Below are 57,671 nucleotides of genomic sequence, written 5' to 3' on the forward strand. Positions count from 1 at the left end.
AAGACCGTCGATATGAAGACTTGATGCGTTGGAAAGCCGGCAACCTGATGACAGTTCCGTTACGGGGTATGAAATTTACAGCAGAAAAAGGTAAACTCTACGACGGTACGCATACTGCCAAACCGGTTATTGCCCTAAAAGAAGAAGTCAATAAAGACATCTTTTTAGATAATAACGGATTTATCATCGCTTATCCGCGGAGTGCCAACATTGCTGATGGTGTCGCCTTATGGGCAGACTACCGCTACTATTGGCCGTTACCTTTATACGATCTCACTTTAGATGGTAATCAGCTGGTTCAAAATCCGGGATGGCTGGGTGCAAAATAATACGTATTAAAAAGAAATAACATTATGAAAATTAAAGCATATATCTACCTATCGATTAGCCTCCTATGTGTAACTATGGGATTGAACGCATGCAAAAAGGACCTGGGGCCCATTAAAGACAATTTGACTGTTCGGGAAGCTGTACTTTCTGGAGGTTTCATGCAGATTCCTGTTAAAATCGGAACGCCGCTTCAGATCAATCTGGCAGTCAATCCGGGAAACCGCAGTGTCACTGAGGCGACCTATACCAGTAAACATCCAGAAATCGCAACATATAGCAATACAGGCTTGGTTACCGGCTTAACCGTCGGTAAGGATACCATCACCATACGATCTGGCGAACTCAATGTTTGGTATATTGTCAATGTAACCAAATAAAAGCGGACATATGAACAAGTCAAAAGAATAATGGTAAGAGATGACCATTTGTTAGTTTAGTGTTTAGTTTAGACTATCAGACAAACCCGTCTGGTAGTCTTCTTCTGACCAAATAACATTTATTCGCTTGACTGTTTTTCAATTTATAGAAACGGTTTACTTAGTTCCAAACCCCTGTAAAACAAACCCTATTTCTTACTATAGGCTTGTATTTTGAGTAGTTATAAGCCACCAATATACATTAACAATTATAAATTATTTACTTCAAAAATTATGACAAAACAAACAAAAAGATGGATGCAGATCATGAAAGGATTTGCATTGTCCACCGCGGTCCTCTCACTTTTTTTCGCCTGTTCAAAGCCATTGGTAGAGCAAAATGCAGCAGAAACTCAACGTTTAAAAGCGTCATCGAATGGTGCCATAGACACCACTCTTTCCAACCTTACCTTTGTGACTAATCCAGTAAATCTCAATATCGTCATGTTTGTCCCCACAGACAATCCAGCCTTACCCGGCTACAAAACACGGTTATCTCAACTATTTGTCCATTTCCAGGACTGGCTGCATAATGAGATGGCACATTATGGTTACAGCAGTTATCTGGGTCTGGCAAAAGATTCTGCAGGCCTAGTTAACATCATTGAAATCCCTGCCGCAGGAGCTCAAGCGGACTACCCCTATAGCTCGGCCGTATCCGCTGGTAAAATTATAAATGAGATCAATACATATAAAGCTGCCCATCCAAGCCAATTTTCATCCAACAACCACTATTTGGTACTTTTGCCAGCAAGAACAGATGGCGATAACAGCCAACCATTCTATGGTTATGGCAAATACTGCTTTGCAGTGGATAATTCCTCCATGTCTGTCAATGGAATTCCAAACCCTAGCTCAAACTATCTCGGTGGCATGCTGCATGAATTGGGTCATGGACTAAATTTGCCCCATAACCGCGCTAAATATGTCAGTGAAGAACCTACACTGGGTACATCATTGATGGGAAGCGGAAATGTGAGTTTTAGCAAGGGACAGCCTACTTTTCTAACCGGCTCTGATGCAGCAATTCTCAACAGAAATGAAGTTTTTCAACCTGCAGTGGCAACAGCTAGCCCTTATCAGGCACCTACATATTCGGTACAACCTCAATTTGCCATTGACAACAGCCAGCAAAAAATCTTTATTACTGGAAATTATACTTCCAATTTGCCTGTGAGTGAGATATTGGTTTATATGGATCCCAATGTAAACAACGAAGGCACAGGAGCCAACAAAGATTACAATGCAGTTACCTGGAAATTTGCCCCCGTTTCCTCTGGAGTCATCCAAGGAACTATAGATCTGAATGAGCTTTACTACAAAGGCAATACACCTTATGAACTTAAGGTAAAATTATTATTGCAAAATGGCTACACTACTTCTAATGTTTACGAATTCAACTATGTCAACGATCTCATGACAACCAATCAGGATTCGGTGTATACCTATTCCAATGCGTCCTATGCCGGTGTGAAAGGAAGCTTTGGCAAAGGGCAATATACCACCGCAGATTTATTGGCCAAAGGGGTGACAGACAATAGCGTCTCTTCCATTAAAGTTGGGGCCAATGTTAAAGTGACGTTATACAATAACGATAATTTTACGGGCGACAGTCTTGTCGTCACCTCTTCGTCTACCTATCTCTCGACGTTTAACGATAAGGTTTCGTCCATGAAAGTACAAAACCGTTAGAAAACTTGGGAAATACGATGCATAAATTATTTTTAACAAACACGAGGAGATTACTGGCTCTGGTACTCGCCTTCATGGCATTAAAAGTGTCGGGCCAGCCCGCTCCCTGGTTCACCGACGGGAAATTCGGTCTGTTTCTACACTGGGGGCTCTATTCCCAGACCGCAGGCGACTGGGACGGCCATCCCACCAAAGGCGGCGAGCATTTTATGCTCTACGAACGCATACCCGTCAAGACCTATGCAAAGATCGCCGATCAGTTTAATCCAACAGGCTTTGATGCCGACCGTTGGGCTCAGAAGGCCCACGATGCCGGCATGAAATACCTGGTGATCACGGCCAAGCACCATGATGGGTTTGCGATGTATAACTCAGCCGTCAGCGACTATAACATCGTCAAGCGCAGCCCTTGGGCAAAAGATCCGATGAAGGAGCTCGCCGTGGCCTGTAAGAAATACGGCCTCAAGCTCTGCTTCTATTATTCACTGGGGCGCGACTGGGAAAACCCCGATGTGCCCACCAACTGGCCTGTCAAAGCCGGCCGCAGCAATACCTGGGACTATCCCGACGAAGATGCCAAAGACCTCAACAAATACGTCGAAAACAAGGTCAAACCGCAGCTGCGCGAATTGCTGACACAATACGGTCCTATCGATATTATCTGGTTTGATACTCCCGAGCTGATCACCAAAAAACAAAGTCAGGAAATCAAAGATCTGATCCATTCCATTCAGCCCGACTGTATCATCAACAGCCGGATAGGCAGTGGGCTTGGCGATTATGCTGTTGTTGAGCAGTCGCTGGTTTCTACTGCACGGAAGAACTGGGAAGCCTGCATCACGATGAGTGAAAATTGGGGTTACAATAAACATGACACAAAATGGAAAAGCCCCGAGCTGTTGGTCCGCGACCTTATTGAAGTCGTGAGCAAGGGGGGCAACCTGCTGCTCAATGTAGGCCCCAAAGGCGATGGTACCTGGCCAGTCGAAAGCCAGGAAAACCTACATGCTATAGGAAGCTGGATGAAAACCAATGGTGAAGCGATTTACGGCACCACGGTCTGGAGCGGAGTCAAACAAGCGCTGCATACCTTGCCGTCGGACAATAAAGCAACCGAAAAGGATAAAGCCAGTATGAAAGATGCTGTGAATGATGCAACGTCGAAAGAAATCGTGTCAGACTACCGCTTTACGCAGAAAGGGAAAAGTGTTTATCTTTTTGTGCGTAGTCCTTCAACGGCCACGATCGACATCCCGGAGCTTGCAAAAAGTAGCCTCGACATCAAAAGTTTAGCGCTTCTCGGCAGTTCCTCAAAGGTGAAATGGATCCAGGACAAAGATATCCTACAGCTGTCTTTACCCACTGTCAAAGACCCAGAAATCCCGATTTACGTATACAAGATCGAAACGAAATAGCCCAGCGCCTATTTCACAAATCGTCTTACTCCCTTTAACAATAAGCTCCCTGATCATTAAATTATCAGGGAGCTTTTACGATTCACAAAGAAGCCCAAACCATTATTCATCCAGGTGCAACGAATCGTAAGCCAAAGCGATCGGATATAAATCCACAGAAAAGACTAGTCTTAAAATGTGCATCTTTGCTTCAACGACAAAAGATAAAACACATATGAAAAAGTATATTATCGTATTCAGTCTATCCTTACTTACGTTAAGCGTATCAGCGCAGAAGAAAAAGAAAAAACAGGGCCCGCCACCCGTGGTGAAACCTATCCCCGAGCCACCAAAGGTGATCGAACAGGCAGGTACTTCGGAAAGCATGCCTGTTATGATATCCATGCCCATGCGGGCGGCAGATCAGGTGCGCATCAAAAAGACGGATGGGCAAGAACTCAATCTGGAGAAACTGGAGGAATTAGTAAGCACAGACCTAGCTCAGGTAAAAACCTTATCCCTGGGTTCTTCCATCTCCGGAAAGAAGCTCAGCAGCGAAATTCTGCAAAAGATTATGGACGAAGGCAATCAAATGGAGTCACTGGAAATTAGCAATCTAGACATTAGCACATTTCCTGAAATCACAGCCGCCCATCCTAAACTTAAAAAGATCGCGTTAAGCAGAAATAATCTCAGTATACTTCCCGCAAGTATTTCCAATTTGACAGCGTTGGAAGAATTTGACTGCAATAATCCCTTGACGGGTCTGCCGGCATCCTTTGCACAACTCAAAAACTTAAAACAGCTCGGGCTTAACGGGAATCTGTTCAGCACTTTTCCCAAAGAAATTTTTAGTTTGAACAAGCTATCTTTCCTATACCTTTCGGGCAATTACAAAGGGGAGACCAAGCTGACAGATATGCCCGATCTATTTGAGCAGTTGCCCGAACTAAAAGAACTTGGCATAGAACATGCGGGGCTATCGACACTGCCAAAATCTATTGCTGCATTAAAAAAATTGGAAAAGGCCAATTTTTCGTTCAATCAATTTACAAGCTTCCCCGCCGCATTGTACAATAATCCCAAACTGGTGTTTGTGCCATTTACAAATAATCCCCTCCAATGGGAACCGTTTTTGGCTTCTGTCAAAAAAATAAAATGGAGCGGTCTCTTCTTTTTGAACGATACAGGGCTTAGCAAAAAACAGTACGAACAGGTACAGCAGATCCTCAGCAAGACAGACGTCTATTATGATGAGATGAATGATTAAACATTTTTAAAGTTAGCCCAAAAGATAATTTTTGGGCTAACATTCGAAATTATTCATTACACGCGATACAATTATTGTTCAGGAAATTTATCTTTAATTGCTTTTGCTAAATTTGGAATATCAACAATAGCTTGATCAATCATTTGTCGATATAAACTTTCTCCATGTTTTGCTATTAAATGCTCATTTAAATCACCGCTCGTTGGCCTTCCGTCACTATAGACATAAGTAGGCAAAATTAAATAATTTGGCACATCATCAAAGGTTATCATTTCCCATGTCAATAGGCCTTTAAAACTTTTTACAGTTTCACGAATTTGACCATATATCGGGTCGTCTTTGCCTTTGTCTTTAAATCGGAATCTTAAAAAGGGAAATGACACATATGGATTATTTGAGGCTAGCATACCCGCCCTACCTGTCGCGATAGGATAAATATCATTGAGGGTAAAAAACAAAATTCTATTTACTTCTTCGAAATCCATATTAAAGTTATTTTAGTTTAACAGTGGTGACAGTCAAAAAGCGTATTCAACTTACATACTGAAAATCAAATTTCAATTTTTTACTTTTTCCAATCCTGCTTCCGACAGCCATACACCGCTCAGGTTCAGCCACGGAACATCCTTACCCAATGCTCCCATACAACGGCTCTGACTGGGGCGGTACTTCGCCTGTACCTTGACCTATTTGTTACTGCTCTTTGCCATAAGTAAAAAAATTAAAATCCCTACAAACTTGCTGTAAAACTACAAAGGTGGATGACTTAAACAAACATTCTTCATTTTTATCTTACATTTTTTGTTTCTTTTTTTTGTAAAAACACAGCTTTTGCTGTATTAAATCCTACAAAAATGACTTTTGGTAAACTTTTGACACAGGTAAGAAAAAGGAAAGGCCTTTCCCAGATGGATGTGCGAAAGAAGATAGTTATCAACGGGATGCCTACGGAAGGTACGAGCGAAACGAGGTACGCCCGACAATCGAGATGGCCGTAAAGATCGCACAGACACTAGAAGTCTTTTTGGATTACCTAACGGGCAATTCTGATATCGAACTCGACAAGGCCACGCTCGACAGGTTGCAGGAAGTGACCAAGCTCTCCGATAAGGATAAGGAATATATTTTCGTTACCCTCGATGCACTCATCAGGGATTTTAAAAATACACAGGCGTACGCTAAATAACAAAGCCCGATTAAATCGGGCTTTGTTATTTAAGGCAATTGATCTAGAACTTTTTTGATATTCTCATCTTTAGACAGATCCCAATACCACCATTTATTAGGATCGTTTCTTTCTAATTTAAATCTCCGCTGATAAGAAACTCTAAATAAGCTTAAAAACAATTTCAGAACCTTTTCCTGCTCTCCTACTGGTAGCTCTGCTATCTTTTTCAAATTATGATAAGCTACCCCCTTGCGCAAAAGAACGCTGGGCGTAAATGTTGGCTTTAGCCCACTTTCACGTATCGCATCGCCGATGTCTTCATCGGTAGGTTTTGATTGTAAAACCAAAAAGAGCAGGTCATTTAAAAATTTATTCCTGTCCACCAGATCAAACAACTGAAATTTATTGAGTAAAACTTCATAACTAGCCAAACCCTGACCAAACTTATTTACCAGTATCTCATCTTGCAGCACCATATTTATTTTATAAAAATTGTAATGAATGGTTTAATTGGATTGACAGGCCCCTTGAAAATATCTATCATCCTTGGTAAATTATCAATTCTAGACGGCGCTACTGGCAATGAGTTCTAAACCTGCTTCCACTGCTTATTAGTCAAGCCTTCTATCACATAATCCCAATCCGAAGTAGCTTTAGCTGTACCACTACTCCTACTGCGGACCACATTTATAGGCTTACCTATACGGGTTGCAGCATTTTCTATTCTTGCCAATTCTCCTGCGCTTAATAAACTCTTTCCCGTCTTAGCGGCAATATCATCTACCGGTTCAGCCGCGACAATTGAGCTTGATCTTGCCGAGAGTGCTTTTATGGCACCTGTGACTTCACCGACTCCAAGATCGATGATCCAGTTCGCATCTATCAGGACACCATTTCCTGTAGGCCTTTTGGTGAAGTGGTCGATCTCCCAGCCATTGAATCTTTCAAGTCCCTCGATGTACGTCTGCTGGAACAGGTCATCTGGATATCCGATGAAAAGGGATCCTGCCTTCTGCCTGTACTCTGCTTTCTTCTGGCTGTGCCGGAACATGAAAGTTGAATTTGCTAATTTTCGAGCAGTATATATCCTGTTCCTTCTAATAGTCTGAAAGACCCGGTTGGCTTAACTCCTCCTGAAGGATATCCATTTCAGCCGAAATTAGTAACTGAGAAAGAACCATCTAAAACCGCGCCCCCCTTAGCGGCAACTACATTTTTACTCTATTAAGCCTGCAATAATCTTCGTCAATTCATCCTTCAAAGATTTAGGAATATTACTCTCGTCTCTGATTAGGTCTTTCATAAAAGAATAACTTTCCTGTTTCAAATCCATGCTTTCGCCAATTTTAGAAATTGACTCATAAAACTCACTATCAATTTCAATATCGTATTCATACATCTGTGTTATTACTGTGTCAAAGCACAAACCAAACTCATTATGCATTAAAAAATCTTCAGCATTTTTTAAATCACGATTATCTAATCCAAGAATTCTTGCAATCTCAATTAGCCTTAACAAAACATTTACTAGTGCTTTCATGAACCTATTTAATTGGAAAAGCGGTTATTATATCTGTATGTGTTGTAATTACTCTCATTTTTGTTCCTTGATAGGTGCCTTCTACCACAAACCTTACTGGCTGCCCAATTTTGGTAAACATTGCACCAGCCTTACCAGTCTGCTGAATCCACTGATTATTAAAGCGACATCAGATACTGCATGCATAATTTGGGAATTACTCCATGTTGCAGGGAACATACTTTTAGATCCCGTCAATCCGTTTGCAAAACTATTTAAACTTCCAAACCATGCATGCCCCCCTCCAGTGGCGTCCCCAGCTATAATGTGAGCTGTTCGTCCAGAGCTTGCCAAATTTATATATACTCCCTTAGCAGCATTACGAAATAAGCATATTTAATACAGACAGTTTGCTGTCTAACCTCTTCCTTAACTCATTCTCGTTAATATTAAAATTATCATTGGGATCATACAATTCTTCAGGGTTATACTCATCGATGTCCAAAAAAATTGCATCCATGATATAGTTGACTTCAGCATCAAATGATGAAGTCAACCAATAAGTATCCTCTCTTCTAATTTGAAGAAAATGCTCAACAAAAACAGAAGCCGTAATTTTATTAGACAGAAAAATGCTAATAAGATAAATGTACCTCTGTAAATTTATTTTATCTAAAAGTTTTATACCGGTTACCATAGAAATCCCTTTGTTAAAATATCTTGAACTTGCACAGGACTTAAAGCAGCTCCGCTAATAAATTGTCCTGAAGGAGAAGCAATAACATTTAATCCCGTTTGTGGATTTAAATAAAAGGTTACAGGATTGTTTGAATTCCTATATGCCCCTTGAATTATTTGCGTTCCTGATGCATTAATATGTTGATTTAATGCCGAGCTAAATTTTACTGCATTTAACTTGTTATAATTACCCACTACACCAAAGTCGCTTGCATGCTTAAACTTGGCTTGCAGTTGCCTTGAAGTATTTAAAAGAACGTTACTACTATTCCCTACCCCCTTAGCGGCAGGAGACCAAATATACTTAATAAATTTTGCAATTTTAACAGAAGCTAGCTCACCCGCAATCCCCTCACCTACATTTGCAACAATTGCAAAACTGGTGGATGCTCTGGACAAATCGTTATAATCAACATTCGCCAGGTTTTGCCGTAAGTAAAAAAGATTTTCTCGCCGGTAAGATTCTGTTGCTGACAGAGATTCCCATTTGGAAAATGATGGACTGTTCACATTCACCTCTGGAAGACTAGGTATTCTATTATAACCTTCCCTTTTTCCAGATCCGTCAAACCAAACAGCCTCCGATGTTAATTTGGCTCCTTTTGGCAAATACCAGTCTGTCCCTTTTCCGCCATCTGGATCAACTGTACCTACCGGATTATTTCCCATCCCCACATAAGGTGAATGGTATTGACCGTAAGGATCCGTTGTCAACCACCGACCTATAGCAGCATCATAATTACGAAGTTCAAAATTATTCCAACCAGTTTCTTTATCTTTCTCCGCATACAACCCCTGGTAACCATATCTGCTCTCAACGCCACCCGAACGTACCTCCATACCAAATGGGTAGTAGTCTGCATAATAAACAATGTCGGCAGTGCCACTTGCCGTCTTATTGCGGTTGATCACAACACGCGTATTGCCTAAATGGTCAGTGATCGTATATTGATAGTTACTGCCAAGCCTATAAAACGTACCTAGCCTTCCAGACCCATAAACTGGCTGTTCCTTCAGTTGTACTGCCCCCGTACCCTGCTGTTCAAAGACCGCCGTCAACGTCCCACTGCCATCGTAGCTGTACCAAGTAACTGCTCCCGTCCGGTGATCCTTTTTCATCACACGGTTACCATCCTCGTCATAAACAAAGCTAAGAATTATTGTCTGTTTAGCTGCATCACTGTAGATTTTTGTGACCTTTCCACTAACATCATAATCCAAATACATTCCAGCGCTCCCCTTGATTTGGGATGTCAATTGACCGATTGCATCGTAGGTATAAGTAGCGTATCCATTTACTGAACTTAATTTATTGCTGTTTGCCTGATAATTATATGTATAATTACCCAGCTCTCCGCCGGCACCATTGGTACGTATAAGGCTTTTAATATTACCATGACCATCATAGCTAAGACCACGCTCCCTGTTGATCTCACCTCCAGAGACAAAAGATGACCCCGTAAAGTTTGGAGCACCCCAACGGTTTTCAGTCAACTGTCCTGTCACATCATAGCTATAAGTGTTCATTATTGGCGCAACATCCGTAGAGTTTGGCTTTTTAGAAAACCAACTTATGCCATTGATCAGCCCACTATAGTTTGCAGTGCTAACACCATTCTGGATCGTTGGTATTCCGGCCTGACGGTTGTTATAATCTCCTGCATAATATTCCATGTTCATCCCGAAAACATCCGCAGCAAAACCATTGCCACCATCACCCCCAGGATCTTTAGTCGCATTCGCATTGTTGATGCTCTTGAGCTTACCATCAATACCATACACATAATCTATCCCCTGTAACTTATCCCCTAACTCTACGCGTTTAAGCGGACCATGTAGGTAATAACTATATTTCGCATGAAGGACTTTGGTGCTTTCGTTATCCGTTGTATTGGTATATGCGGCAACTAATCGTTTATTCGTGTCATATTCGAAATAATGGACCATCGTCTCAGCTGCTGTACCCTTTTGGTAAATGCTCTTTGTGACATTGCCCAGATCATCATACACATAATCCATCGTCTTGTATCCAAGTCCCGCAACATACTTGACCGTCCACAAAACATTGCCATCCCCGTCATAATTGTACCAGGTTTTGCTCACTAGATTGGACGCTGTTGCCGGATCCCCACTGTATTTTGCTTTACTCGAAACTGCGCTTCCTGAAAGAAAATAACTGTCCTGTACATAGCCTGCCGGACTTGGAATGCTCTCCGGATTATCATAATTGATCACCGTAACATCTGTACGGGTACCCGTTAGGTAACTCGAAGCCGCAGTACCGACAGCATCAAGACCAGCTGTACTTACGGTGCCAAAGCTGAGTGCACCTGATGGTGTAATTTCTCCACTTTCAATACTACGTCCGTAACTGTCATAGTTCGTATAACTAAACTTATTTGTCAATTTCTGCAGCGCATTCTGTGAAAAACGAAGTTTGCCATCACTGCTATATTTCATCTCGGCCTTACCTGCATCGGGATCTGTACTCTCGATCAGATTACCCTTGCCATCATACTTGAATGTTTTTACAAATGGGATGCTCGCCAAGGTTGCATAACTGCTAACTCCGCTCGCCCATAATTTCTTTACACCTTCTGGCGGGATCGTTGCCCTGACGCGTCCAAGTTGATCATAGAATGTAAAGCTTACATCGGAAAGGCCTAATTGATAATTCACAGAATTACCGGCATTGTTTGTAAACTGGTATAAACCCGATTGTAGAGCCTTTGTACCAGACACTCCAGTTTCTGACTCTGAACGGAAATAGTCCTTTAGCATTCCGGAGGTAAAAATCACATTTTGTGGCGTGACTATCCCGAAATAGCCCGTTTGGGTGCTATCGATAAGAAGCGTGCCCTTTAACATCAGCTCATTTCCGCCGCGTCCTGTCATCACCGTACGTCCATCAATACTGATATTCACCGAAGCCCGACTGTCTGCATCAAAGCTAACGGACATCATTTTTTGACCGTTGGATACCAATACTGTGTCTCCGATATCGGATACAGAAAAATAGGTGCGACGAACTAGATTGTAAAAATCAAGCTCTTTGTTCACCGGAACATTGAATTGACGTACCTCATGTCCTCCCCCCAGTTTCATTACCTGGCCAACTCCTCCACTCACTGTGTAAATATTAGTTCCGTTCTTGGCACCGGCCGTCGTACTATAAGGCATATTGGTATGATCCTGCAGGCGCTCCCAGGCATTGCGGCTACTGTAATAATATGCCAGACTTCCTATCGAACTCCCTGCAGTATCAAGCGCATCCGGAGCAAAGCTTTTATCCGGCTGGCCCGATGTGCTGGTAAAACGACCGTAGTTCCGATAATTTAGTGTTGTGAAATCAGCCTTGTAACTAAAGGCAGCATTGTTGATTGGAGCTGACATGGTCGATCCTATCTGCTTCCCGCCAACATCGTACAAGGGCTGAACTGCAAGAACATGCCCTGCTTCTATATTACGCGTCTGCGTCTGAAGCTGCTTGCCCATTTTATCGAAAAATGTTTTCGTCTCGCCGATTACTGCTCCGCTCGCATCAAATGACCGCGCAAGGGTCCAATTAAGTTCTAGGTTGTCATTAGGATTATTAGGTGCTGCTGGACCTGTCATATTATTGTCGATCCGAAGAACTACATTGGATCCGCTTTTAAAATGGACTCCTGGTTTGAGTGTAATTCCAACAGCACTGATTGCACTATAGCTTTGACCCGATTCCACCACAAAAGATGTTGTACCGCCAGAAGGCAACACGATAGCGTTCTGATTAGTAATCTGACCGTGAGCAATACCTAATTGCGATAAGCCAAATAGAACAAATGCCGATAATTTCCTGAGACTCTTGTCTAAAAATTTCTTTTCCATTATCATGGTTTAATTAATTACAGTCACCTACTAATTCAATTTCAGCAGACAAATTGATATTTTGCTGATTTTGCCCATGACTAAATCGAATACTAGGATCGGAGGTATTTACACACACATAAAAGACTAAATACACTCCAGTATTCGCTTCTTGTTGAAAATTTTGGTAGCTCGAAGACTGATACACATTATAACAATCACGATAATTAACGTATAAGTTTAAATTTTGGAGATCCATACGGTGAATCTTCACTTTATACCGTTTACAGCTAACGCAGCGTCCATTAGTATTTGCATATTGCTGGCCAAATTGATTTATTTCTGCCATCGCTTTACTATTTGCATCTCCTTTACTAATACTTGAACTATACTTCCCTTGTGCCACAGTATATCCCACCAGCGTACCTTCACCGGTTGTACAATCATTTTTACGAATATCCTCCGTGATTTGATCATTGTAAAATAGACTGCTGCTTAATCCATAATTTTGTTGATACTCATTGGTTTTGTAAGGCGTCCTTCCGAATTGCTCTTTATAAGTTCTCACCAAACGACCCATTCCGTCATATTCAAATCTGGTATATAGATTAAAGTGATCTAAAATATAGGTCAGCTCGCCAGAGAAATTATCGTAGACATAGGCCATAGCATTTGTATTCTTGGGATGAAAACGAAAATCATCTACAAAACTTGAAACTGTACCTTCATTTTTAACGTACACCTTTAATTGAGTACCACCTGAAATCGGAATCTCAATATTTACAAGGCTCCAGTCACCAGACTTCTTCGTGCTCTGTGCTGAATTTATCGGGGCTGCTGTTGCAACACCATCAACATCATAGTAAAGACCAACTTTACCATTTGTTACATTTTTTACCCAAACACTTGCAACGTAGGTCCTATTTGCGGTGAGATTGGTGATCGGGACACTGTATTCAAAACCTGTAGCTCCTCCTACCAAGGACAGACTTTTGCTTCCTGTATGAAATGCTCCGGTAGATACTGTACCTTGTCCCTTGGAAACCTCTCCTGACACTGAAGTTCCCATCAGCTCATCCTCAGCCCCACTGAAAGCAAGTTCACCGTATTTTGCAAAATTCGCTCCAGCAATGATCTTACCATTGTTGTATCCATAGCGGTTTGCAGAATAATTATTGTTACGATCGTAGTCTTCCAGCGCTTTAGAATATACATTGTACATTCTAATTCCATTAACTAGTTTCCAGTATCCATTAGTAAACGTGAATTGAGCGATTGGAAGAATACCTGAACTGCCATAATTGTCAGGAATTTCTAAAACCTCTTCACGTTCTTTGCGCCAAACTTGGCCATTTGCAGCACTATTCTGTTTAACGATAGTACCATTAGGCGCCAGAACATTGACTTCTTTACTCCAGATTGTTTTAGACGCGCTGACAACACCAACCTTCACATTGTTATTGTCAACCTTGTAGGAAGCCTGACTATAAATCTGCGTCAACATATTTTTGTTATTGATATTGGCAAGTCTGTTCCCCATCTCTCCATACTGTAGATACGCATATCCCGTTTCACTTAGGAATCTGTTTCCATAAGAATCTTTCTTTAACACCTTATTAGGTTGACCATTATAGAAATCAAAACCAAGATTTTCAGTGCTTTCAGACGATTTATTAACAAAATCCTGAGTTGTCGAAGATAATAGTATTGAAGGGTATTGCTCACGTGCTGCCATTATAATATTGGTGCGGTTACTATACTGTTTGGCATAGTGATAACGAGCTTCAGCAAATCTTTCGGTAATAAGCCCCTGCGAATTGAACCTACTACCAAGTATATCTCTATACTTTGTTCTCAAATCGCTGGATTCGGTCGCCTCGTCATATAAATATTTGTTTTTTGTCTGTTTTATCAATCGATCTTCCGCATCAAAATAGTTTATATACAAAACATCGCCGATATTTGTTGTAAAATCACTTATACGTAAGTTTACTCCATGTGCATATCCAGTTCTGCCCGGCATATCCTGCGTAACCACCCTATTGATCATTCGTTTATCCAAAACTCGATATACGTTTTCCGTATATCCTTCATTCTGACTATCTCCATTGGGTTGTATTACCTTATTTCGAATTTGCACTTTGCTGTACATAATTCCAGGTCCAGGAATTTCCCTCGCAATTTTGAGAATATTTTCGATATCTTGGTTAAGGGCTTTCTTATACCAAAGTTTATAATAGTCTCCGGTAATATCATTGAGATTACCTGTCTCCATATTATAAGGTAGATAAGAGGTTACACCAGAAGAAATTCCATTGGGACGGTAACCATATTCCGTTATATAGGTAACGCCATTTAGAACTTTATTGCTGATGCTTTTAATCCTTGTTCCGCCTCCATTATTGACTACAGAGTTAAGAGGTAATCGAATATTACCCGTTGTAAGAGTAAGAATATCCTGATTAAAACGCAAAATAATATTCGTGTTACTTGTTCCTTGTCGACCTTCATAAAAACAGCTTGGACTCCCATTGTCCGATTTTATAATTGTTATTGGCATAGAACCGACTTGCCCTAAAAAGAAGCCATTGATCGTATTTCCTACACTATAACGCTCCTCCAACTCCGCGACGCTGAAAGGAAGTTCTACCTCATACCTTCGATTATCCAATCTTTGGATAATTTTAATTGGAAATGATAAAAAGCGTTCAAACACTGCTTCTTTAAATTCATTGCTTTCATAATTTAATTCAATCGTATTTCCAGTAGGAGAGCTTACTGTACGTAGATTCCAGGCGTCAGTACCTTTTGCCGATGTTGTGGTTACACGTTTTGCTAGGTCAGCATTTACCCACAATTGAGACCAGTTAAGATCCCCTTTATAAAATCCCCATACATCTTGACATTCCCTACAATAATTAGGATTTTTTGTTTCCCTCAGTGTTATATTCGTGATATTATCAGCCAATACCTCACCATTCATCAATGTATAAATTTTACCTCTTCCACCACTTCTGACTGCGGTAACCATACCATAATACACAGGATTCTCATCCGCGCTTTCAATCATCATTCCGACCTGTAGCGCGGTAGAATTGTCTGCTGAAAATTCATTATTTGCACTTCTAGTAGCATCAAATTGAATCGCACCCGGTTGTTTATAAGCAAACTGGGTCGTCGGCAGTAGGTCTACACCGCCCTTACCTCTAAATTTCACACCATCTAAGGTTAACTTCCCAAGCTTAATGTCTGGCTTTCGCGAATTAAAGCTATTCGACGTTTTTTTACTTAGATCATAACTATACCCAAAATCAATAACGCGAATACTCTTCGCCTCAATTACACTTCGGCCTATCTTTTCCAAATCAAAATTGTCTATCACATTATAGTGGAAATCACCGTTCTCGCCCCTATTTATTGTTTCGCTGCTTTCTGAGACAATATTAGCATCCGAATTATTTACTAGATATATTTTGTTCAATCGAAGACTCTTCCTAGATGTTTCATCAAACAATGGGAGGCCACCACTAAAATACCTGGGGGTTAGCGCATTAATTGAACTTCCTTTACCGTCAAATCGAACCTCCTTTTCGAATATAGCAGTATGTGTACGTGTCCTGATCTTATTTATATAGTATAGCTCTTTTTGCCCGGAGGTATACATTGAATAATTCTGATCGAGATCTTTATCCACACCTTCGGCCGGAGTTCTCCACACATAATTGCTACTCCATTGACCATAGTCCATGGCAACCCAATACCCCCAATCCGCTTCATCGACCAGACCATTGCCGTTTCGATCTACGTAATCAGGGCCCGTCACAGCGGTTAACAACCATGTATAGGCATAAGGTTCTTTACGCGTTGTTTCTGTAAACCTCACATTATCTTTAGGTGTGTAATTATAAGAATATTCGTTGTAAGAATAAACTGGCAATGCATAATGATATGTTACGCCAGATTCATTAGTTACCATAAATCCACCAATCTGGCTTCCACCTTTGGTAGCTGTGGCATTTCCAAAAGATGTACCATTTGTAATTCTATTGAATCCTTTTGTCGTACTCCCAACGTCAATAAAGCCTTTGGTCTTTGCATTTCCGCTACGGATCTCGTCATTTGTGAAGTACTTTATAAATTTAGAAGCTGCGAGCTCATTGCCTATTCGCGTGTCCGATTTACCTCCCATGCTAAAAGGTAGTGTATTGGGATCCTGCGGCGTTCCGGATTGATCAACGACATCATCAAGCCCTTGGTCAAAGGAATTAGAGAAATCATTAACAAAACGAAAACCTACGCCTTGCTTCAATAATACGTTCCCATTATTCATCTTTGCAGAGCTTTGGCCAGATTCGCTGTTCTGAAGATAGAGGACTCGCTGGTAAAGAAAAGGACGAATCTGTCCACCTATCCCCTGGCCAGTAATTGAATAATTGTCATATTCAGGAAAGGTGCCACCAAGCATCTCATAATCCTGAGGATTATCTGCAATGTTGATATTGTCAGGAAGTAATCTATAATTGTCATAATTCTTATCATCCCAATAGGATAGCGTGGTATTAACAGGAATAATGGGCGAGTACAAGCTTCCGGAATTTAATCCCTGTGATGTTTCGTCGGTCCAATAACGCCTACTTTTAAAAGAAGCTCCAATGCTAACGATGCCTAAAGGAATAGTAAAACCAAAACCTGAACTGCTTGTACTAATCTTATGCCCATTTCTATTGAAAACCGATCCAGTAGCTCCCAATATCGAAAGACTTGGTTTATTTGAAGAGGAACTCATAGACGCTGATATAAGACTTATCCCATGACTAGACAAAGATGTTCCTACATCACTTCTTAGGCTTTGAAAATTAGTAGAGAATCCGATTTTTCCACCTGCTCCGATTCCATTTGCAACATTTATACCTGAAGATATATCCATCCCTACATACCCGCCACCATAAGGACCAATCCCGACGTCAACACCAAGGTTTACCGGACCAGCCTTTATCCCGTATCCTATGGTAGCACCTACACCAAATCCTTGATATGTGTCACTCGCAAATACCAATCCGACATTGACCACGCTTGCAAATCCCACCTGAAGTCCGTATTCCTTACTATTTCCTCCTCCCCAATAATCTCTACGCTTCAAACTTACTTCATTAAAATCATCAGGTAATCCGGCAACATTTCGATTAATAGCTCCCGGATTGAGTGTCCAACCAAGACCGACCCAAGATGCTTCAACATCTGGGCGTATACCCGCATGATAGGACAAGGAGAGCGGATATCCTCCTTCTGGCCCTGGAACTTCCAACAGTGGTAAATTATAGGTAAAACTTCCTGTCAATGGATTTACCATGTCTGTGGTATCCACAGGTTCAAAACTCGTGGCCTCTGGTGCTGTCGGCCCTGCCGTCAACGCCATCGCTGCCATAGGGCTAATCAATTCGAAAAGAAATACACCGCCCCATATAGCTGCAATCTTTCGTGTATGCCTATTTAATATTTGAATAAATTTCATTTTCGGTTAATATTATAATTGTTCAATAGTAGGCGAATAATTAAATTTTGCCAGATCTAGCGGAAAATCAATTTGCCCAATATTTAATCCAAATTCTTTTACGACTAATTTAAGTGCTTTACAAGAGGAAAAATCTTCGTTAAAAACAACTATAAGCTCATTACTTTTACCCATGTTATAGGTAGGTTGATAACTGACCATACTGGCAGGATATTCCTTCCCTGATTCTGACTGAAGAAAGATATATCGTTCCATGCCAAAAGAAAAAAGCTGCACATAAGCGCCATACTCTTCCCGCGGAAGCTGCGCTAGCAACTCATGTCCTTTGAGCGAAAACTGTATACTGAAATACTTTTGCTTACCGGGATTATTGCTTTTTTGAACGAGAGATGCTGGTAGTAACTGTATTTTAACTTCCACACCGTTCCCCAAAAGTGTGTCTTTCACAAAACCATGTTTACTTTCAGAGATATATTGAAGACCATCGTTAACGGTAGTAAACTGTTTTGGAGGATTTCCACAACTAAAAAAAGTCAAGGAAATAAATAAAATGAATAAACTTCGCATGATGAGGTTTACTTACTGTTAATCTCTTTCAGAACATCGTCGGTGACGTTGGTTCCGTCAGCTGCATAGGCGATGGTGCCTGATGGGTTGGCAATAAAGATAAATTTGTATCCGTTGCGTTTACCATAATCTTTTAGGAATGCATTTAATTCGGCAGCAAGTTTTGCCATTACCGCTGATTCTTCCGACTGAAAACTTTCCTGTACGCTACGCTGATAATCATTAAGCTGTTTCTGCTTAAGCTGAATAATCTGTTTGGCATTATTATCTGATTGGCCATCATACTTAATAATAGCCTCACGCACTTCGAAATTCAGCGTATCGATTTTAAGTTTAAACTCTTTTCCTTTTGCTTCAAGTTTCTCGCGTTCAACTTTTGCTCCCTTATACTCCTGAAATATACGGGTAGACTCGACATAAGCGATCTTTTCACCTTTGAAGAACAATAAATAAACACACAATCCCAATACGAGGATAAAACACGCCCATAGCGCTTGGATACTTTTCATAAAATGATATACTATAATACTTTAAAAATAGGTCTAGTTAGATGAGAAACTCACGAAACTAAATATTAATTCAAAAATAAAAAAACAAACTTTCAAATTACAAACAAAAAAAATAAACAATATAAATAAAACCCAACATCCTAGAAAATAGGTGGTTAATTTTCTATCATAAGGTAGCTATTTATTACAAAAAGATATTCTATCTCATTAGACAATAAAAAACTTCACCATCTCACTTATTACTTTTTTACTGTAAATAATCAAATTATCTCCTAAAACAAATCGATAGATGATTAATCATTATTTATTTTCCAACAACTGTATTTTCACCGCTTGCCTATCAATTTTATCGGCCTGTTTTTTCATCTCATTATTCATTTGAATAAGCTGTAAAGTCATTTCCTCCACCTTTTTAAGCAAGAGTAAATTCATCTCGGCCAAATCGAGCCCCTCAGCTTGGATCTGTTTAGCCGAAGGTATCTCAGGCAAATGTTTATTTGCTTTGACATAGCTTTCAATTTCCTCGAGACTCTTTAAATTATAATCAGGTTCAAAAACATAGTCGGGCACATTGATATCTGTTTTAATCTTGATCTCTTTTGCCAGAATATTGCCTTCAACAGCCAATTTAGCCTGCGGATTACTAGTTCCGATACCGACATTTCCCCCCGGCATCACGGTCAATCTAGCGGCCCCAAAACCACTTCCATGAAAACCATCTCCACCATCCTCCATAATATTAAACGTAGTTGAATTCTGGGTTCCGCCAATGGCCCATTGTTTTGTACGGTTACGGTAACTGAATAATAACTTTGGATCATCACCAGCCGCTTTGTCGGTTACCAAAGCTAAGGCATGCCCCCAAGACTGCTCACCATTTGAACGGAAAACTCCCGTTGAAATATTTCCTAAAGGTGGCTGAACATCCAATCGAGTTCGGGGAACTGAACTACCAATACCAAGATTTCCTTCACCCGTGAATAAAAAAGTGGTATTAATCAGGGGGCTACTTGAAAAGCAAATCGATGCCAGCCCGGTAGCGACATCATATAAGCTTCTAATACGTGTAAGTTCATCGCCATTCGCTTTTTGAAAAACAACATCTCCGGCATCAGTAGGATCATTTACCCCATTACTGAAACCCTTGAAGACCAAATCTTGTCCATTGTTGATATTGATACCATTAAAAGAGGTTTGCGCCTGAGCTTGATACAGCTGAAAACTAGCAACAGTCAATAAAGTTGCGAGCAACGATTTTCTTTTCATAATTGATAACTTCTTATTATTTTTTTGATTAATTCATGCGTAGTTTTGGATTACTTTGTCGATTCCAACTTTTCAAGTCTTTCCATAATCCGATTGATTATTTTATCTTTTTCAATTAGGTGTAAAGTCATTTCTTCCACCTTTTTGAGCAAAAGTAGATTCATGCCAGCTACATCCAGTCCATCCGCTTGAATCTCTTTGGCCGAAGGTACCTCTGGCAAATGTTTATTTGCTTTGATATAGCTTTCAATTTCCGCTAAACTTTTTAACTGATAATCAGGTTCAAAAACATAATCTGGAACATTGATATCTGTCTTAATTTTTATTTCTTTTGCCAAAATATTGCCGTCCACGGACAACTTCGCCTGCGGATTTGACGTACCTATGCCCATATTTCCATTGGGAAGGATTGTAACCTTAGCTGTCTGATTGGTAATAATGGAAAAGGGATGATTGCTTCGTGTGCCGACCATACCACCCGCGAGAGCACCATACCAGCCAACATCATGGGACCAAAGTCCACTCTGAATGTTGTTTGTGGTTACAATAGCTTTTGCATGTCCAATCCCCTGCACTTGCAAAACCCTGTTCCAACCTTCACTATTTTCTATTATCGAAGTACCTATGCCTGCGTCACTTAACGTATTCAGCGTACCATTATTGGCAACCCAAAATGAGTTTCCTATTTTAACTCCATTCGTAAAATCTCCTTCATAATTGATCGTGAGCACATTACTCATATCATGCACAAATGCCCTCCCCCCTGATCCTCGTGGTGGATAGGAAAAAATAACATCCGCAGCACCGTTATAACGGAATTCATATGCCTGTCCATAGGCAGAAACTGCCATACACGCGGCAGCCAATAAGGTTAATATTCTTTTCATATGTTGGCATTTATATAGCTAATTTTCGTTTATTCCATTGATAGCTACTATTAAAAGGTATTTAAAGAAATACAAGCCCCAATTATCTAGAAATACTAAAGAATTAATTGGTTTCAGCACTTCGAACAGAAATCATTCAGATTTAAAACGTTAAATACGTACATAGCTAACATTATCAAAAAAAGATAATACCACAAGTTAATAGTTAAGCTGACGTCCGATTAAAATATTTCACACTGCATTTTAAACGAATGGCCGAAATTACATATTTCCCAACAAACAATCCTTAAGAATTAAAAAGTTTTTATTAAAAAACCATAAAGAGATTATAAAAGAAATTAAAGGCACTCAAATAGAAAAGGTACAAAATATCATAAAACACACAAAACAGTGTAACAAAGCGGATTAAACCATAAAATAAACAAAAAACATTCTTCATAAGATAATTACAACTAAACTAAAACAATAGAGAGAAAAACAATTATATATCTTTGCAAAAATTAACAATTTATGAAAAGTATTAACATTTTAACACTATTATCGGCACTATTCATTTGCCTTAATACCTTAAGCGGTCAAGAAGCTGGTATTAAAACAAAAAACCTCGGAGACTTTTCGTCTTCTGATAACCAGGCACGCGAATTCAAATTGTTTGATCTATCTTACAATACCCATCACTGGCAAAATGGCGCAAGTGTGATCGTAGAAGTTTTCCAGGATTTTTATTCACCTGCTTACGCCAAATATGTCATCAACTTTGGCTACGGTAAAGGAGCCAACTACGGGACGGGGCAGCTCTATCAGGTAGAAAACTTCGGCAGCCACGAATTTGCAGTAGCATTTGGAACGGGATCAAATCTAGCTACCCAATATTCAGGATATCCGAACGCAAAAATTCCCGTTATGTTGAAAATCAAAGCCTATATTTCCTGTCGGGTGAAAGTGACTTATACCTATAATGAAGTAGCTTCGGTAGCGAATTACGCCGAAATAGCTTTCGGTAACACGTCCGGGACTGTTATACCTGATTTCACTGCACAAACCATGGCCAATACGCCAATGTGGACGACAGGCAGCTTACGCGTCGAAGGAATCGACAATCATTATATTTCGCAAGGTAATTTAGGAATCGGAACCAAAAATCCACAGGACAAACTTTCCGTAAATGGTAAAATACGCGCACATGAAATCAGGGTAACAACCGCAACCGCTGATTGGCCAGATTATGTATTTAAAGCAGATTATGATTTAAAACCTTTATCCGAAATCGAACAGTATATTAAAAACAAGGGACATTTACCTGAGGTTCCTACTGCTAGCGAAGTGGAATCCAGCGGCATCGAATTGGGTGAACTCAATAAAGTATTATTGAAGAAGATAGAGGAACTGACTCTTCATGCTATCCAAACAAAAAAGCATATAGAGCAACAAGACAGAGAAATCAGTGCATTAAAAGAATTAATCAATAATCATCTTCCCGCGAAATCAACTAATCAACCTATTGGTATACAATGATCATTGAATAATCCAAGGGTTCCAACCCTGTTTGAAGCCCTTGGATTATCTATCGAACCATAGAACGATTCTCTTTCAATTGCTTGAGTTCCTCAGTCTGTTTCACTAATGTCTTATTCATCTGAATCATCTGCAAAGTCATCTCTTCCATCTTTTTCAGTAACAATAGATTCATTTTTGCCAAATCCAAACCATCGGCCGCTACCTCCTTGGCAGACGGAATTTCTGGAAGATGTTTATGCGTTTTAACAAACTCTTCGATCTGCTCTAACGTATTCATTTTATACCCAGGCTCGAATACATAGTCTGGCACGGTAATATCCGTCTTAACTTTTATTTGCTTTGCTAAAATATCACCATTTACCGCCAGATCAGCCTGTGGATCATCTGTCCCTATCCCCACTTTTCCCAGTACATTAAATCGAGACACATGATTGCTGATCTTTCTATTGGGAACAAAATCTGTTATCTCTTTCAAAATGCTGGTATTTTGCGCTATTCCATTCTTTTCATAGGTAACAAATTCCAAACTGAGCGCCGACGATTTAACCCAGCCTACAAACTGAAACCCATTCTGATGATAAGCAGCCAAATAAGGTACTTCCAAAGCAAGATATTTTTTACCGTTGTATCGGCATGTTTTAAGCTTCCACAGATAATCAGCCTCATCATTCGAGATGAGGTTAGCATAGGTCGAGCTATAGGCTGACGAACTATTGATATTAGCCACATTTAATCTATTTCCCGCACTCGTACTCCCCCGTCGGGCTGCAATTGTACCGACCAAGTAATTGTCGGAAATCAGCGTACCATCATAAATTTCATGCAATAGAATCAACGATTTGGTATAGTCCGCATTTTCGGTTGAATTAATCACCTTATGGACATAATCTCCAGAGAGCGTCGTAACTTGTGCGTTTAGTACGCTCCAAAATAATGCAAAGACTATCGTGAGGATAAAAAATCTAAGCTTTAAATATTTCATATTGCTATTTAACTTTCTTTTGTAGTGTTTCAATAAGATCTTGCTGTTTTCTATTCGATTTGTCCAGTTCGATCACATGCAGGGTTAACTCTTCGATCTTCTTCAACAGTATTTTATTCATCTCGCCCAGCGACAGGCCGTTTGATTCTACATCCTCAGCTTTGGGAACACCCGGAAGATGTCCATTTGTCAGAATAAATTGCTCAGTTTCATGTAATGGGATCAAGTTATAGCTCGGTTTAAAAACATAATCAGGCCAGTTGCTAGTCTCTACTTTAATCTCTCGCGCACGGATATTTCCATTGACGGAAAGTTTCTCACCCGGTGTCTCAATACCAATCCCCAAATTACCGTTGGGGTCCATGGTGATTTTATTAAAATAAGATCCATTAGAGGTTGCAAAAACCAAGTTACCCATTGCATTCGTTGTTGCATCTGTAGCCTGTAGCCCGCCGATATAGGCCACCCCTTTAAACCCCGATGAATTTCGAGATACCCAAGAGATTGTACCGATTGAACTCTCCCGCATCAAGGCGCCAGAGCTTAGTACAATATGAGACTGACTATGCAAGGTAGTATTATTGTTAAAAATTTCCATAACCCTGTTGTTCCCACCATGAAAATAGGAAGAGGGATTAAGCACCCCTATCCCCGCATCTCCAGAACTAGGAAATGTATTTGATTGGGAATAAACCTGTGCGCTACAAAATGTTAAAACCGAAAAGGTCAATAAAATAAATTTGATGTTCATCATTGATTATTTAAATGTGTATTTTTTATAAATTCCATTGATTCGTAAAATATACTATCTGGTTAATAGAACTTTATGCAATTACTGATTCAATTTATTTAATAGGTAAAAAAAGCAATATAAATTGAACGAGCATTATTATTTCCAAAAATGCAATATCAATATGGCTAGATCTTTTATTAATTTTAAAAAAAAGTAAAAGATATTCAAATATAAAAAAACACCATCCATATTAAATCATAAACAATATAAGTTGTGCTTTTTCTTAAAATTTAGATTAAATATTTAGCTTACTCGGTTGCTTTTTTTTTATTTTGCGACATACTTCGTTATTTTCCGCTTCGTAGGCGATATAGCATGAGAAGAAAATACCATAAACAACGTTATTCAAGATTAACAATCCTATTAGTATGAAAAAAATACTGGCTTTCTTGATGGTACTCAGTACCGGAAAGGTATCCTTGGCGCAGACCAATATTTTACCGGCAAATGGCAATGTAGGTATAGGAAACACCTATCCAACAGCACTACTTCACATTGGCTCAGGTACGGGTAACCTACACATTGCACAACCCGGTATTTTGATAAAAAATGGTGCTGGCGATCGCTCGCTTATGGAAATACATAGCCCCGGAGGGGAAAATAGATTCATATTGCAATCCTTAAAATATGGTTTTTATTTAGCTGGATTGGACGAAAAGCCACTTCTTATCCAAACATCGGGTGGCAAGGTAAATATTGGAACCGAAAATTCGGATCCCAACGCATTACTGACCGTAAAAGGCGGAATTGCAGCGACGGAAATAAAAGTAGCCACAACGACTGGGGCTGATTTTGTTTTTAGTGAAAACTATCAACTGCCCTCTCTAAAAGAGATCGAAACATTTATTAGCAACAACAAGCATCTTCCAGCTGTACCATCTGCTGAAAATATGGTAAAAAATGGGATTGAACTCGGTCAAATGAACATTTTATTACTTCAAAAAATAGAAGAATTGACATTACATCTGATCAAGAAAGAAAAAGAAATGGAAGAACTTAGGGATGAAGTCAAACAGATAAAAGCGAAATTGTAACAGGCTTCTGAAATAAAACCGCTATACCAAAAACAGTACAATCGGATAGTTTTTAAATTGTGTTATCCGATTGTACTCTGTAACAGATTGTGGTCATTGAAGTATTAAAACATACAAACCCAATTTGGGAACAAGCTAATCTTTTAAGCCTACGAATTTTTTTATCTCATTTATCTGCTGCTGTTGTGAGCTAAGCTGTTTATCTTTTTCAATAATAATCAGCGTCATCTCTTCGATCTTCTTCAAAAGTATTTTATTCATCTCGCCCAGCGATAGGCCGTTTGATTCTACATCCTCAGCTTTGGGAACATCCGGAAGATGGCCATATGTCTTTATAAACTGCTCAGTCTCCGATAAAAGAGGTATTTTATAATCCGCCTTGAAAACATAATCTGGCCAATCCGCTACTGCAGTCGTTACCCGAATCTCATGTGCACGTATTTTGCCGTTTACAGAAAGTTTGTCCTGGGGATTAATTGTTCCGATACCAACATTTCCCTCCACTGCTAACCCCACACCATAAGGAACGTCGGCATATGCCTCATATCCCATAGCTACTCCCCGATAAAGTCCCATATTGTCAATCTTCGGTTGCAAATGTAATGTAGAATAATATTGTCCAAATTCAGGCACAGAGAGATGACGTGCCAGGAGCCATGCCTTTCGGGTATTAAGACCGTTGGAAACACCTATTTCAAGACCATTGTTATCTGCTTGAAAAAGCTGCATAATATTACCACGACTAGCCATCGAAGGATAGGCAGCTGAGCCATTGGTTTTAAGATGTAAAGCAGCCCCAGGTGTTGAAATACCAATACCAACATTTCCATTCGTAGGAAATGTATTTTGGGCCTGTGCTGTAAAAATGGCCGTGGAAGCCAATAGTGCAAATAAAATTCTAATTCTCTTCATATTAATTTTTTATGATTGGATGAGCTGATATTTTGGTTTGCAGGTCTTTAATTTCCTTTTGTTGTTGGATTACATACATAGTGAGCTCCTCAATCTTCTTTAAAAGAACCTTATTCATTTCACCTAGTTCAATACCTTTTTCTTGAATATCCTGAGCTGAAGGTACTTCTGGAAGGTGTTTTTCTGATTTGACAAATGACTCCAATTCATCTAAGTTTGGCAGTTTATATCCTTCCTCAAAAACGTAATCCGGCCAATCAGTAACTGCTGTGGTCACTCTAATCTCTTCTGCTTGGATCTTACCTTTGACAGAGAGTTTCTCTGGCGGATTAGGAGTACCGATACCCACATTACCATTATATTTGATACGAAATTGTTCTGCAAGTGGGCTATAATCTACCGGACCACCCGTTGAAAAAACAAGGTCCATCGATTGAATTAATGCATTATTTGCGACCCATGTATTAATCCTCTCTGCACGAATTCGAGCACCAACGTAATCTGGATTATAGTCCCGCCACGTCGTAAAATCTAGGTTGTAACCACCTGTGCTACTACCCAAAGGCACATTGATATTTCCCGAATCGCCTGACTTTCCAATCTTAATAGTACTTGTTGTACTATTTGCTGGAGTTGCGATTGTCAATGGGTTCAGTGGCGCAGTAGTGCCGATTCCCACATTTCCACTGGTAGGAAAAGTATTCGTCTGTCCAAAAGCTGAAAAACTAATCAGAAAAGAGAATAGGCTAAGATATTTATTCATTATTATTAAATTACTTTTTTGATTCTAATTGATTGATACGTTGTTCCAACAGTTTTCCGATTCGCTTCATGTCTGCAATTTCCTTACGCTGCTCTTCTAACAAGTTTTTCTGTTCCATTGATTTCAAACTCTGGCTCTTTATTTCTTTATCTTGTTGAATAGCATGGAGAGTCAGTTCTTCCACTTTTTTCAGTAAAAGCAGATTCATTTCAGCCAGATCTAGACCATCCTTTTTAATTTCTTTCGCAGATGGAATTTCTGGAAGATGCTTATTGGTTTTAACGTAATCGGCAATATAGGCCAAGCTGTTAAGCTCGTAATCCGGTTCGAAAACATAGTCTGGAACAGTAATATCTGTTTTGACTTTAATTTCTTTGGCCAATATATTCCCATCAACTGCTAATTTGGCTTGTGGAACCATTGTACCAATCCCAATATTTCCGTTGGCATGTACAATCATCCTTGGACTATAAAATGGTTTCTCTACCGTAGTAGGCCCGGGTTCACTGGTATGAAAAATAATGGATCCTTGAAAATACTGCCCATTTCCAGGCAGTAAAATTCCAGCACCCGCCATTGTTGGGTGAGTATTTGCGATGCGCAAATTTGTGCTTAACTGAACAGAATTATCGATGTATATGTTTGACCCAACAATCAGGGATCCATGATTATCCCCTCCAAAATTTACAAAGCCTTTCGGCGATTGAAAATTAAAGTTTCCAAATGAAGAGTTGCCCGATCTCATAAATCCACCTGCGACCTCCAATTTATCGGCGGGACTGGTTGTGCCTATTCCAACACTTCCTGTGGTCGGAAAAACGTTCGTCTGGGCATTAACCAAACCAGCCCCTCCTAATAGTATAAGTAAACAAAAAAAGCTCTTCATGTTTTATTTGGTTAAAAGTTGCTCCAGCTTCGACACCTTTGCCTCTAGTTCATTCCGTTTCTTTTCATTCTCGATAGCATGGAGATTCATTTCTGCCAAGTCCAAGCCATTCTTTTCGATCTCCTTAGCGGATGGCACTTCAGGCAAATGTTTATTTAACTTCACATATTGTTCGAGATCTGGAAGACTGGGTAACTTATATTCGGCCTCAAAAACATAATCGGGCACAGCAATATCCGTTTTGACCTTTATTTCTTTAGCCAATATATTTCCTTCTACGCTTAATTTGGCCAGTGGGTTTTTACTGCCTATTCCAACATTTCCGTTGGGCATCACCCTCAACTTTTCAGTTAATCCGGTTGCATACGTCTCTTGTGTGAGTATTTGTAAACCATACGCATTATAATCAGCACTTTCCGTAAACGTATTGATTGAAGTACCATACGTCGTGTAATCGCCAAAACTCAAAGACTGACTGATCATGGGTACAGATTCACCGGCCGTATTCGATAGATTCTTAATCAAAAAATTGCCACCCCTTACTTCTAGTTTGGACAGCGGTGTAGTAGTTCCTATACCTACTGAACCTGTAGTTGGAAAACTATTGTTTTGTGCTTTGCCATACTGGAAGCTTATCAAGCTTAGGACGAGCACGACCATCTTATTCATTATCTTATTATTAAATTGGTTATAGATTTTTATAAATCTCAAAGATTTGTGGCAATACTTACAGTCGATTTTCCAATTCCTTGATCCGTTTTTCTTGTTCCGCAATTCTTTTTTCCTGATGTTCGGCCCGCTCTGTTGCTCGAATAAGATGCAAGGTGAGCTCTTCTATCTTTTGCAATAAATCAATCTGAAGATTGCCGACATTGACACCTTCTTTTTCCATCTGTTTAGCACTCGGGATACCTGGCAAATGTTTGTTTTCCTGAATAAACATTTTCACTGAATCAAGATCAGGGAGCTGGTAATCAGGTTCAAATACAAAGTCGGCCGTTTTTTGGGTATTCACGCGAATTTCATGTGCTCTCACTGTTCCGACAATATCCAATCTATACTCGGGGCTGGTAGTACCTATTCCGATCCGCTGATCATTGAAATGACGATATTGACGTCCAACTCCTCCAGTGCCAACTAGAGGATTAGACAATGTGAGACCCGATTGCAAAACAGGTATCGAAAGCTCATGCAGCAACTGCATCTTTATTTTGACATTAATATTGTTGTGTATATTATTGAGGTGATATATCGGTATTCGCGAGTTTACCGGATCAAAATCTCCGATAGCCCAATAGGATGAAAATGGTTCGGAAGATTCTGTAACTTCACTAGACTGGCTTAAGTAGTTTTGAGAAGTACCATTATATACAATATCGATACGCTTCACTAAAACTCCCCTATTTAACTGGTTATTATATCCGCCCGTAACCTTTATTTCTATTGTTCCATAAAGATTAACATTCGGAGGAATCTGTATATAACAAACCTCATTGGATACACCCTGATTAAACGACGTTTGAAAAGATTTTTCAAAAAAATGCTGAGCTTCCACCTGTAGGGAGGCCAGTAGACTCAAAAGAGCAATTAAATACCTGGTAATCACGTTTAGAAAATAAAATAAGTTAATTTTAAGCTGAGAAATACATCCTCACAAGGTTATCAAGAGAATTTATTCTAATCAAAATTAAACTATTTAGCAAAATATGCAAAATTATTTTCTTGTTAAATTATAGTTCGTTCACCAGATATTAGTCACCTATGCTATTAGTCATGGTTTAAAATAAAAAAAGCCTTTGAAGATCAATGCAACTCGTTTTCGAGATTACATTCTATTTTCTAATTCTTTAATACGCCTTTCTTGTGCATTAATTCGTTCAGTTGCTTGAATAAGATGTAAGGTGAGTTCCTCGATTTTTTGCAATAGATCAATCTGCAGACTACCCACATTAATACCATCTCTCTCCATCTGTTTAGCACTCGGAATGCCTGGTAGGTGTCTATTTTCTTGAATAAAAGTTTTGACCGAATCCAATACCGGTAGCTGGTAGCTGGGATCAAACACAAAATCTGCCGTTTTTTGGGTATTCACACGAATTTCATGTGCTCTTGCTGTACCAACAATATCCAATTTATACTCCGGGCTGCTCGTTCCTATACCTATACGACTTTCAGTAAAGCTACGGAATGAACGAGCCGCTGTATTATCTTCCACAGCAGGCGCCGTCATCGTAAGTCCCGTAGGTAAACTTTCAATTAATGCCGAATGCAATACATGAAACTTAACTTTAACGCCCAGCATATTTGATGTAGAAACGAGATGATAAATCGGTATCCTTGAGTTCACGGGATCGAAATCACCGATTGCCCACTGCGCAGCCAAAGGCTCGCTTGCAGCAACAATTTCACTGCTTTGATTTAAATAAGCCGTTGGGGTACCCGCATAAACAATGTCAATCCGTTTCGTTAATACGCCCCTATTTAATTGATTATTATACCCACCAGTCAATTGGATTTCTATATTGCCCGATACCTGATTACCTGTAGGAATATTGATATAAGAAACTATTTTAGCCCCTGTATTAAAGGTAATAGTAAATGATTTCTCATAAAAATGTTGTGCATTTGTAGTCTTGCTCCAAAGCAGGATTACAAAAACAACAATTCCCGCAATATTTCTCGACATATTCTTCATGCTTCATAAATTTTAATTTTTAGTCTTTCCAAGTTCCTTTTTTATTTCCGCTATCTCTTTATCCTTTTCCAGTAAATATAAAGTAAGCTCCTCAATTTTCTTCAACAACACCTTATTCATTTCGCCTAAAGATATTCCCTCGCTTTCCGCACTCTCAGCATTCGGTACTTCCGGTAGATGACCATTTTCCTGTATAAACAACCGCAATGAATCCAAACTCCTTAATCCGTAATCTTTCTTGAACACATAGTCGGGCCAATTGGCTGTCTCAACTTTAATTTCCTGCGCCCGTATTTTACCCTTTACTGACAGTTTTTCTGTGGGAGATCCAGTCCCAACACCGACATTACCATCCAAATAAAATAAACTGGCGGCATTACGCTGCCACTGAAAAGATGAACCAAAAAATTGCGGCACAACGGTACCATTGCCTGTATCGTAAAATTCAACAAATACTTTAACAGCATACCCGTTAGCATGATTGGTATACACTTTAACAACATTATCCTCCACGATAAGCAAAGGATGATTGGAAGTTGAGCCTGCGAGTGCAACTGCCCTGATTTGCCAAGTTGTTGTCGGGGAGTCGTACCACACCAGATATTCAGCACCGGTGCGCGTGCCTGTCGGACTAACAGCTAGTTTTACACGGTACAGGCCACCAACCTTCAATGGTTGCCCACCGGCATCTGTAAGTTCAACCTTAGCCGTAGCGCTTACACTCACAGTCTTGATAAAGGTTGATGTCTGTGCCATTGAATTGGAAATACCAACTAAGAAAAGCAACAGAAAAATGATCTGATAAACTAGAATTTTATTCATACGTTTTTTTTATTTCGGTTAGCTTAAGTCATGCGGAATGGATCACCAGCCGATTCCGGCAACTGCCCCCTGTCATCTCTCCTCAGCCTAATTGCAATAGACCTTAACTTTCCCTCAAACAAACACAACTCGCTACAGGTTAATAAATTATTAATATATTTACAAATACAAATTTATAAATTCACAAACATACTTTATTATTATTTTTAAATTAATTATATAAAGCTTACTGCCAATTATGCTTAAAAATTATCTCCTATATTTAAAAGACAGAACGATCTATTTATTCCCAGCCCCCCTCCTTTAAGTAAAATTTTGTGTAGATTTACAACACTTAACGCATTAATATTACATGAAAAGATTTTTAGCTATATTTCTACTATTTTCCTGCTGCTTTGCCGCCTGTTCCGAATTTATAGAATATCCTTTGGAGAAAGAAAGTGTCGAACTATTGGCGCCGATGGACAGCCTTTCCACACAAGACAGTGTCGTGAGCTTTTATTGGAAAAATCACCAGGACGCAGACAAATATCGGCTTCAAATTGCACGTCCAAACTTTGATTCTATTCAAAAAGTAATAGTAGACACGGTAACCACATTGGATCACCTTAATCTTACAGTAAGTCCAGGAAAATATACCTGGCGCGTGCGACCGGAAAATTCGGGCAGTGTAGGTCTTTTCAAACAACGCCAGATCACCATTTTGCCGAGCTTGAAATAAAGATGAAAAACAAAGCGATGACATATATATTGCTCTCCTTGGTCGTTGGACTTTGGGGCTATATTATATATAAGATTTTTGCAGCAGTTTCTGATGATGATCAAGGCCCTCGTCAGGCACAAAAGAACTTTGTCCAAAATGTGAGCGACCTCAGTTTTTACAATCAAAAGAAAACAACCGCTTTGCTATTAAACTATCCCGATCCCATGTTAAAAAATGTCGTTGCCGATAGCGTCCCTTCAGCACCGGTAACGCCCGCCGTAAACAACTATGTCGCGCCACCGGTTCAGTCTTATCAGCCCGAACCGCAAATCAATGTGCGCTATATCGGGTTTATCGAAAATCTAAACGACAAGAAACCTACGGCCATCGTCGCAATCATGGACAAACAATATATGATGAATGTCGGCGATGAACAGAATGGGGTTAAATTGACAGCTATTAACCAAGGGCAGATTACCATCAAAGCCCACGGTAAAAACAAGACAATATTTAAAAATGACAACTAAAAAAATTCTGTATACGATCTTCTTCTTCATGATTTCTATCATCTGTCAGGCACAGGTTAAAGAACTCGCCATCTTTCGGAGATTCACTATTTCGTCCAATGATGGGAGCAAGACAATATGCTATGCCGACAACATCAAGATCAGCCCTAATAGTGACAAAACCTACGTTTGGTACGAAAGCAATCAGCTGCACCAGACTATGGGTGGCTATTCGGGAAAACTTCTCAATGGACAGTTCACACACTACTTCCCCAACAAGAATCTTTCCGACCAGGGATTATATGTGAAAGGACTCAAACAGGGGGTATGGCGCCACTGGTATGCGAATGGGAATCTCAAAAGTGAATCCCAATGGATGGCGAACATCGAAGAAGGTCCTTTTGTACGATACGATGAGCAGGGCAATTGGATCCAACGCGGATATCTAAAAGAGGGTAAATTGCACGGTAGCATAGAGAACAAAACAAGCGATACCATTAGTTACCAATATTTTGACCTGGGAAAGGAAATTTCCAAAGAAGCTTTCCAAAATAACAATATCTTCCGCAAGACTGGAAAGCTGATCGGTGACCAGATCAATAAATGGTTTAAAAAGAAAGAGAATCAGCCCGAACCTGTAACACCCTAATTCCCAAAACTATGCTCAAGGCGGCAGCATTATATCTGGTGTTGGTCATTTCCCTTATCGTGTCGGTACTTTTGGGGAGTTTGATCTATCTTGCTTTCTTTTTTCGGGATCAAGATGCCCGTTTTAACCGTAAAGAACAGCTGAGACAGCAGATTGATGCCGGCTATAGTCTGGTTACCTCCACCAATTTCCCCTATGTCCTGGATACCGCACTGACCAATATCACCCAGCAGGGAGATTCGGTCTATCTATCGAGATACGAATGGGGACTTTATGATATTGCCGTCGTCCGCGCACATATGCAACGCGATTCCCTCATGAAGACTGCTTTATTAGGTCCAGCGCCCACAGACTCAACGGTACTGTATATCACCGATGAAGATCGGCCGGTTTCAGTAAGTGGTGAAACGGTCATTAAGGGAACGGCATTTCTCCCCAAATCTGGTGTGAGACCATCTTATGTTGATGGGGAATATTTTAAAGGCAATGAGAAGATCGTTGAAGGAAAGAGTAAAGACAGCGATCGGCAGATGCAGGCACTGAATACCAAGCGCCTGACAGCGCTGCAAGCCTTGCTGAAACAAGACAGTCTGAAGGGCAATATGCTGCCTATCGGTACCACTAATAAAAACCCTTTTCATCAGCGCACACTACGTTACCATCTACGTGCAGGCCAGGGACAGATCAGCGATAGTCTGATGGGTAATATTCAATTGCTATCGGACACCACAATTGTCATTCCCGCTACAGCCTTTTTACAGGATATTTTGGTGATCGCGCCATGCATACGGATCGAAAAAGGATTTAAAGGCGCTGCGCAGTTCTTTGCCACCGACTCATTGATATTGGAAGATAATGTTTCCCTCCAGTATCCATCGACAGCAGCAGTAATCGGCGCAGAAGGCAAAAGAACAAGCTTAAGAATAGGCAACAACTGCAATATCGCAGGAACTGTTCTCTTATACGAGCCCAAACGCTCCGATATGCCATCGGCAGCAAGCCTCGGAAAAGACTGCAAGATTCAGGGGGATCTCATTGTCTATGGTCTTTTAGACTACAGCAAAGGGTTACAAGTAGTAGGCCGCACAGCCTGTTACCGGTTCCTCTACAAAAGCCCTTCATCCATGTACGAGAATTTTTTGGTCAATATTAAATTTGACCGAAGCAAGCTATCTCCCCATTTCCTGAGCTCTTATTTATTGATCGCCGATCAAAAAAAACAGATCAATAAACCTTTAAAATGGTATAATCATGGGAGTTAACATTCTTCGGCTCAAAGCCTCCTCCTTGGTGGAAACACTTGTATCCATGGTGATTATCCTGATCGTCTTCGGCATAGGCATGCTTATTTTTGTCAACCTGACCAAAGCTTCTAGAAGTGAAACACGAAAGAGCACAACGGAGCAGATGATGCTTTGGAGCCGTCAGCTGGAGACAAGCGGATTTGATGGCAACACTATGGGAGAAAGCCTGAAGGATAGTATCAAATTAAGCTACCAGCTCAAGGAAACCGAAGGGTATCCCGACCGCCTGCGCCTGGCCGTTTATGCAATCTCCGAGGAAGGCAAAGTAACAGATAGCCTAGTACGCTATATTGAGAATAAAGCAGGGGAAAGGGATCAGCGATGAGCAAACAAAAATTAAAGGCTTTTACCCTCATGGAACTCACCATTGCCATGCTGATTTCAGCCATCAGTATTGGTATGGCTTTCTATATGTTTCAATATTTTCAACAGCTCTTCCTACGGCAGCAAAAGCAACGACAGGAGCGTTTCTCCTACAGCCTCTTCAAACATTTGCTGGAACAGGACATCAATAGATCGCTTTGGTTAAAAACAAGCGAAAATGGTCTGATCTGCGAAAATGAATTCGGAAATATCAGTTATGAGTTTGCACCTAAATTCATTGTAAGAAATCAAAATACCGTAGAAAAAGATACTTTTCTGATTCAAACTGTCAATCTGGATATGACGCCAAGGATACAGCATCTTCCATCGGAAGAACTGACAGACCATATTAACCTGAATATCCGGTTTGAAAATAAAGAACATCAATTTGATTACCATAAGATCTATTCGGCTCAGCAACTTTTACAGCTTGAATCGGGGATCACTAATTAATGTATTTCGTCTATGCCTTCAATTGATATCTCAAAATATAAGAAAAAGCCTGAACAGCCTACTTCCCCTAAGAAAAAAGAAGGGCCTGGCGATATTTTGGCCTTTCTGAACAAAGACATCAGCTTTGGAAACGGCCAGCTTCCCGACAAGAAAAAAGAAGAGTTCTATGTCGAATTCAGTACCCTGCTCTTATCGGGTGTTGACCTCAAGACTGCATTTGATCTTGTTCTTTTGGATCAGAAAAATAGCAAGGACAACAAATTGTTCCAAGAAATCAAGAGCAATGTCCTTGTGGGCGACAGCCTATCAGATGCCATCCGTAAAAGCGGAAAATTCAGCAATTACGAATTTTTCAGTTTACGGATTGGAGAAGAGACCGGGAAACTTGGCGAGGTTATGAAAGAATTGGCCTCGTTCTACAAAAGTAAGATTGGGCAGCGCCGTAAAATTATCTCGGCACTCACCTACCCCGTCATTGTCTTAAGCACATCGATGGGCGCAGTACTATTTATGCTTAAGTTTGTGGTACCGATGTTTTCCGATATTTTCAAACGTTTCGGCGGCGAGCTACCTGCCATTACGGCCTTTATTTTAAAAGTCTCCCAATTTATGGACCGCACGTTCTGGTGGGGTGTATTATTCCTTATTGGTCTTATTGTATTTATCCGTTTCAACCAAAAGCAGCTGTGGTGGCGCAAGTGGTCTTCCAAGATTATGTTAAAGCTTCCCTTATTTGGCGATATTATCCGAAAGGTGCATTTGGCACGCTTCGCTAATACCATGCGCTTGTTGGTCAGTACGAATACGCCGCTCTTGCAATCTATCCAATTGGTGCAGCAGATGACCGATTTTTATCCGATAGCACATTCTTTGGAGGGAGCCGAGAAGGAAATCCTACAGGGAGAATCCTTACACGCTGCACTTTCCAAATATCCTTTTTACCCAGCCAAAACGGTACAATTGATCCGTGTTGGGGAGGAGGTAAACCGGTTGGATTTTTTCTTTGAAAAGATCGCCACGCAGCTGACGGAAGAAGTCGAATACAAGACCTCAACCCTTTCTAGTTTGCTTGAACCTTTTATAATTATCTTCTTGGGCTTGGTCGTTGGATTGATCCTTATCGCCATGTACCTGCCGATGTTCCAAATGAGCAATAGTTTTTAACCACAATAAAGTATATTTTATGAACAAGTTTATTTTTTCAATCGTCCTACTCCTATTGGGATGTAGCCACTGTGCCAAAGCGCAAAATGCGAATGATTATTTCCAGACTACAGTTACTTTTCCTGCAGATTTCAAGGTTGGCGATTTTATTGAATTCGCTTCAGCCAAACCGATCGCAGTAGGTGCGTCAGGTTATTATGAAGTTTCAATAGCTTACACGAGGGGCAACGTAGCATCTGCAGCCACACATATCGTTTCTTCTACACACTCCAATCCTACGAGATGGCTTGAAGCTGGTCGTGTAAATAATAACGTATACACATCTGGAGGCCTGAATTTTACGATTGATCATAATACGGGTACAAAAGCATTTCGCATTAGAGCAACTAATACCTTAGGAGTAGCTACACCTTTGACTGTGGATGTAAAAATTCGTTCTATTAATTTTAACACTGGATACAACAGCTATATTACAACTGGCAACGAACCAAACGCAATAGGACTTTTGCCCATGACATTCAATTGGAGTTTAGTTGTAGGAAATACCATTGAAAGCATCCCTGGTATCCTTGCCATACATGCTGCTAACAATGGTAACGTAGGTATTGGGACTAGCGCTCCACTGGACAAGCTATCCGTTAACGGTAAAATCCGCGCTCACGAGATCAAGGTGACGACTGCTGCTGCGGACTGGCCAGACTTTGTCTTCAATGACGATCATCAATTGATACCACTGGATTCACTTGCAAGTTTTGTAAAAGAAAACAAACATCTACCAAATATAGCTCCCGCAAAATCTGTTGAAGAAAATGGTATTGCCTTAGGAGAGCTAAACCGTCAGCTACTACAGAAAATTGAAGAGATGACTTTGTACCTTATTCAACAAAATAAGGGCATGAAAACGCTCAATCAAGAAATTGAAAGTTTAAGAAAAGAAATTGATGTATTAAAAATGAACCGATAAAACACCTCTTTTAGGTCCCGTTTTTTAATCACAATTAAAGTATATTTTATGAACAAATTTATTTTATTCATTATTCTGATTTTATCAGGATTTGGCTATGCTGTAAAGGCACAAAATGTAAATGATTATTTGGAAACCAATGTCACTTTCCCAGCTAATTATAAGATTGGGGATTTTATTGAATTTGCATCAGCAAAACCGCTCTCGGCCGGTGCATCGGCTTATTATGAAGTATCAATAACCTATACGAGAGGTAATATGGCCGCAGCAGCGACACATATAGTTTCTTCCTCCCATGCAAATAGTCCAAGCTGGCAGGAGGCCGGTCGGGTCAACAATAACGTATATACAACAGGTGCCGTAAATTTCACGATAGACCATAATCCTAACACAAAAGCTTTTCGTGTTAGAGCGATCGAAACTTTTGGTGTTACAGCGCCTTTAGTTGTATATATCAAAATACGTTCTATTAATTTTAACACTGGTTTCAATACTTATCTAACAACAGGAAATGAGCCTAATTTAGTAAAAAGGCTACCTATGACATACGATTGGGATTTGGTTGTTGGCAACACTTTTACTTCTTCAGAAGGTATTCTAGCCATCAAGGCTGCTTCTAACGGCAATGTTGGCATAGGTACAGCCAATCCTACAGAAAAACTAGCTGTGAATGGAACAATTCGTGCTAAAGAGATCAAGGTTGAAGCCAATCCATGGCCTGACTATGTCTTCAATGACGATCATCAACTGATGCCCCTGGATTCACTTGCAAGTTTTGTAAAAGAAAATAAGCATTTACCAAATATAGCTCCTGCAAAATCTGTTGAGGAGAATGGTGTCGCCTTGGGGGAGCTGAACCGTCAGTTACTACAGAAAATTGAGGAAATGACGCTGTACTTAATTGATCAAAGTCGAGAAATCAAAAGTTTGAAAAATGAAATTCAGGCTTTGAAAACGCAACAACGTTAATTGTTCCAAACAAATATAAATCTTAGTGCGAATAGTAAACTTCAATAAACTATTCGCACTAATTCATTTGAGACAACTATCCTTAAAATAACTTCACAATATCTACAAAAGCTGTTGTCACGCCATAGTTGTAAGGTCATCGTTAATGATTTTTAAATGAATACACTTTATGAGACAGTTTCAAGAAAAAAAAGCAATCAATCAAGGTTATCTAGGTTCAAATATCCGATTGCTAAATTTACATTTGTTTTCGAGCGATACTAATGAGTCAAATTAGTGTCACACGAACAAAATTGCTTCCTATTGAAGAAATCGTTTGCTCCAAGCCGATATCGCATATAACAGCTTTACCGAGATCAAAATCCCACGCCTACAATTTAGAATTCAACTTCAATTCCCTGGTGAAGGTCATAGAATTCTATGAGTGTCTCCTCTAACTAAGTAAAGATCCTAAAAGATAAATTAAAACAACCAAGCCCAATCTTATACTAGATTGGACCTAGTTGTTTTTTGGATCTCCTTCATAAATTTTCTTTATCATCATTTTTCAAAAAAATTTAATAACTGTTAGGCCGTAAGAACTTTTCATTGAAATTCCAATTTTCAATTTAATATTTAAAACTAGCTATCAATACATGTAATTTGACTCGATCTCCGGCGCCATAAAACACATAAACATTTACTTGAAATACGATTACCTTGTGAAGTTTAAAAATATCACTTCAAAAGATATAGCTTGGCAACAAATTTTAGATGATTTTATTTTCTATTTCCATTCCAATCTGTTACGCTTACTTGATAAATTGAATGCCATTTCTCAATAAAAAAGCTATATTTTGCATATCGCTAGAGATTAAATTTTTCAATTTTTCCACCTCCCGTTGAAATCCATTTGAAGAAAAACTTATACCCAATTTATAATGCGGTGAGAACAGTTCATTTATCAAAACTATACCTTTATTCCCATCCTCTCTTAACCTCATTTTAGTAAGACTATTAGGAGGGATTCCAAAATTTATTCCATTTAACTCTTTTAGCTGTTCAATATTCTCAACAGCTGGTGACAATTTAAAAATATTCAAATATATCTGAATCCATCTATCGTCCCGATTTATATAAACATTAAGATTTTCTAATATTGAATTATTCAATAAACGACCGATTTCAAAAATATAACAGTTTATTCCAGCATTCCAGCCAAACCAGGAAGTGCTGAATGTAGATCTTTTAAACCCCTGTTTTTCGAGCTTTGGCAGACCTTCTTCCATGAAGATTTTTTTTCTTATAACTAAAAGCTCTTTTTTCGACACGTTGTATGTTAATCCCATTTATCTATTATTTTGTGAACCTACTCCTGCGCCTGCACCAGTCGTCACAGCTCTAGCTGAATTACCCAATCCTTTACTGGTTGTCCTATCAACAATCAAGCCTCCTGCCGTCTGAACATTACCTTCTGCAGCCACTTGATTAGGAGTCAAAGAAGATGTATTAAATTTACTTTCAACCGTCAATTCTTTACGCGTAAATACGTTTTTCATTTTATGATCGTATTTAGCCACCTGAACACGTCCCGTGGCTGTCGCTCGTCCTGTATCAACGTTTGCCTTACCTTTACTCACGTAACCTTTAGCAGCATATTTAATTTTAGTTACATACTCTCTCTATTTTCTTTTGCCTAGTTTGAAAAGCAGCTATGTCACTATCTATTTTTTGATTTGGTTACTTTCAATTATCATTCTCAAATGCTGATATTATTTCCATCGGGATCTTTGATGATAGGCTTGTGAAGTTCGTACCATCTTTTTACAAAACGATCAATATTTGTCATATCTGATTTGACCAGATGTTTTAATCTTTGACGTTTGTATTCATAACCAGATTTAGTGAAATAGCATTTTATATCATAGGATGGTGAAAAAAGCATATGATACAGTGGTGAACCTTTATAATCGTCACATCTTAATTGCATATACTTATTCTTATTATTAATTGTCATATAAAATGGCATTCCATCAGTTCCTTTCATAGAAATAAGTGAATCAATTTTAGGAACTAGTTTGAATGCGCAGATGTAAAAACATATATTATTTTCATTTTTATTAATTGTCACATAAAGCATTTCTAAATAAGTATTTTCAGTAAGACGACAAAAATTGTAGTTAAATTCTTGGTGAGCCGGATCAAATTCTCCATTGGAATCATTATTGAATACTGACATTTCAAAACCATTTTTCAATAGCGATGGAATACCAACTTCTTTAAAAATATCGTTTCTGTCTTTTAGTAACTGCTTTTTTGATAGTTCAAAAAAATAATCCATATTAAAATCATCTATTTGTTTGAGCGCTAGCCTCCCCAGCGCTACCTACAATAGCTCCTCGAGCGGCCTCGCCTAGACGTATACTTGTTGTTCTATCGTTAAATTTACATTTGTTTTCGAGCAATACTAAAGAATCAAATTAGTGTTCATACCAAGAAAAATTGCTCTCTATTGAAGAAATCACCTGCTCCAAGTGGATATCCCATATAACACCTTTACCGATATCAAAATCCGATTTCCATAAATAGCATACTTTCTAAAAAAGCGCTCTCAGAGACGGGAAGATCATCAATACTATCGCTTATTAAGTTATTATAACTATCAAAAAGTCTTAAATTATCAATTTTAACATGTATAATGTTTTGCTCATCAATCCCCTTTTCAATCGCAAGAACTGTAACGTTATAATCATATTCATTGACCCTAGTTTTATAAGTCCAAATTTGTTCCTGATTTTATAGTTTTCATATTAATATTATTCTCCTTCGGCAACCAAGTCATCCGTATCTTAGAAAAAAACAAATAATTTTATCTATTTATAATATCATCATTCGAAAAAGAAAAAGCTATTCGAGCACTTTATATCGAAAGATTTCAAAATCTATTTCAGTTTGAGTCTTTCTACCCAAACGTTTGGTCTGCCTAAATAGTGATCTTTTATTCGATCTTCGACATGGTTAGCTTCCCAAACAGCGGCTCGTTCTAAATTAGCGCATTCTCCTTTTGCAGCAGGTGTAACTTCTCCCGTATTAGGGTCATATAAATCACATTTATTAAAATTATAAGGATCCTGTATAAATTTCATTGGTTGGATAAGTAAATCGTGTCTAATTGGAAGCTTTCCTATCTTTTTCCACACCCCCTTTGTGACGACATCATCATATACCGCTATTATAAAAAGCACCTTACATTCGAGAAGATAATTTAAATCTTTTATCTTATCTTTTGACTTATAGTCAAAAAAAGCATATCCCAGCCCCTTTAATAATATCTGAGCATAAATGAAATACTCATTCTCTATATTAATCTCTAATATAGCACCTTCCGTTATTCTTTGTCTTTTCATTTCAATTTTAAAGCTTCCTGCATGTATTTTTGTAATCTTTTATTATGGGGACTTATACCATTAATGCGATTTCCTGACGTCCCTCCCACTGATTTAGCCCCACCGCTATTTGTTATATTTATCTGCTCTCGTACCCTATTATCATCAGAGTTTGTAAAGGTTTTATCCAAATAAGCTGGTCCATGAGTTTCATTCATATGATGGTTTTTGTCCCTTTTGGCTATGTTTTTTTCAGGGGTATTAGTCCCACTCGTCCTACCTGAATACTTTCCGTGTTTTTTAGGATCTAACGCACCTTTAAAATAAGTTTGAAACGTTTTCTTGGCCTCAGTACTTACTTTCTTAACAACTTCCTTTTTAACTGCTTGATAAAGAACTTTCGAAACAGGTTGACTTTGCTGCTCGCCAGGCAGTGAATTTGTTACTATTGATGTATTGTAACTATCGTATGCCTGTTGAATTTTTGCAGCGTCTCCTGCAAGATCCCTTGTTGGAGCGACAGCTGGTTGAGATGTTGTCAAATATCCCTATTATTAAAATAATTGGCACTATCGGCACTCTTCCTTCGGGATCAATAAACCGTATAGGATTATCAAAGGCGTAGTTATATAGGGAATATCTCCGCATCTTCTCCGCCATAGGATCCACCACATTCCACCGTCCTATCTCCGCATCATAGAATCTTGCTCCGTAGTCTAATTGCCCCTCCAATATATAAGAACTTCCCAAAGTATGCGTACCGCTATTTAGGTCAGCCTGCATCTCTTTGCCATTATAAAGATACTTGTTATCGATACTCGTTGCAATACTCTTCGTCTTCCCAAATGGATAATAATCCTGCTTTTGCATTACTGCCGCAGTTGGCACCGTAGCGGTACCTCCTTTTTTCAATACTACTCGTACATTACCCAAGTGGTCCGTCAGATTGTAGTAATAGCTATATGCCCCCGAACTGTTCAACAGAAAACCATCCTCAGTACCAATTCGTTCAATGACCGGACTACCAGTTCCAGTCTTACTGTATTCTATTCCTCCGATTTATAACTGTTTTTAAGTATCAGAGCCAGAGCTCCGTCTTTATAATGTTTTCTGGTTGTGGATACTACTTCATCAACAAAATTATAGCTGTTGGTGGTAAGATCTACTCCGCCCAGTTGATGCTCCTTTACGATCTTACTTATTCTCGCCTTATTATCGTAGTATGTCGCCACGGTCAGAAATTTACTGGTTCCCAATATACTCGTCGCAGTCACCGTAGGCAGCCCTCTTGTATGCTGACTTTCGCCGGCGGTCCCATTTGGTAGGGTAAAATATGTGCTGTAAGGATTCAGCGAGGCATTACCGAGTACTGCATAGTCATCGTAATAACTGACAGTAAAAATAGTAGTTCCACTGGTTGGCATCGTAATGTTTGTATATCACTTTGTAGCTGTCCCCAAAAGCAAGATACAGGCGATACTCAGATAAAACAACAACGCTCAATCCAATAAAGAATGAGCGCCGATACAAAGATAAAGATTTATTCCTCTATAATTTTTATCTCAAAGGTACCATTCGGCTCTTTTCTATAAGCAAAAAAGCCAGGCTCCATATCAGAAAGAGACAACAGCCCCTCATCTATGTACAATATCTCTTCCATAGAAATAACTTTATAGTCCGATTCTTTAACCGCTCTTTCACTAATAAATTCCCACATTCCATCCTCTAAATGATGATACACTCTAGATATTTGATCCGTCTTATTCAAGACAAATGATGTTGTCAAAACTGCCTCGTTGGGATCAGAAAAATAGTTAATTAACTCCATTACAAATTGTTGCTTGACTTTTTTAAATTTTCTTCCTTTGATATAAGCCTCTGGTTTGAGTTTGAATTTGTACCGCCGTTTTTACGAGACTTTTTATGATCCACTTCCGCTTGATTCATATCTGCTTTCTCGCCTTTCTTAGTTCGTGATGGCGGATTTAGTTTCCGGCCATCTCCATCGCTTACAAGTTCTCCGTCATTCTGCCTTTTATTTTCCTCCAATATCCTTCTACGTTGAGCTCTTGTTGTCTTATTACCCTCTCCAACTACTCTTGGCTCCTTCAAATGAGAATAGTCACCTTTCTTTATATTAGAATTTTGACCATCTCCACCACTGTTATCACCTGTATTCTTATTCGAATTAAGCATCATAGGATTCAATGGAATATTATTTCTTGTCCCATCTCTTCTGGCAAAGAAATCTTTCCCCACGAATTTATCTCGATTAGACACAACAACTGCACTCGCTAATACTACAGTGCCCGTTGTAATAACCTGTCTTATTGTAAGGCCTTCTAATATCGGTATTATGAAAGGACAAATAGGACAATTTCCATCAGGATCCGTTAGATTTGTTGGATTATTCCAACTATATCCATATGGGCTTTTATCAATCTGATTCATGTGGCCTGCTAATTTGTCCACCACATTCCACCGTCCTATCTCCGCATCATAGAATCTTGCTCCGTAGTCCAATTGCCCCTCAAGTATATAAGAACTTCCCAAAGTATGCGTACCGCCATTTAGGTCAGCCTGCATCTCTTTGCCATTATAAAGATACTTATTATCGATACTCGTTGCAATACTCTTCGTCTTCCCAAATGGATAATAATCCTGCTTTTGCATTACTGCCGCAGTTGGCACGGTAGCTGTGCCTTCTTTCTTCAATACTATACGTACATTACCCAAGTGGTCCGTCAGATTGTAGTAATAGCTATATGCCCCCGAACTGTTCAACAGAAAACCATCCTCAGTACCAATTCGTTCAATGACCGGACTACCAGTTCCAGTCTTACTGTATTCTATTCCTCCGATATAATCCCGTTGCGCATTGATTCCTCCTACATCCGACGTTCGGCTTAGTTTTGTTCCAAGGGCATCATAGGTGTAAGAGATAGTCTTTCCTCCTCCACTAACTGTTTTAGGAAGGTTCAGCTGATTGTAGCTCAATAGCATACCAGTACGGTCCTTGGTTGCATTCCCGTTCAGATCATAGGTAAACGATCCTGACAGACCTCCCGACAATGTATTCAACCGATTACTTTTATTGCTATTGTTATAACCATACGTGATAGCTGTACCATTGTCCCGGATCAGTGTCCGGATATTGCCCATATCGTCATATTCTAGAGCCTCACTCATCACTGTTCCCGAACTTACACCACTCTTTAACCTGTTTAGGACATCATAGCTGTAGTTAAAAGTACTACTTGTGGTAGCGGAATATCCCCACAGTTGCTGAGCGATATTACCATTGTACTGCGCATTTGCAAGCACTGTGTTTCCGTTGACATTATAGTTCAGTAATGAGGTGAACTGCGCCGAACTGGCTTTGGTCTGCCAGCCACGTTCGTTGTAGGCATAAGCTATGCTGGTCATAAAATTACCACCGCCATTCTCACTGTGAAGTGATTTGGTCGTAAGCTGGCCAATCTCGTTATAAGACAGTTTACTTTGGATAACCTCTGTTTGACTATTCACCTTTTTCCTTATCTGAACTAGACGCCCCTGATGGTCATAATCATTGCCCGTTGCAAGAGTAACAGCAGTCCCGGTTGCTGGAGTGTGTACCCTCGTAATTTTGACAAGTTGATCCGTAAAATTGTATTCATTTGTGACGATATCGTTACCGCCAAGATGGTTTGTGCTACTTACTCGCACAATCCGGCCCTGATCATCGTAATCATTGACAGTCCATAACCATTTTGCGGGGCTTGAATCGAGTACAAGCACCTTATTGGCTACGGGTAGACTCTGTGTCCTGATACTATAAGCACTATGGTCTGTAAATGGCAAACCTGGTATGGAAGTATAATCATCATAATAATTAACTGCCTGAACGGTAATATTACTTATATTCTGTGGAATCGTATTGTTAGTATATCCTTCCATCGTCGTGCCACGCTGTTCCCATAAAGCCCCTGTAAAGGATGACAGTGTTGACTGTAGGCTACTTTGGTTATCACCCGTATGTCCTTTTTCTATTCCGGTCAATACTACCCTGCCCTGTGCATCATATTTGGTAAAACTCCATTCCCCACGTGCTAACTGTTCAGCGTCACGTGTGAACACGACCTGATCATTATTGTTATACACAAAATATTCCCATCCTTTTCCAGGTATTTTTTTCTTAACAACCCGTTTTCGAACATCATACTTGTAGGCATAAATCAGCTCAAAAAAATCTCCGTTAACTGTTTCGGAAAATGTGGTTTCAGTAAATCCTGGCGGCAGTACATAGCGAAGATCACCAAAATCATCGTAAACATAGTATGTATTTAATGCTTTGGCTTCTGTTTCCCAAATTCGCTTAAGAACCACACGGTCCTCAAAATCCTTAAATTCCTCTACTGTCCCTTCTTTGGATGGAGAAAGTCCAGTTCCATTTTTATTGATCCAGTTTTCGTCCTTCAACACAGTTTTGTAAAGCCTTCCTGCAGCGTAATAAGTTGATGTAGCACCATTATTTGTGCTGTTGATAGTCCACAAGCGGACATCGTCGACACCGTTGGTACCATATTCCGTAACTATAGTACGCCCTTCATTCGCAGCTGAAGGAACAGTATTGCGATTAGCTGCAGGTTGCCAAGCTGTACCTGGAGCTCCTTGTTGTTGCACACGATTCAAAGGGCTACTTTCAAATACGGCAACAGCATAGGGATTACCTGTCTTCATCACTGTGAGATCCCATCCACCACCTACTTTGTAAAAATCAGCTTGGGTAGTCTTCGCTGCACTCCTAAAACTTCCGTTGCCAGATAGTTCTGCATAAGGTAAATATTTTGTATTTTCCCTACCAAGTCCATCGTATTCAATATGTTGAACAATATCCTTATAAGTCGGACTCGCCATTAGCTGTACAGTTTGTACTGCACGGCCCAGCCCGTCAAAATATTGCACTGTTTGATTTTCATCACCAATAGTACGTTGCGTATTAAGATTTGCGGTTGTCACTCCTGGACTTCGGAAAGTCCTTGTCAATATATAATTTTGTCCAGCCGTAGGGGTGCTAAGAATATTTTGAAAACCAGCTATGCTAATTGTGACAGACTTATTTGATTGAACTGGGATATGAAAGCCATCTTGTAAGGTAATACTCTTAAGCGCCTGAATAGAGGTCTGACCACTGTAAGCGCTTAGCGATATATTATCTGAAAGTGTCTGTCCGTAACTACCAACTACGATTATTAAAGATAATATGGTTAAAAAGTTCTTTTTCATAATTTCTTACAATGTAAAATTAAGGTTGTACCACTGGTGCAGAAGGGCTTACAACCTCTACATAATTATAATCGTAAACACTCTTTATATGATGATTATCGTCTTCGATTGACTTCAATCTGTTGAATTCGTCAAAGAAAAAATAACTAGTTTCCGCACTGGGTGATATTATGCTGCGTACACCTATTCCTGGATAATACGTGTAGGTTGTGACGGAAGCGTCCTGAGGATATATACGTACATCGTCAATTCCGTTTGGAGCAGCAATAGTGATGTTGCCCGTATAGGCCTGCTTCATATATTTCCAAACTCCGTTTTGAAATAGCCAATATTCAAGCGTATATGATTTATTATTCGGGCGTTGCCAAGATAGTGCATATGATCCAGAGAAATATTTGGCTCCTGAATGTGCATTTCCTGAAAGACCGTTTTCTTCAAACCCCTCATAAAACAGTTCATTTTCTTCCCCGTTTACAACTTGTCCAACAACCTCCATTCCAACTGAAGGGTATCCCACCAGCAAAGGATTCGATGCATAACCGTATTTATAAGAAGTGGAAGATCCTTGCTTCAACTTTTGTGTTATCAGCTGGCCGTTTGCATTGTAGGTAAAAATAACCCGATCAGAAAGCCTAGTGTCGCTTAACAGATTATTGAATAGTTGTCCTGTTTTAGATTCTGAATTCAGTGCAGTAATCACTCCATCAGGCTTAAATATTTTAATTGGTTTAAAAATGCTATTGTCATATTGAGTGACAGTCATATCCACAAGGGAGGAGTCTGAAGTTCGCTTTTTCCATATCTGTTCCTCAAGTACGACATTTCTCACATTTGCATTCAGGAAACCAGCTGAAATACTTCCAACGTAGTCTTCCGGATATTTATATTTGGATAGCAAAAGATTACCATCAGAGGTTGTGTTCCGTTGTAATTTTAGGTTTCTATGATTGTTATCATAGATATATTCCTTTGTATTTAGTATTGGCTCACCGGTTTCATAACTATACTCTCTTTCCTTGAAAAGGGACTTCCAGACCTGATAATGAACCCCTATTTCAGGATTGAAAGCATAAGGTGGTTCGGCAGATGGACCGCTCATCCCAAGTGTACCCTTTGTCTGTTCAACCCTTAAGAAATTGAATATAGTATCGTATTGAATTTTATAATCCATCTCCTTTTTGGTGAGTCGCACAAATTTATTGTTCACTTTGCGGTAGGTAACAACCGAATCCAGATCAGCATCGAGATTAAATACCCTGTCGTAATCCTTGTAGCTATAGCGTGTCTTTAAGGTATCTGTTCCTTTTACCTGTAGTTCGTCGACCACACTATAATAATAGGTTTGCCCGAAAGCACCGGATGAAGCTATTGAAGAACTATAGATTATTCCCGGCATAATCGTAACCGTAGGTGATCCATTCTCCCATACGAGCTGGGTATAGCCTTTGGCTGAAAAATTCGGCCGCATATCCGACCCGCTAGAATATCCCAAGGCATTTAGATATTTATATTCTTTCCGCATTTTTTGCCCAATCAAAGGATCAACTTCTATAGTTTTCATTCTTAATCCCGAGGTTTTCTCGCCAACAATCAGTTCTGTGCCAGGGTTTTTGTAATTAAATTCACATTTTACATACTCTTCCTTCACATCATTCTCTACCCTAGCCTCATATTCGCCTGGGAGGAGACGAATATTCCAATTGTAACCTGCGCCGTCAGACTCCAGTCCTAATTTGATAGAATTCTGCAACGTCAAACCATCTCCGCCTTCTATCAAATAGATATATAGATCAGGCACATTGTTTCTTGCTATATTGTCGCCATAAGGTGAGTATGCTTTGCGCTGAATAAAAAATGTGATATCTTGTGCTTGCTGAATCACAAAACGCTTCCGTATAGGGGGCATGTTTTCATCAAAGAAACCTCCTGCCTGTAATTGGACGCCTGTAAAGACGTCTTTATATTTCAGTCCAAGTCCTTTATCATTCAGTTCATATTCAATGTGAGTATTACCGCCCGTCGGATATACAACACGCTGAAGTGCTCCCATGACTGTGCCCTCTAGTGTAGAAGAGCGATCCGGGCCATTAGTGTAATAAATATTGGGAACCAAGGTGCCTATAAAATCACCACGTCCAGTGTAATAACCATTAACATCCACGTTGGCCCACAATTTTGTGGGGTAATTTACTTCTTCATCATAATAGTAAAATACGTGCATATTTTTCTTAAGTGCATCGATTTCCGCGGGTGTCATTAAGTTTTCAGATTTCGACAATTCAATAATAGATTTTAGTTTTAGGTATTTATTCCCACTGGATGTTCCAGAACCAAAATAACCGTATTTGAATTTATAACCTTTTAAGAAAACTCCAGCAGAATTTGAGATATCGATACCTCCCAACATCCAGGAGCTTCCAGATACTGTCCGAAGATCCTCGCGTACATCCCCAGGTTTTAAATTTATAGTGTAGTCAGGAGTCACTATGGACGATAACCTTAGTGCATTCACTCGAGAGGCAAATGTCGAAGAAATTGGAGACAAAACTGAGTTGTAAGCATAGGGCATCTCAAATTTTGTATAGGTTTGCGATATTGCTCCACCTTGCTCGATCTGTCCATCAGACGAATATTTAAATAAAATGGCTGTTTTGCCAGAACGGCTCTCAATTTTGGTCAGATAATAAGTCGAATTATAATTGGGTAAAGTATACGATTCTCCATTGACTTTATGAGAAGTCGACTCATAGGAACCAAAACTATATCGGGTACCATCTTCTGTAATAATGGTATAACCTGTACTCCCCCCTGTAATCTTAAATTTATTATTTGGCATACAATAAAATTTGCCTTTATAAGCGATAAATCTACCGCTATAACCAGCAAAACTATATTCATAGACGTCGGGTTCAGTATCATAATTACCATTGATCACAGCAAGCATAAATTGTTCCGTCGGATTAACATTAATATTCGACTGAACATAGCTATCTTTATAATTACTTCCAGATGCATCAGTATCATCTAAATGACCAAACGGGATTCTTGAGATCGATCCTCCGGCGATTAGATTCCAGCCCATTCCTGAAGAGCCCACCTGCTGGTTAGGTTTGAAGCCATCGTAACTATAATTTAAAGAGATAGGCAGCTTTATTTCATCATTACCAGCATCAAATAGTGGAATTGAGAGGTTAACCGTTCCCTTAGCAAAATTATTACCTACATTTGTGTATGCCAAAAGACTCGCTGCATTTGGTGAAGGCGGCACAACGTCTGTTCTCAACATCTGTTTATATCCTTCTCCTGACGGTGTGCTTTTTGCTGTCTGCTGGGAATATAAGCCAATAGGGACGGCAAATACGAAGATCAAAGAAACTAATAGTGAAAAAATATTTCTATTCACACTATAAAATACACCGCAAGCATAATTACGCTGAGTTAACAAGAATTTTCTTTTCATAAAACACGGTTAATATTCGAGAGAATTTACGTAAAAATAAATCCTTAATATCAAATATAAATAATATCTGATAATTTCAAAACAAAAACAAACAAACGATTCAAAAATATCAACGGAGATTATCGACGGTATAAACTCAACATCTCCAAAAATATTTATTTACACAAAAAAAATATATCAAAGAAATTTTGATTCTAATTTCCTTACTATAGATTAACCTACACTAAAGACAATTACTAAAAAAACTGAATTCAACAGGTTAAAGCCAAAATTTCGGATTAAATTATTATCTATCGAGCAACAACATTCGGCAATTTAAATTCTCATCATCGCTACATTTCGTACACGTATAGTAAACACAAGACAGGAAGCCCTTTCAAGACGACAGCAATTCTATTTATTCAATTGATTTTATTTTCTTCTCCAACGCTTCTATCCGCTTATCCTTATCAATCATATGAAGAGTCAGTTCCTCTATCTTTTGAAGCAAAATTCTATTCATTTCCCCTAAAGAGAGTCCATGTTCTTCAACCTCAGTAGCCTTTGGCACCCCAGGTAGGTGCTTATTCTTTTCGATAAATGCGGCAGTTTCCTTTAATGTTGGCAATTGATAACTTTCGGCAAATACATAGTCTGGCCAATTGGCTGTTTCCACTTTAATTTCCTGAGCGCGTATCTTTCCTTTAACAGACAATTTCTCTGTTGGAGCATCTGTTCCAATGCCCACATTGCCCGCAGACGTCCATTTTCCTCCCGGAAGTGTAACCTCTCCCCTAAAGCTATTTTTATAAATGGCATCCGCCACCATCGTACCAGTAAAAGGCTCATCTACAATTGTCCAGCCTTGATAATAAGTAGGCTTATTCAACCCTGAATGTGCATTGATATAGAATTTCTGATGATAAACTTTATCAGAGAAATAAATAACTACTAAATTGTTCTCATTGGCTATCTGAATTGTAGGCGTATGTGAACCTGAAGAGGAAATATTTGGCATATGAATATATGGACCGTTCGCATTGTTAAATATATAAAAACAGAGGTGCAGGTCCAAAGTCGACGAAAGTCCATAACTATACCCCTTAATTTCAAGAGAAATCATATCAGCTCCGGACGAAAAAGGAATATTTGTCTTTATTTTCAAACCATTTACGGGAGTAACACTCGTATGATAGCGAACAATATCTGGAAATACTTGCGCTTGTATTCGGTTCATCCCGAATAACATTAATAATGATAATAGGACCGCAACCTTAGAAAACAACATATTTTCCAAAACGTTACTCAAATAGATAGCTTTCTGTTTCATAATTGATCAATGTTGGTAATGATTGAATTTATGGTCTATAGTTATATTTATCTCTCCAACTTTTTCAAACGCTCGAGCACATTGCTCAAAATTTCATCTTGCTTTTCGATCTTCTTATCCTTTTCTATCAAATGCAAAGTCAATTCCTCCACCTTCTGCATCAGTATCTTATTCATTTCCCCTAGAGAAAGCCCATTTTCCTCAACTTCAGTGGCTTTGGGCACTCCTGGCAAATGCTTGTTCTTCTCAATAAATTCCGATGTTTCTTTCAGGGTTGGTAACTGATATTCATCGTTAAATACATAATCTGGCCAATTGGCTGTTTCCACCTTGACTTCCTGCGCGCGGATTTTTCCGTTTACAGACAATTTTTCCTTCGGTACATCGGTTCCAATGCCTACATTACCGGCCGTATTTTCTACCAAAATCTTTCGCCAGATTCCCCAGCCTGCAGCTAGCGTGCCCGTACGGTAGTAAATCCCCTTTGAGTTGGAGAAGGCCATTTCATGTGCAGGACCTCCGGAATCATCAGACCAGCCTCTGAGACCAACAAGTGTATGATATGTAGCATCGGGAAGTCCGACAGATGTGCCCATTTTAAAATCTGACTTTAAGGATCTAACATAATCACCAGGCGCTGTAGCGACGCTACGCGTATCTGGAATAACTAAATAAGTTGATTGACTTTTCGATATGAACGGAATGCAAAAAAGCAATAAAGCACCCAATTTCAATAGATTTTCTTTTCTCATAATTTTTAAATTTTATTGATTAAAAGATTACTTTCTGTTTATTAATTTTTCAACAATCTCTTCCAACTTTTCCAGTCTCTTGTCTTGATTTTCGATTTTCTTATCCTTTTCTATAAGATGTAACGTTAATTCCTCCACCTTCTGCATCAAGATCTTATTCATTTCACCCAAGGACAGTCCATTTTCCTCAACTTCAGTGGCTTTGGGCACTCCTGGCAAGTGCTTGTTCTTATCGATAAATTCTGCTGTTTCTTTCAGAGTTGGTAACTGATACCCATCGGTAAATACATAGTCTGGCCAATCCGCAGCTGCAGTTGTTACTCTAATCTCTTGGGCAAGAATTTTACCATTGACAGACAGCCTCTCAGTTGGCTTTAACGTACCAATGCCTACGTTTCCATTGGATAGCATAACATGGGTATCTGTACTTTTCAATCCAAAATAAACACCGCCAGTTCCATCGACTCCACTTCCATTCCAATCGGTTTGTAATCGAATCGTATTTTTTAAATCTGATCCTCCTGCTCTTATCTGAATTTGAGATAAATCCCAACCACCTGCAAGTTCATAATGAATTGATCGCGAAGTCGGTGACCAATTCCCAACACCTGAATAGATTCCCTGGGGTGTTATTTCAGCAGCTCTTTGGCCATCATCAGTAATCCAATTTTTCTTCGAGCGAACTTCGCCGTTTATATGCAAAAGTGACGATGGATTGGTAACTCCAATTCCGACATTTCCAGTAGTTGGAAAAACATTAGTTTGCTGTGCATAGGCTATTTGAGCAAAAGAGACTATTCCTAGAATAGCAGTACAATTCAATAAAAAAACTTTCATATAATATTATTAATCTAGCTTATTTCGGGAATAACTCTTTACCTCTCCAATTTCACCTTAAATCCCACTTCTCCTTCAATTACTTTACGTTCGTTGGCCGACACTCTCCTATTGTCAAATTTTAAAGTCACCGTGCTCAGATAGCCCAAAGTATTGATCTTTTCAAGCTCGGCAACGGAAGCGACTATAGACCGATAGTCTCCCTTTAAGGTTAAGCTCTTGGATTTGACAGCAGCACTATCCACCTGCATAGCATTCTTAGGAAGATTATTGAAATAGACCTGAATACGCGGTGAATTAATCGCCCGGCTTGCTTCTGAAAGGAAATTATCGTTCCAGGTTGCCGAGTCACTTTGATACACTTTACTCAGGCTATCCAAAACTTTACTCTTCCGTGTAAAATCAAACTGTGTACTATTACTGATGTCATTGCCGATCAGACTATTCAAACGTGTATTTTCACGATAGGCCAGATAGGTCTTTTGGAAGGCCAAAAACCATGCAAGCACCAGGAGAGTCCCGGCACCCGCAAACAGCAGCTTATTGCGTTTTTTATAATCAATTTCCTTCCACTTTATCATTGTAGTTTATCTTTATGGTAAAGGCATCCATCGTTTCGTCCTGTTGCTTGTTGCCATATTCCTCAATACTGACCTTTGCGATCCAGGGATTATTCTTGAGTTCACGCAGCCACAGATTGAGCATTTCCAAAGTTGGACTATTCCCTTTAATGATGATCTGGTCAGCCTGTTGGATCACTGTATTCCCGAGTCCTTTTGATTGCGGATTGACCTGGATCTGTGCCAGGCTGATCTGCGTAAACTGCCGGATGGAATAGCCGATCTGATCCAGTAGCCAGGCTTTGGAAACACCACCATTCCAACCTAGTTCTGCCAATAGCTGCTCATTGCTCTTTATTCCCCCTTCTAACTTTCCTAAATCCTGCACCGTGCTCTGTTGACTACTTACCCGATCTCCCAAGGCCATATTTTCCTGATAATAATGACTAAATAAGAACGTGTTCACCAACAGCAAAAGAAAAAAAACAGCAACTAGTATCACCAAGTTCACTTTGAACTTTTGTTTTTCGAGCCAGCTTTGACGTTGTTCTTCAACTTCGGGAATAAACAGCCCATACTCTGGGATATAATCGGCCATCAAAGTTGAAAAAGCAGTTGCATAAGCGGTCACATACTGCGGTTTAATCGGGTTATCGCCAATTTTTAAGGCAAATCGGCTCTCGAACTCCTGCCCATACCGATATTCTTGCCATTGTTTGTTTTCAGCACCGATCCGTATGGAATGTCCGTCAAAAGTGTAAGCATCACCATAACTATTGATCTGACCAAGTATCGCGTCCAGCACAAAGGGACCAACAAACACTTTGATAACCTGATATCCGCTAACAGCAAATCTGTCGATCATCTCCACAATATAATCCTTTCGCACAAAAGCCACCCATTGCTTTGATTCTCCTTGCAACTGCCCATGATAAAAACGATCCGCATCATAGCTGGGGAATATAGACTTCAACCGCTCCTCATCCAGATCCATCGGTGTAGTCTCTTTGATAAGGATCTGTCTCGAATCAAGGTGAAGTGCAACAGGTGTATCTTTGTACTTGTTGTTTGTGATAAGTTCCCAGTCGTCTACCTCCCAGGTATCTTCAATTTCAAGTTGGTCTTTTTCCAACTTGACCTTGCAACAACGAATGGAAAGACCGGCAGAATCCTGTCGAAGAGAAACGCCGACACAAGTATGTAATTGATATTTTTCCTTGATCCTGTTTAACATGGATTAATACAATATCGTTGGTTTAATAAAGACGACTGAGACAACCTTCTGTGTGGTCTTCTCCCGGCTGCTAAATAGCCATTTCAAAATAGGAATACGGGATAAAAGTGGTAACCCTCTCCCACTATTACTATTTTCAGTACGCTCAATTCCACCTAATACAATCATATCTTCGTTACGGGCACGAATAATTGACTCAAATTTACTGTTGGATGTTGGCGGTGGTTGATTATCTTTTGGTGTTCCAATAAAGTCAGAAATATTTACTTTAATCTTCATGGTAATCTGATCATCCCCCGAAACAACCGGCGTTATGTCGATGGCCAGATCCGCATCAACCTTGTTAAATTGAGAGGTAAAGACATTTGTATTTGTTAATCCGGGAAATACGTTTTGTGTTTTGATTTCATAGTACCGTGTACTGCCTATACTTAATGTCGCCTTATGCCCATTTAGGGTTGAAAGTTTAGGTACAGATCTAATTTCTACGTTTTTATTCTCCTCCAAGGCCTGTAGACGCACATAAAAATTAGGGGTTACACGCCCGAGATTAAAGGAATTGTTCTTTCCGAGCTGAGAAAGAAAACGGTTAATAGATCCGGAACCAAAGGTAAAGCCATCAGAAAGGCTACCCCCTACTTTAGGAGAAATGGAGTCGACTCCCATTTTGATCCCTGTTTTAATGGTATTCCCTTTTTGTATGTCCAACATCGTCACCTCAATCAATACCATCGGTACTAATTTATCCAGCTGCTTCACATAAGTTTCAATTTCACGGATCTGTGGTCCCGATCCCGAAAGCAATAACATATTCTGCTCCTTAAATTCTTTGATCTCAACGTCTTTCCGCCAATCCATCGGAATCATCATCATGATGGTATCGATCGACCGGTGTTGCAGCTGCACGATCTTACTATCACGTAGCCCTTCGTTGCGACGGTTTCCAATTAAATAGGTATCCTTGTCCATCCGGAAGGTATACGGTGTTCCCTGAAAAATAGAGGTCAGAAACTGGTCAAAAGAAATATCCTTCACATTGGTCGTAATATTTCCGTCAATCTGGCTATAGATAAAATAATTAACGTTAGCTTCCTCGGAAGCACGTTTAATCAATTCGATAATTGGCGTATTGGTTGCCTGAATTGTGAAACGCTTTCCTCTACCCTCTTCCGTTTTTCCATAAAGGGCGTAGTTACCTGGCTGCCCGCCACCCATACCCGGATTCATTCCATTCGCTCCATTTGCAGGATTACTTACATTGTCCGGTCTAAAACGAACATCTGTCTGCCGGTCGTCATTGATAAACAGTTCCTCTCCGGGTATCAAGGATTCAAATACATACACATTATCATTGGTCTTGCGGTATTTCAACCCATTTACATAGGCTAACTTTTCCAATGCCGTTTCAAATGGCGCTTCAGCCATAAATCCCGTCACCGTCTTCTGGAGCAAGGGTGTGGGCACGATTAAGTTTTTACCCGAAAGTGAACTGATCCTTTGTGCCACTTTGCCCAAGGGGTCATTCTGCAGTTCATAGCCTAGTCCATCGCTTGATGTATTGTACTGTACCTTGATATCCTTCTCGATCTGAACAGGTTGGGGCTCCGGTAATTTTTTGATCGTCATAATCGAACCGATCACATCGATATCTAGACTATACGTTTTCGCTAGAAATAGCAGTACGTTTTTAGCGGTTTCGCCTGTAAAGTTATTGACGATGGAAAAACTCAACGTAGGATCCACATTGATATTCAGGTCATTGGACTGCGCGAGAGCCCGTAGAAATTCCTGCGCCGTAACGCCCGAAACGGAAAGTTTCACCTTCTTTTGTAATCCAGGTACCGTCCCTGCCAATGCTTCAAGCCGTTGTTCCACGCGCGCATAGTTTTCTGTCGCATTTTGAGCAAAAGTGCTGATGCTAAAAGACAGTAATAGCAATAAGGTTAAATATAATGTTCTCAAACTCATCATCAATAATTGAATAGTAATGGATAGATTTCCTCTATCGTTGTTTCCCCGGCAGCGAAAAGCTCAAATGCATTTTCGCCAAGTGTTTTTATTTTTCGTTCTTTTAGTTGCTCGTCCACCCGCATATTCCCTTTTTTGATCTCGTCCACCAGCCCCTGATCCATCGGAATAATCTCATAGACCGCTTTTCGCCCTTTAAAACCTGTAAAATAACAAGATGCGCAACCCACGGCAACTGCATGCCTATGCACCGTAAAATAAGGTTTAAATTGTCTGGGGTATAGATCGGCTGTCAGCTCCTCCTCCCGTTTACAATTGGGGCAA

At 39.6% G+C, this 57,671-nt stretch carries 53 protein-coding genes and 1 pseudogene (2 of these 54 running past the window's edge); 17 read left to right on the forward strand and 37 right to left on the reverse strand.

The window, feature by feature from the left end:
* From A9970_RS12460 to A9970_RS12480, 5 genes are all read left to right on the forward strand, one after another.
* A protein-coding gene (locus A9970_RS12460; RefSeq protein WP_182982499.1) for a RagB/SusD family nutrient uptake outer membrane protein crosses the window boundary here: on the forward strand, nucleotides 1–329 show its 3' portion. It extends 1,627 nt beyond the left edge of the window; 329 of the gene's 1,956 nt are visible here — the last part of the coding sequence; its start codon lies off the left edge, out of view; the stop codon is at nucleotides 327–329.
* Between the two features lie 24 nt (nucleotides 330–353).
* On the forward strand, nucleotides 354–707 hold the full coding sequence (locus A9970_RS12465) for an Ig-like domain-containing protein (RefSeq protein ID WP_182982500.1): 354 nt from the start codon (nucleotides 354–356) through the stop codon (nucleotides 705–707).
* Nucleotides 708–980: 273 nt separating this feature from the next.
* The gene (locus A9970_RS12470) at nucleotides 981–2,438 is read left to right on the forward strand and encodes a hypothetical protein (protein ID WP_182982501.1); all 1,458 of its coding nucleotides are present in this window, start codon (nucleotides 981–983) and stop codon (nucleotides 2,436–2,438) included.
* 17 nt (nucleotides 2,439–2,455) lie between these two features.
* Nucleotides 2,456–3,853, forward strand: a complete 1,398-nt coding sequence (locus tag A9970_RS12475; protein WP_220801596.1) for an alpha-L-fucosidase — start codon at nucleotides 2,456–2,458, stop codon at nucleotides 3,851–3,853.
* Between the two features lie 214 nt (nucleotides 3,854–4,067).
* Entirely contained in the window at nucleotides 4,068–5,102 is a 1,035-nt protein-coding gene (locus A9970_RS12480) for a leucine-rich repeat domain-containing protein (RefSeq protein ID WP_182982502.1), read from the forward strand.
* 71 nt (nucleotides 5,103–5,173) lie between these two features.
* On the opposite strand, the gene A9970_RS12485 is transcribed toward A9970_RS12480, so the two are convergent.
* Complete coding sequence (locus A9970_RS12485; protein ID WP_182982503.1) at nucleotides 5,174–5,587, reverse strand: hypothetical protein; 414 nt, start codon at nucleotides 5,585–5,587, stop codon at nucleotides 5,174–5,176.
* Between the two features lie 369 nt (nucleotides 5,588–5,956).
* Between A9970_RS12485 and A9970_RS28915 the strand changes: the two are divergent.
* Nucleotides 5,957–6,288, forward strand: a pseudogene (locus A9970_RS28915) (helix-turn-helix domain-containing protein).
* A gap of 29 nt (nucleotides 6,289–6,317) precedes the next feature.
* On the opposite strand, the gene A9970_RS12495 reads toward A9970_RS28915, so the two are convergent.
* From A9970_RS12495 to A9970_RS12540, 10 genes are all read right to left on the reverse strand, one after another.
* A complete protein-coding gene (locus A9970_RS12495; protein WP_182982504.1) occupies nucleotides 6,318–6,746 on the reverse strand; it encodes a DUF5958 family protein in 429 nt (142 codons plus the stop codon).
* Between the two features lie 113 nt (nucleotides 6,747–6,859).
* Nucleotides 6,860–7,321 carry a hypothetical protein gene (locus tag A9970_RS12500; RefSeq protein ID WP_182982505.1) on the reverse strand — a complete coding sequence of 154 codons (462 nt, stop codon included), beginning with the start codon at nucleotides 7,319–7,321 and terminating at the stop codon, nucleotides 6,860–6,862.
* Nucleotides 7,322–7,486: 165 nt separating this feature from the next.
* Nucleotides 7,487–7,810, reverse strand: a complete 324-nt coding sequence (locus tag A9970_RS12505) for a MafI family immunity protein (RefSeq protein ID WP_182982506.1) — start codon at nucleotides 7,808–7,810, stop codon at nucleotides 7,487–7,489.
* Nucleotides 7,811–8,168: 358 nt separating this feature from the next.
* The gene (locus tag A9970_RS12510; RefSeq protein ID WP_182982507.1) at nucleotides 8,169–8,486 is read right to left on the reverse strand and encodes a colicin immunity domain-containing protein; all 318 of its coding nucleotides are present in this window, start codon (nucleotides 8,484–8,486) and stop codon (nucleotides 8,169–8,171) included.
* Complete coding sequence (locus A9970_RS12515) at nucleotides 8,480–12,394, reverse strand: colicin D domain-containing protein (protein WP_182982508.1); 3,915 nt, start codon at nucleotides 12,392–12,394, stop codon at nucleotides 8,480–8,482. Before A9970_RS12515 ends, A9970_RS12510 begins: the two co-directional genes overlap by 7 nt.
* A 13-nt stretch (nucleotides 12,395–12,407) precedes the next feature.
* Nucleotides 12,408–17,885: a DUF5977 domain-containing protein gene (locus A9970_RS12520; RefSeq protein WP_182982509.1), complete on the reverse strand. Its 5,478-nt coding sequence runs from the start codon at nucleotides 17,883–17,885 to the stop codon at nucleotides 12,408–12,410.
* Nucleotides 17,886–17,897: 12 nt separating this feature from the next.
* Nucleotides 17,898–18,452, reverse strand: a complete 555-nt coding sequence (locus A9970_RS12525) for a hypothetical protein (protein ID WP_182982510.1) — start codon at nucleotides 18,450–18,452, stop codon at nucleotides 17,898–17,900.
* Between the two features lie 8 nt (nucleotides 18,453–18,460).
* Nucleotides 18,461–18,961 carry an OmpH family outer membrane protein gene (locus A9970_RS12530; protein ID WP_182982511.1) on the reverse strand — a complete coding sequence of 167 codons (501 nt, stop codon included), beginning with the start codon at nucleotides 18,959–18,961 and terminating at the stop codon, nucleotides 18,461–18,463.
* Between the two features lie 300 nt (nucleotides 18,962–19,261).
* Nucleotides 19,262–20,227: a hypothetical protein gene (locus A9970_RS12535; protein ID WP_182982512.1), complete on the reverse strand. Its 966-nt coding sequence runs from the start codon at nucleotides 20,225–20,227 to the stop codon at nucleotides 19,262–19,264.
* A 50-nt stretch (nucleotides 20,228–20,277) separates the two neighbouring features.
* On the reverse strand, nucleotides 20,278–21,114 hold the full coding sequence (locus A9970_RS12540; protein WP_182982513.1) for a hypothetical protein: 837 nt from the start codon (nucleotides 21,112–21,114) through the stop codon (nucleotides 20,278–20,280).
* A 510-nt stretch (nucleotides 21,115–21,624) separates the two neighbouring features.
* On the opposite strand from A9970_RS12540, the gene A9970_RS12545 reads away from it, so the two are divergent.
* Complete coding sequence (locus tag A9970_RS12545; RefSeq protein ID WP_182982514.1) at nucleotides 21,625–22,629, forward strand: hypothetical protein; 1,005 nt, start codon at nucleotides 21,625–21,627, stop codon at nucleotides 22,627–22,629.
* A 49-nt stretch (nucleotides 22,630–22,678) separates the two neighbouring features.
* On the opposite strand, the gene A9970_RS12550 is transcribed toward A9970_RS12545, so the two are convergent.
* Together A9970_RS12550 and A9970_RS12555 are read right to left on the reverse strand one after the other, a co-directional pair.
* Nucleotides 22,679–23,614 (reverse strand): hypothetical protein, encoded by a 936-nt coding sequence (locus tag A9970_RS12550; protein WP_182982515.1) that lies wholly within the window; start codon nucleotides 23,612–23,614, stop codon nucleotides 22,679–22,681.
* Between the two features lie 4 nt (nucleotides 23,615–23,618).
* Nucleotides 23,619–24,368, reverse strand: a complete 750-nt coding sequence (locus A9970_RS12555; protein WP_182982516.1) for a hypothetical protein — start codon at nucleotides 24,366–24,368, stop codon at nucleotides 23,619–23,621.
* Nucleotides 24,369–24,775: 407 nt separating this feature from the next.
* Here A9970_RS12555 and A9970_RS12560 point away from each other — a divergent pair, with 407 nt between their 5' ends.
* The gene (locus tag A9970_RS12560; protein WP_182982517.1) at nucleotides 24,776–25,441 is read left to right on the forward strand and encodes a hypothetical protein; all 666 of its coding nucleotides are present in this window, start codon (nucleotides 24,776–24,778) and stop codon (nucleotides 25,439–25,441) included.
* A 135-nt stretch (nucleotides 25,442–25,576) separates the two neighbouring features.
* Here A9970_RS12560 and A9970_RS12565 read toward each other — a convergent pair whose 3' ends face one another.
* From A9970_RS12565 to A9970_RS12595, 7 genes are all read right to left on the reverse strand, one after another.
* Nucleotides 25,577–26,353, reverse strand: coding sequence for a hypothetical protein (locus A9970_RS12565; protein ID WP_182982518.1), 777 nt, complete (start codon nucleotides 26,351–26,353; stop codon nucleotides 25,577–25,579).
* Between the two features lies 1 nt (nucleotide 26,354).
* The gene (locus tag A9970_RS12570) at nucleotides 26,355–27,116 is read right to left on the reverse strand and encodes a tail fiber protein (protein ID WP_182982519.1); all 762 of its coding nucleotides are present in this window, start codon (nucleotides 27,114–27,116) and stop codon (nucleotides 26,355–26,357) included.
* 10 nt (nucleotides 27,117–27,126) lie between these two features.
* Complete coding sequence (locus tag A9970_RS12575; protein ID WP_182982520.1) at nucleotides 27,127–28,002, reverse strand: hypothetical protein; 876 nt, start codon at nucleotides 28,000–28,002, stop codon at nucleotides 27,127–27,129.
* Between the two features lie 3 nt (nucleotides 28,003–28,005).
* A complete protein-coding gene (locus A9970_RS12580; protein ID WP_182982521.1) occupies nucleotides 28,006–28,671 on the reverse strand; it encodes a hypothetical protein in 666 nt (221 codons plus the stop codon).
* Between the two features lie 58 nt (nucleotides 28,672–28,729).
* Nucleotides 28,730–29,608 carry a hypothetical protein gene (locus A9970_RS12585; protein ID WP_182982522.1) on the reverse strand — a complete coding sequence of 293 codons (879 nt, stop codon included), beginning with the start codon at nucleotides 29,606–29,608 and terminating at the stop codon, nucleotides 28,730–28,732.
* A gap of 219 nt (nucleotides 29,609–29,827) precedes the next feature.
* Nucleotides 29,828–30,697 (reverse strand): hypothetical protein, encoded by an 870-nt coding sequence (locus A9970_RS12590; RefSeq protein WP_182982523.1) that lies wholly within the window; start codon nucleotides 30,695–30,697, stop codon nucleotides 29,828–29,830.
* Nucleotides 30,698–30,709: 12 nt separating this feature from the next.
* Nucleotides 30,710–31,519, reverse strand: coding sequence for a hypothetical protein (locus tag A9970_RS12595; RefSeq protein WP_182982524.1), 810 nt, complete (start codon nucleotides 31,517–31,519; stop codon nucleotides 30,710–30,712).
* Nucleotides 31,520–31,871: 352 nt separating this feature from the next.
* Between A9970_RS12595 and A9970_RS12600 the strand changes: the two genes are divergently transcribed.
* From A9970_RS12600 to A9970_RS12640, 9 genes are read left to right on the forward strand one after another with little or no spacing between them, the layout of a single operon-like run.
* Nucleotides 31,872–32,240, forward strand: a complete 369-nt coding sequence (locus tag A9970_RS12600; protein WP_046674316.1) for a hypothetical protein — start codon at nucleotides 31,872–31,874, stop codon at nucleotides 32,238–32,240.
* A 2-nt stretch (nucleotides 32,241–32,242) separates the two neighbouring features.
* Nucleotides 32,243–32,749 (forward strand): hypothetical protein, encoded by a 507-nt coding sequence (locus A9970_RS12605; RefSeq protein ID WP_182982525.1) that lies wholly within the window; start codon nucleotides 32,243–32,245, stop codon nucleotides 32,747–32,749.
* Complete coding sequence (locus A9970_RS12610; protein WP_182982526.1) at nucleotides 32,739–33,377, forward strand: toxin-antitoxin system YwqK family antitoxin; 639 nt, start codon at nucleotides 32,739–32,741, stop codon at nucleotides 33,375–33,377. The genes A9970_RS12605 and A9970_RS12610 overlap by 11 nt, the downstream gene beginning before the upstream one ends.
* An 11-nt stretch (nucleotides 33,378–33,388) precedes the next feature.
* Nucleotides 33,389–34,639 (forward strand): hypothetical protein, encoded by a 1,251-nt coding sequence (locus tag A9970_RS12615; protein ID WP_182982527.1) that lies wholly within the window; start codon nucleotides 33,389–33,391, stop codon nucleotides 34,637–34,639.
* Nucleotides 34,629–35,006 carry a PilW family protein gene (locus A9970_RS12620; RefSeq protein ID WP_182982528.1) on the forward strand — a complete coding sequence of 126 codons (378 nt, stop codon included), beginning with the start codon at nucleotides 34,629–34,631 and terminating at the stop codon, nucleotides 35,004–35,006. Before A9970_RS12615 ends, A9970_RS12620 begins: the two co-directional genes overlap by 11 nt.
* Nucleotides 35,003–35,497, forward strand: coding sequence for a type II secretion system protein J (locus A9970_RS12625; RefSeq protein ID WP_182982529.1), 495 nt, complete (start codon nucleotides 35,003–35,005; stop codon nucleotides 35,495–35,497). The genes A9970_RS12620 and A9970_RS12625 overlap by 4 nt, the downstream gene beginning before the upstream one ends.
* 12 nt (nucleotides 35,498–35,509) lie before the next feature.
* Nucleotides 35,510–36,661, forward strand: coding sequence for a type II secretion system F family protein (locus A9970_RS12630; RefSeq protein ID WP_182982530.1), 1,152 nt, complete (start codon nucleotides 35,510–35,512; stop codon nucleotides 36,659–36,661).
* A gap of 19 nt (nucleotides 36,662–36,680) precedes the next feature.
* Complete coding sequence (locus tag A9970_RS12635) at nucleotides 36,681–37,625, forward strand: hypothetical protein (RefSeq protein WP_182982531.1); 945 nt, start codon at nucleotides 36,681–36,683, stop codon at nucleotides 37,623–37,625.
* 48 nt (nucleotides 37,626–37,673) lie between these two features.
* Nucleotides 37,674–38,594, forward strand: a complete 921-nt coding sequence (locus tag A9970_RS12640; RefSeq protein WP_182982532.1) for a hypothetical protein — start codon at nucleotides 37,674–37,676, stop codon at nucleotides 38,592–38,594.
* 791 nt (nucleotides 38,595–39,385) lie between these two features.
* Here the strand turns inward: A9970_RS12640 and A9970_RS12645 are convergent.
* From A9970_RS12645 to A9970_RS12725, 17 genes are all read right to left on the reverse strand, one after another.
* Nucleotides 39,386–39,862 carry a hypothetical protein gene (locus A9970_RS12645; RefSeq protein ID WP_182982533.1) on the reverse strand — a complete coding sequence of 159 codons (477 nt, stop codon included), beginning with the start codon at nucleotides 39,860–39,862 and terminating at the stop codon, nucleotides 39,386–39,388.
* 60 nt (nucleotides 39,863–39,922) lie between these two features.
* Nucleotides 39,923–40,213: a hypothetical protein gene (locus tag A9970_RS12650; RefSeq protein WP_112375250.1), complete on the reverse strand. Its 291-nt coding sequence runs from the start codon at nucleotides 40,211–40,213 to the stop codon at nucleotides 39,923–39,925.
* A 119-nt stretch (nucleotides 40,214–40,332) separates the two neighbouring features.
* A complete protein-coding gene (locus tag A9970_RS12655; RefSeq protein ID WP_120336696.1) occupies nucleotides 40,333–40,914 on the reverse strand; it encodes a hypothetical protein in 582 nt (193 codons plus the stop codon).
* Nucleotides 40,915–41,515: 601 nt separating this feature from the next.
* Nucleotides 41,516–41,980, reverse strand: coding sequence for an immunity 26/phosphotriesterase HocA family protein (locus A9970_RS12660; RefSeq protein ID WP_120336697.1), 465 nt, complete (start codon nucleotides 41,978–41,980; stop codon nucleotides 41,516–41,518).
* Nucleotides 41,977–42,501, reverse strand: coding sequence for a hypothetical protein (locus A9970_RS12665; protein WP_182982534.1), 525 nt, complete (start codon nucleotides 42,499–42,501; stop codon nucleotides 41,977–41,979). The genes A9970_RS12660 and A9970_RS12665 overlap by 4 nt, the downstream gene beginning before the upstream one ends.
* On the reverse strand, nucleotides 42,422–42,940 hold the full coding sequence (locus A9970_RS12670; protein ID WP_259655386.1) for an RHS repeat-associated core domain-containing protein: 519 nt from the start codon (nucleotides 42,938–42,940) through the stop codon (nucleotides 42,422–42,424). The genes A9970_RS12665 and A9970_RS12670 overlap by 80 nt, the downstream gene beginning before the upstream one ends.
* 65 nt (nucleotides 42,941–43,005) lie before the next feature.
* The gene (locus A9970_RS12675; RefSeq protein WP_120336699.1) at nucleotides 43,006–43,383 is read right to left on the reverse strand and encodes a hypothetical protein; all 378 of its coding nucleotides are present in this window, start codon (nucleotides 43,381–43,383) and stop codon (nucleotides 43,006–43,008) included.
* Nucleotides 43,384–43,499: 116 nt separating this feature from the next.
* Nucleotides 43,500–43,787, reverse strand: coding sequence for a hypothetical protein (locus A9970_RS12680; protein WP_120336700.1), 288 nt, complete (start codon nucleotides 43,785–43,787; stop codon nucleotides 43,500–43,502).
* Nucleotides 43,787–47,227: a DUF6443 domain-containing protein gene (locus A9970_RS12685; protein ID WP_182982535.1), complete on the reverse strand. Its 3,441-nt coding sequence runs from the start codon at nucleotides 47,225–47,227 to the stop codon at nucleotides 43,787–43,789. The genes A9970_RS12680 and A9970_RS12685 overlap by 1 nt, the downstream gene beginning before the upstream one ends.
* Nucleotides 47,228–47,246: 19 nt before the next feature.
* A complete protein-coding gene (locus tag A9970_RS12690; protein WP_182982536.1) occupies nucleotides 47,247–50,687 on the reverse strand; it encodes a hypothetical protein in 3,441 nt (1,146 codons plus the stop codon).
* A gap of 397 nt (nucleotides 50,688–51,084) precedes the next feature.
* Entirely contained in the window at nucleotides 51,085–51,996 is a 912-nt protein-coding gene (locus A9970_RS12695; RefSeq protein WP_259655387.1) for a hypothetical protein, read from the reverse strand.
* A gap of 47 nt (nucleotides 51,997–52,043) precedes the next feature.
* Nucleotides 52,044–52,748, reverse strand: coding sequence for a hypothetical protein (locus A9970_RS12700; protein ID WP_182982537.1), 705 nt, complete (start codon nucleotides 52,746–52,748; stop codon nucleotides 52,044–52,046).
* A gap of 27 nt (nucleotides 52,749–52,775) precedes the next feature.
* Nucleotides 52,776–53,585 carry a hypothetical protein gene (locus tag A9970_RS12705; RefSeq protein ID WP_182982538.1) on the reverse strand — a complete coding sequence of 270 codons (810 nt, stop codon included), beginning with the start codon at nucleotides 53,583–53,585 and terminating at the stop codon, nucleotides 52,776–52,778.
* A 38-nt stretch (nucleotides 53,586–53,623) separates the two neighbouring features.
* Nucleotides 53,624–54,166: a hypothetical protein gene (locus A9970_RS12710; RefSeq protein WP_182982539.1), complete on the reverse strand. Its 543-nt coding sequence runs from the start codon at nucleotides 54,164–54,166 to the stop codon at nucleotides 53,624–53,626.
* The gene (locus tag A9970_RS12715; protein ID WP_182982540.1) at nucleotides 54,144–55,379 is read right to left on the reverse strand and encodes a hypothetical protein; all 1,236 of its coding nucleotides are present in this window, start codon (nucleotides 55,377–55,379) and stop codon (nucleotides 54,144–54,146) included. The genes A9970_RS12710 and A9970_RS12715 overlap by 23 nt, the downstream gene beginning before the upstream one ends.
* Before the next feature lie 3 nt (nucleotides 55,380–55,382).
* Nucleotides 55,383–57,350 (reverse strand): secretin and TonB N-terminal domain-containing protein, encoded by a 1,968-nt coding sequence (locus tag A9970_RS12720; RefSeq protein WP_259655388.1) that lies wholly within the window; start codon nucleotides 57,348–57,350, stop codon nucleotides 55,383–55,385.
* Nucleotides 57,350–57,671: the 3' end of a GspE/PulE family protein gene (locus tag A9970_RS12725; RefSeq protein ID WP_310889287.1), read on the reverse strand. The gene runs 1,106 nt beyond the window's last position; the window shows 322 of its 1,428 coding nt (coding positions 1,107–1,428); its start codon lies off the right edge, out of view; it ends in the stop codon at nucleotides 57,350–57,352. Before A9970_RS12725 ends, A9970_RS12720 begins: the two co-directional genes overlap by 1 nt.

Origin of the sequence: Sphingobacterium sp. UME9 (assembly GCF_014170215.1) — a bacterium.
Classification (GTDB): domain Bacteria; phylum Bacteroidota; class Bacteroidia; order Sphingobacteriales; family Sphingobacteriaceae; genus Sphingobacterium; species Sphingobacterium paramultivorum.

Bases quoted from the DNA above. Each gene is read 5' to 3' on its own strand.
- A9970_RS12570 (WP_182982519.1), bottom strand. From the start codon at position 27,116: ATGAATAAATATCTTAGCCTATTCTCTTTTCTGATTAGTTTTTCAGCT.
- A9970_RS12535 (WP_182982512.1), bottom strand. From the start codon at position 20,227: ATGAAAAGAAAATCGTTGCTCGCAACTTTATTGACTGTTGCTAGTTTT.
- A9970_RS12575 (WP_182982520.1), bottom strand. From the start codon at position 28,002: ATGAAGAGCTTTTTTTGTTTACTTATACTATTAGGAGGGGCTGGTTTG.
- A9970_RS12525 (WP_182982510.1), bottom strand. From the start codon at position 18,452: ATGCGAAGTTTATTCATTTTATTTATTTCCTTGACTTTTTTTAGTTGT.
- A9970_RS12495 (WP_182982504.1), bottom strand. From the start codon at position 6,746: ATGGTGCTGCAAGATGAGATACTGGTAAATAAGTTTGGTCAGGGTTTG.
- A9970_RS12480 (WP_182982502.1), top strand. From the start codon at position 4,068: ATGAAAAAGTATATTATCGTATTCAGTCTATCCTTACTTACGTTAAGC.
- A9970_RS12510 (WP_182982507.1), bottom strand. From the start codon at position 8,486: ATGGTAACCGGTATAAAACTTTTAGATAAAATAAATTTACAGAGGTAC.
- A9970_RS12715 (WP_182982540.1), bottom strand. From the start codon at position 55,379: ATGTTAAACAGGATCAAGGAAAAATATCAATTACATACTTGTGTCGGC.
- A9970_RS12540 (WP_182982513.1), bottom strand. From the start codon at position 21,114: ATGAAAAGAATATTAACCTTATTGGCTGCCGCGTGTATGGCAGTTTCT.
- A9970_RS12555 (WP_182982516.1), bottom strand. From the start codon at position 24,368: ATGATGAACATCAAATTTATTTTATTGACCTTTTCGGTTTTAACATTT.
- A9970_RS12685 (WP_182982535.1), bottom strand. From the start codon at position 47,227: ATGAAAAAGAACTTTTTAACCATATTATCTTTAATAATCGTAGTTGGT.
- A9970_RS12515 (WP_182982508.1), bottom strand. From the start codon at position 12,394: ATGGAAAAGAAATTTTTAGACAAGAGTCTCAGGAAATTATCGGCATTT.
- A9970_RS12680 (WP_120336700.1), bottom strand. From the start codon at position 43,787: ATGGAGTTAATTAACTATTTTTCTGATCCCAACGAGGCAGTTTTGACA.
- A9970_RS12590 (WP_182982523.1), bottom strand. From the start codon at position 30,697: ATGAAGAATATGTCGAGAAATATTGCGGGAATTGTTGTTTTTGTAATC.
- A9970_RS12550 (WP_182982515.1), bottom strand. From the start codon at position 23,614: ATGAAATATTTAAAGCTTAGATTTTTTATCCTCACGATAGTCTTTGCA.
- A9970_RS12630 (WP_182982530.1), top strand. From the start codon at position 35,510: ATGCCTTCAATTGATATCTCAAAATATAAGAAAAAGCCTGAACAGCCT.
- A9970_RS12655 (WP_120336696.1), bottom strand. From the start codon at position 40,914: ATGGATTATTTTTTTGAACTATCAAAAAAGCAGTTACTAAAAGACAGA.
- A9970_RS12465 (WP_182982500.1), top strand. From the start codon at position 354: ATGAAAATTAAAGCATATATCTACCTATCGATTAGCCTCCTATGTGTA.
- A9970_RS12605 (WP_182982525.1), top strand. From the start codon at position 32,243: ATGAAAAACAAAGCGATGACATATATATTGCTCTCCTTGGTCGTTGGA.
- A9970_RS12595 (WP_182982524.1), bottom strand. From the start codon at position 31,519: ATGAATAAAATTCTAGTTTATCAGATCATTTTTCTGTTGCTTTTCTTA.
- A9970_RS12580 (WP_182982521.1), bottom strand. From the start codon at position 28,671: ATGAATAAGATGGTCGTGCTCGTCCTAAGCTTGATAAGCTTCCAGTAT.
- A9970_RS12470 (WP_182982501.1), top strand. From the start codon at position 981: ATGACAAAACAAACAAAAAGATGGATGCAGATCATGAAAGGATTTGCA.
- A9970_RS12720 (WP_259655388.1), bottom strand. From the start codon at position 57,350: ATGATGAGTTTGAGAACATTATATTTAACCTTATTGCTATTACTGTCT.
- A9970_RS12505 (WP_182982506.1), bottom strand. From the start codon at position 7,810: ATGAAAGCACTAGTAAATGTTTTGTTAAGGCTAATTGAGATTGCAAGA.
- A9970_RS12690 (WP_182982536.1), bottom strand. From the start codon at position 50,687: ATGAAAAGAAAATTCTTGTTAACTCAGCGTAATTATGCTTGCGGTGTA.
- A9970_RS12645 (WP_182982533.1), bottom strand. From the start codon at position 39,862: ATGGAAGAAGGTCTGCCAAAGCTCGAAAAACAGGGGTTTAAAAGATCT.
- A9970_RS12660 (WP_120336697.1), bottom strand. From the start codon at position 41,980: ATGAAAAGACAAAGAATAACGGAAGGTGCTATATTAGAGATTAATATA.
- A9970_RS12610 (WP_182982526.1), top strand. From the start codon at position 32,739: ATGACAACTAAAAAAATTCTGTATACGATCTTCTTCTTCATGATTTCT.
- A9970_RS12675 (WP_120336699.1), bottom strand. From the start codon at position 43,383: ATGCCAACCAGTGGAACTACTATTTTTACTGTCAGTTATTACGATGAC.
- A9970_RS12565 (WP_182982518.1), bottom strand. From the start codon at position 26,353: ATGAAGAGAATTAGAATTTTATTTGCACTATTGGCTTCCACGGCCATT.
- A9970_RS12615 (WP_182982527.1), top strand. From the start codon at position 33,389: ATGCTCAAGGCGGCAGCATTATATCTGGTGTTGGTCATTTCCCTTATC.
- A9970_RS12500 (WP_182982505.1), bottom strand. From the start codon at position 7,321: ATGTTCCGGCACAGCCAGAAGAAAGCAGAGTACAGGCAGAAGGCAGGA.
- A9970_RS12700 (WP_182982537.1), bottom strand. From the start codon at position 52,748: ATGAGAAAAGAAAATCTATTGAAATTGGGTGCTTTATTGCTTTTTTGC.
- A9970_RS12520 (WP_182982509.1), bottom strand. From the start codon at position 17,885: ATGAAATTTATTCAAATATTAAATAGGCATACACGAAAGATTGCAGCT.
- A9970_RS12560 (WP_182982517.1), top strand. From the start codon at position 24,776: ATGAAAAAAATACTGGCTTTCTTGATGGTACTCAGTACCGGAAAGGTA.
- A9970_RS12625 (WP_182982529.1), top strand. From the start codon at position 35,003: ATGAGCAAACAAAAATTAAAGGCTTTTACCCTCATGGAACTCACCATT.
- A9970_RS12545 (WP_182982514.1), top strand. From the start codon at position 21,625: ATGAAAAGTATTAACATTTTAACACTATTATCGGCACTATTCATTTGC.
- A9970_RS12695 (WP_259655387.1), bottom strand. From the start codon at position 51,996: ATGAAACAGAAAGCTATCTATTTGAGTAACGTTTTGGAAAATATGTTG.
- A9970_RS12635 (WP_182982531.1), top strand. From the start codon at position 36,681: ATGAACAAGTTTATTTTTTCAATCGTCCTACTCCTATTGGGATGTAGC.
- A9970_RS12475 (WP_220801596.1), top strand. From the start codon at position 2,456: ATGCATAAATTATTTTTAACAAACACGAGGAGATTACTGGCTCTGGTA.
- A9970_RS12705 (WP_182982538.1), bottom strand. From the start codon at position 53,585: ATGAAAGTTTTTTTATTGAATTGTACTGCTATTCTAGGAATAGTCTCT.
- A9970_RS12620 (WP_182982528.1), top strand. From the start codon at position 34,629: ATGGGAGTTAACATTCTTCGGCTCAAAGCCTCCTCCTTGGTGGAAACA.
- A9970_RS12530 (WP_182982511.1), bottom strand. From the start codon at position 18,961: ATGAAAAGTATCCAAGCGCTATGGGCGTGTTTTATCCTCGTATTGGGA.
- A9970_RS12600 (WP_046674316.1), top strand. From the start codon at position 31,872: ATGAAAAGATTTTTAGCTATATTTCTACTATTTTCCTGCTGCTTTGCC.
- A9970_RS12710 (WP_182982539.1), bottom strand. From the start codon at position 54,166: ATGATAAAGTGGAAGGAAATTGATTATAAAAAACGCAATAAGCTGCTG.
- A9970_RS12640 (WP_182982532.1), top strand. From the start codon at position 37,674: ATGAACAAATTTATTTTATTCATTATTCTGATTTTATCAGGATTTGGC.
- A9970_RS12485 (WP_182982503.1), bottom strand. From the start codon at position 5,587: ATGGATTTCGAAGAAGTAAATAGAATTTTGTTTTTTACCCTCAATGAT.